At 68.7% G+C, this 57,671-nt stretch carries 51 protein-coding genes (2 of these 51 cut by a window edge); 23 read left to right on the top strand and 28 right to left on the bottom strand.

Annotated features, from left to right (window positions below; translation table 11 throughout):
* Positions 1-1,760 carry the 3' portion of a serine/threonine-protein kinase gene (locus J4E04_RS02150; protein WP_490149811.1) on the top strand. Its footprint begins 562 nt before the window's first position, so the window shows 1,760 of its 2,322 coding nt (coding positions 563-2,322); its start codon lies beyond the left edge, outside the window; its stop codon occupies positions 1,758-1,760.
* On the opposite strand, the gene J4E04_RS02145 is transcribed toward J4E04_RS02150, so the two are convergent.
* Both J4E04_RS02145 and pta read right to left on the bottom strand, forming a co-directional pair.
* Complete coding sequence (locus tag J4E04_RS02145) at positions 1,761-2,948, bottom strand: acetate kinase (protein ID WP_490149810.1); 1,188 nt, start codon at positions 2,946-2,948, stop codon at positions 1,761-1,763. It lies immediately after the preceding gene.
* Complete coding sequence (pta, locus tag J4E04_RS02140; RefSeq protein WP_307097266.1) at positions 2,945-5,062, bottom strand: phosphate acetyltransferase; 2,118 nt, start codon at positions 5,060-5,062, stop codon at positions 2,945-2,947. Before pta ends, J4E04_RS02145 begins: the two co-directional genes overlap by 4 nt.
* Before the next feature lie 114 nt (positions 5,063-5,176).
* Here pta and J4E04_RS02135 point away from each other — a divergent pair, with 114 nt between their 5' ends.
* Positions 5,177-6,628, top strand: coding sequence for a DHA2 family efflux MFS transporter permease subunit (locus J4E04_RS02135; RefSeq protein ID WP_490149809.1), 1,452 nt, complete (start codon positions 5,177-5,179; stop codon positions 6,626-6,628).
* Positions 6,621-7,091: a MarR family winged helix-turn-helix transcriptional regulator gene (locus J4E04_RS02130; protein ID WP_490149808.1), complete on the top strand. Its 471-nt coding sequence runs from the start codon at positions 6,621-6,623 to the stop codon at positions 7,089-7,091. Before J4E04_RS02135 ends, J4E04_RS02130 begins: the two co-directional genes overlap by 8 nt.
* On the opposite strand, the gene fgd is transcribed toward J4E04_RS02130, so the two are convergent.
* Positions 7,051-8,064, bottom strand: coding sequence for a glucose-6-phosphate dehydrogenase (coenzyme-F420) (fgd, locus tag J4E04_RS02125; protein WP_490149807.1), 1,014 nt, complete (start codon positions 8,062-8,064; stop codon positions 7,051-7,053). The two genes, J4E04_RS02130 and fgd, sit on opposite strands and share 41 nt — an antisense overlap.
* A 160-nt stretch (positions 8,065-8,224) precedes the next feature.
* Here fgd and J4E04_RS02120 point away from each other — a divergent pair, with 160 nt between their 5' ends.
* Positions 8,225-9,334 (top strand): LLM class flavin-dependent oxidoreductase, encoded by a 1,110-nt coding sequence (locus J4E04_RS02120; protein ID WP_490150602.1) that lies wholly within the window; start codon positions 8,225-8,227, stop codon positions 9,332-9,334.
* On the top strand, positions 9,331-11,151 hold the full coding sequence (locus tag J4E04_RS02115) for an FAD/NAD(P)-binding protein (RefSeq protein WP_490149806.1): 1,821 nt from the start codon (positions 9,331-9,333) through the stop codon (positions 11,149-11,151). Before J4E04_RS02120 ends, J4E04_RS02115 begins: the two co-directional genes overlap by 4 nt.
* Here J4E04_RS02115 and J4E04_RS02110 read toward each other — a convergent pair.
* Positions 11,133-12,479, bottom strand: a complete 1,347-nt coding sequence (locus tag J4E04_RS02110) for an HNH endonuclease signature motif containing protein (RefSeq protein WP_490149805.1) — start codon at positions 12,477-12,479, stop codon at positions 11,133-11,135. The genes J4E04_RS02115 and J4E04_RS02110 overlap by 19 nt on opposite strands.
* A gap of 80 nt (positions 12,480-12,559) precedes the next feature.
* Between J4E04_RS02110 and J4E04_RS02105 the strand changes: the two genes are divergently transcribed.
* Together J4E04_RS02105 and J4E04_RS02100 are read left to right on the top strand one after the other, a co-directional pair.
* A complete protein-coding gene (locus J4E04_RS02105; RefSeq protein ID WP_490149804.1) occupies positions 12,560-13,219 on the top strand; it encodes a DUF998 domain-containing protein in 660 nt (219 codons plus the stop codon).
* A complete protein-coding gene (locus J4E04_RS02100; protein ID WP_307097255.1) occupies positions 13,216-13,986 on the top strand; it encodes a 2-phosphosulfolactate phosphatase in 771 nt (256 codons plus the stop codon). The genes J4E04_RS02105 and J4E04_RS02100 overlap by 4 nt, the downstream gene beginning before the upstream one ends.
* On the opposite strand, the gene J4E04_RS02095 is transcribed toward J4E04_RS02100, so the two are convergent.
* The 7 genes from J4E04_RS02095 to J4E04_RS02065 form a co-directional block, all read right to left on the bottom strand.
* Positions 13,976-14,947 (bottom strand): isopenicillin N synthase family dioxygenase, encoded by a 972-nt coding sequence (locus tag J4E04_RS02095; protein ID WP_308123803.1) that lies wholly within the window; start codon positions 14,945-14,947, stop codon positions 13,976-13,978. The genes J4E04_RS02100 and J4E04_RS02095 overlap by 11 nt on opposite strands.
* Positions 14,944-15,738, bottom strand: a complete 795-nt coding sequence (locus J4E04_RS02090) for a DUF1684 domain-containing protein (RefSeq protein WP_027506217.1) — start codon at positions 15,736-15,738, stop codon at positions 14,944-14,946. Before J4E04_RS02090 ends, J4E04_RS02095 begins: the two co-directional genes overlap by 4 nt.
* Positions 15,735-16,862: an LLM class flavin-dependent oxidoreductase gene (locus tag J4E04_RS02085; RefSeq protein ID WP_490149803.1), complete on the bottom strand. Its 1,128-nt coding sequence runs from the start codon at positions 16,860-16,862 to the stop codon at positions 15,735-15,737. The genes J4E04_RS02090 and J4E04_RS02085 overlap by 4 nt, the downstream gene beginning before the upstream one ends.
* Entirely contained in the window at positions 16,859-18,169 is a 1,311-nt protein-coding gene (locus tag J4E04_RS02080) for an LLM class flavin-dependent oxidoreductase (RefSeq protein ID WP_490149802.1), read from the bottom strand. Before J4E04_RS02080 ends, J4E04_RS02085 begins: the two co-directional genes overlap by 4 nt.
* On the bottom strand, positions 18,166-19,077 hold the full coding sequence (locus J4E04_RS02075) for an LLM class flavin-dependent oxidoreductase (protein ID WP_490149801.1): 912 nt from the start codon (positions 19,075-19,077) through the stop codon (positions 18,166-18,168). Before J4E04_RS02075 ends, J4E04_RS02080 begins: the two co-directional genes overlap by 4 nt.
* A gap of 97 nt (positions 19,078-19,174) precedes the next feature.
* Positions 19,175-20,374 carry a GNAT family N-acetyltransferase gene (locus J4E04_RS02070; protein WP_490149800.1) on the bottom strand — a complete coding sequence of 400 codons (1,200 nt, stop codon included), beginning with the start codon at positions 20,372-20,374 and terminating at the stop codon, positions 19,175-19,177.
* Positions 20,374-21,090: a GNAT family N-acetyltransferase gene (locus tag J4E04_RS02065; RefSeq protein ID WP_490149799.1), complete on the bottom strand. Its 717-nt coding sequence runs from the start codon at positions 21,088-21,090 to the stop codon at positions 20,374-20,376. Before J4E04_RS02065 ends, J4E04_RS02070 begins: the two co-directional genes overlap by 1 nt.
* 163 nt (positions 21,091-21,253) lie before the next feature.
* Between J4E04_RS02065 and J4E04_RS02060 the strand changes: the two genes are divergently transcribed.
* Together J4E04_RS02060 and J4E04_RS02055 are read left to right on the top strand one after the other, a co-directional pair.
* Entirely contained in the window at positions 21,254-22,015 is a 762-nt protein-coding gene (locus J4E04_RS02060; RefSeq protein WP_037186095.1) for an HAD-IIA family hydrolase, read from the top strand.
* The gene (locus J4E04_RS02055) at positions 22,012-23,097 is read left to right on the top strand and encodes an isochorismate synthase (RefSeq protein WP_490149798.1); all 1,086 of its coding nucleotides are present in this window, start codon (positions 22,012-22,014) and stop codon (positions 23,095-23,097) included. Before J4E04_RS02060 ends, J4E04_RS02055 begins: the two co-directional genes overlap by 4 nt.
* Positions 23,098-23,169: 72 nt before the next feature.
* On the opposite strand, the gene J4E04_RS02050 is transcribed toward J4E04_RS02055, so the two are convergent.
* Together J4E04_RS02050 and J4E04_RS02045 are read right to left on the bottom strand one after the other, a co-directional pair.
* Positions 23,170-24,375 carry an O-succinylhomoserine sulfhydrylase gene (locus tag J4E04_RS02050; RefSeq protein WP_027506211.1) on the bottom strand — a complete coding sequence of 402 codons (1,206 nt, stop codon included), beginning with the start codon at positions 24,373-24,375 and terminating at the stop codon, positions 23,170-23,172.
* Complete coding sequence (locus J4E04_RS02045; protein WP_027506210.1) at positions 24,375-24,785, bottom strand: rhodanese-like domain-containing protein; 411 nt, start codon at positions 24,783-24,785, stop codon at positions 24,375-24,377. The genes J4E04_RS02050 and J4E04_RS02045 overlap by 1 nt, the downstream gene beginning before the upstream one ends.
* An 82-nt stretch (positions 24,786-24,867) precedes the next feature.
* Here J4E04_RS02045 and J4E04_RS02040 point away from each other — a divergent pair, with 82 nt between their 5' ends.
* Positions 24,868-26,583, top strand: coding sequence for an MDR family MFS transporter (locus tag J4E04_RS02040; protein ID WP_490149797.1), 1,716 nt, complete (start codon positions 24,868-24,870; stop codon positions 26,581-26,583).
* A gap of 6 nt (positions 26,584-26,589) precedes the next feature.
* Here the strand turns inward: J4E04_RS02040 and J4E04_RS02035 are convergent, their stop codons facing one another.
* Together J4E04_RS02035 and J4E04_RS02030 are read right to left on the bottom strand one after the other, a co-directional pair.
* Positions 26,590-26,991, bottom strand: coding sequence for an Rv0361 family membrane protein (locus J4E04_RS02035; RefSeq protein WP_051613444.1), 402 nt, complete (start codon positions 26,989-26,991; stop codon positions 26,590-26,592).
* Positions 26,992-27,018: 27 nt separating this feature from the next.
* The gene (locus J4E04_RS02030) at positions 27,019-28,098 is read right to left on the bottom strand and encodes an alkene reductase (RefSeq protein WP_490149796.1); all 1,080 of its coding nucleotides are present in this window, start codon (positions 28,096-28,098) and stop codon (positions 27,019-27,021) included.
* 267 nt (positions 28,099-28,365) lie between these two features.
* Here J4E04_RS02030 and J4E04_RS02025 point away from each other — a divergent pair, with 267 nt between their 5' ends.
* The gene (locus J4E04_RS02025; protein ID WP_027506208.1) at positions 28,366-29,745 is read left to right on the top strand and encodes an FAD-dependent oxidoreductase; all 1,380 of its coding nucleotides are present in this window, start codon (positions 28,366-28,368) and stop codon (positions 29,743-29,745) included.
* Between the two features lie 54 nt (positions 29,746-29,799).
* On the opposite strand, the gene J4E04_RS02020 is transcribed toward J4E04_RS02025, so the two are convergent.
* Positions 29,800-30,669 (bottom strand): SMP-30/gluconolactonase/LRE family protein, encoded by an 870-nt coding sequence (locus J4E04_RS02020; protein WP_027506207.1) that lies wholly within the window; start codon positions 30,667-30,669, stop codon positions 29,800-29,802.
* Positions 30,670-30,746: 77 nt separating this feature from the next.
* On the opposite strand from J4E04_RS02020, the gene J4E04_RS02015 reads away from it, so the two are divergent.
* Positions 30,747-31,481: an amidohydrolase family protein gene (locus tag J4E04_RS02015; protein ID WP_490149795.1), complete on the top strand. Its 735-nt coding sequence runs from the start codon at positions 30,747-30,749 to the stop codon at positions 31,479-31,481.
* Here the strand turns inward: J4E04_RS02015 and J4E04_RS02010 are convergent.
* Positions 31,478-31,960, bottom strand: a complete 483-nt coding sequence (locus tag J4E04_RS02010; RefSeq protein ID WP_027506205.1) for a DUF456 domain-containing protein — start codon at positions 31,958-31,960, stop codon at positions 31,478-31,480. The genes J4E04_RS02015 and J4E04_RS02010 overlap by 4 nt on opposite strands.
* A complete protein-coding gene (gene purT, locus J4E04_RS02005) occupies positions 31,957-33,186 on the bottom strand; it encodes a formate-dependent phosphoribosylglycinamide formyltransferase (protein ID WP_027506204.1) in 1,230 nt (409 codons plus the stop codon). Before purT ends, J4E04_RS02010 begins: the two co-directional genes overlap by 4 nt.
* Here purT and J4E04_RS02000 point away from each other — a divergent pair.
* The 5 genes from J4E04_RS02000 (at position 33,185) to J4E04_RS01980 (ending at position 38,124) form a co-directional block, all read left to right on the top strand.
* Positions 33,185-33,757, top strand: a complete 573-nt coding sequence (locus J4E04_RS02000; RefSeq protein WP_222646320.1) for a DinB family protein — start codon at positions 33,185-33,187, stop codon at positions 33,755-33,757. The two genes, purT and J4E04_RS02000, sit on opposite strands and share 2 nt — an antisense overlap.
* A 62-nt stretch (positions 33,758-33,819) precedes the next feature.
* A complete protein-coding gene (locus J4E04_RS01995) occupies positions 33,820-34,908 on the top strand; it encodes a CaiB/BaiF CoA transferase family protein (RefSeq protein WP_490149794.1) in 1,089 nt (362 codons plus the stop codon).
* The gene (locus J4E04_RS01990; protein WP_222649874.1) at positions 34,909-35,511 is read left to right on the top strand and encodes a class I SAM-dependent methyltransferase; all 603 of its coding nucleotides are present in this window, start codon (positions 34,909-34,911) and stop codon (positions 35,509-35,511) included.
* A 125-nt stretch (positions 35,512-35,636) separates the two neighbouring features.
* Complete coding sequence (locus tag J4E04_RS01985; RefSeq protein WP_490149793.1) at positions 35,637-37,472, top strand: acyl-CoA dehydrogenase; 1,836 nt, start codon at positions 35,637-35,639, stop codon at positions 37,470-37,472.
* Positions 37,473-37,653: 181 nt separating this feature from the next.
* Complete coding sequence (locus J4E04_RS01980; protein WP_490149792.1) at positions 37,654-38,124, top strand: DUF4383 domain-containing protein; 471 nt, start codon at positions 37,654-37,656, stop codon at positions 38,122-38,124.
* On the opposite strand, the gene J4E04_RS01975 is transcribed toward J4E04_RS01980, so the two are convergent.
* The 9 genes from J4E04_RS01975 to J4E04_RS01935 form a co-directional block, all read right to left on the bottom strand.
* Complete coding sequence (locus tag J4E04_RS01975; RefSeq protein ID WP_056442231.1) at positions 38,121-38,897, bottom strand: HpcH/HpaI aldolase/citrate lyase family protein; 777 nt, start codon at positions 38,895-38,897, stop codon at positions 38,121-38,123. The genes J4E04_RS01980 and J4E04_RS01975 overlap by 4 nt on opposite strands.
* Before the next feature lie 20 nt (positions 38,898-38,917).
* Complete coding sequence (locus J4E04_RS01970; RefSeq protein WP_027506198.1) at positions 38,918-39,397, bottom strand: MaoC family dehydratase; 480 nt, start codon at positions 39,395-39,397, stop codon at positions 38,918-38,920.
* Positions 39,394-40,563, bottom strand: coding sequence for an acyl-CoA dehydrogenase family protein (locus J4E04_RS01965; protein WP_027506197.1), 1,170 nt, complete (start codon positions 40,561-40,563; stop codon positions 39,394-39,396). The genes J4E04_RS01970 and J4E04_RS01965 overlap by 4 nt, the downstream gene beginning before the upstream one ends.
* A complete protein-coding gene (locus tag J4E04_RS01960) occupies positions 40,560-42,554 on the bottom strand; it encodes an acetyl/propionyl/methylcrotonyl-CoA carboxylase subunit alpha (protein ID WP_490149791.1) in 1,995 nt (664 codons plus the stop codon). The genes J4E04_RS01965 and J4E04_RS01960 overlap by 4 nt, the downstream gene beginning before the upstream one ends.
* A 5-nt stretch (positions 42,555-42,559) precedes the next feature.
* The gene (locus J4E04_RS01955; RefSeq protein WP_307097675.1) at positions 42,560-44,146 is read right to left on the bottom strand and encodes a carboxyl transferase domain-containing protein; all 1,587 of its coding nucleotides are present in this window, start codon (positions 44,144-44,146) and stop codon (positions 42,560-42,562) included.
* Positions 44,147-44,317: 171 nt separating this feature from the next.
* The gene (locus J4E04_RS01950; protein ID WP_027506194.1) at positions 44,318-44,821 is read right to left on the bottom strand and encodes a flavin reductase family protein; all 504 of its coding nucleotides are present in this window, start codon (positions 44,819-44,821) and stop codon (positions 44,318-44,320) included.
* Between the two features lie 108 nt (positions 44,822-44,929).
* Positions 44,930-46,663, bottom strand: coding sequence for a VanW family protein (locus tag J4E04_RS01945; RefSeq protein ID WP_490149790.1), 1,734 nt, complete (start codon positions 46,661-46,663; stop codon positions 44,930-44,932).
* Positions 46,664-46,863: 200 nt separating this feature from the next.
* A complete protein-coding gene (locus J4E04_RS01940; protein WP_490149789.1) occupies positions 46,864-48,126 on the bottom strand; it encodes a reverse transcriptase family protein in 1,263 nt (420 codons plus the stop codon).
* A gap of 281 nt (positions 48,127-48,407) precedes the next feature.
* Positions 48,408-49,706 carry an acetyl-CoA C-acetyltransferase gene (locus J4E04_RS01935; RefSeq protein WP_056441321.1) on the bottom strand — a complete coding sequence of 433 codons (1,299 nt, stop codon included), beginning with the start codon at positions 49,704-49,706 and terminating at the stop codon, positions 48,408-48,410.
* A gap of 127 nt (positions 49,707-49,833) precedes the next feature.
* Here J4E04_RS01935 and J4E04_RS01930 point away from each other — a divergent pair, with 127 nt between their 5' ends.
* The 4 genes from J4E04_RS01930 (at position 49,834) to J4E04_RS01915 (ending at position 54,680) form a co-directional block, all read left to right on the top strand.
* Positions 49,834-51,183, top strand: coding sequence for a 3-oxoacyl-ACP reductase (locus tag J4E04_RS01930; RefSeq protein WP_490149788.1), 1,350 nt, complete (start codon positions 49,834-49,836; stop codon positions 51,181-51,183).
* Positions 51,184-51,188: 5 nt separating this feature from the next.
* Positions 51,189-52,070 carry a MaoC/PaaZ C-terminal domain-containing protein gene (locus tag J4E04_RS01925; protein ID WP_490150601.1) on the top strand — a complete coding sequence of 294 codons (882 nt, stop codon included), beginning with the start codon at positions 51,189-51,191 and terminating at the stop codon, positions 52,068-52,070.
* Between the two features lie 220 nt (positions 52,071-52,290).
* Positions 52,291-52,899 (top strand): acyltransferase, encoded by a 609-nt coding sequence (locus tag J4E04_RS01920; RefSeq protein WP_490149787.1) that lies wholly within the window; start codon positions 52,291-52,293, stop codon positions 52,897-52,899.
* A complete protein-coding gene (locus tag J4E04_RS01915; RefSeq protein WP_490149786.1) occupies positions 52,896-54,680 on the top strand; it encodes a glycosyltransferase family 2 protein in 1,785 nt (594 codons plus the stop codon). Before J4E04_RS01920 ends, J4E04_RS01915 begins: the two co-directional genes overlap by 4 nt.
* Here J4E04_RS01915 and J4E04_RS01910 read toward each other — a convergent pair.
* Complete coding sequence (locus tag J4E04_RS01910) at positions 54,675-55,958, bottom strand: hypothetical protein (RefSeq protein ID WP_490149785.1); 1,284 nt, start codon at positions 55,956-55,958, stop codon at positions 54,675-54,677. The genes J4E04_RS01915 and J4E04_RS01910 overlap by 6 nt on opposite strands.
* A 211-nt stretch (positions 55,959-56,169) precedes the next feature.
* On the opposite strand from J4E04_RS01910, the gene J4E04_RS01905 reads away from it, so the two are divergent.
* On the top strand, positions 56,170-57,552 hold the full coding sequence (locus J4E04_RS01905; protein WP_490149784.1) for an O-antigen ligase family protein: 1,383 nt from the start codon (positions 56,170-56,172) through the stop codon (positions 57,550-57,552).
* 1 nt (position 57,553) lies between these two features.
* On the top strand, positions 57,554-57,671 hold the beginning of the coding sequence (locus J4E04_RS01900; protein WP_490149783.1) for a YveK family protein. The gene runs 791 nt beyond the window's last position; the window shows 118 of its 909 coding nt (coding positions 1-118); the start codon lies at positions 57,554-57,556; the stop codon falls past the right edge of the window.

The raw sequence follows: 57,671 nt of genomic DNA, 5'->3' as shown, positions 1-57,671 counted from the left end.
CCGAGGCACACGCGGTGGCGATGGCGGAACGCCAGTTCCTCGCCGAGGTGACCCACCCCGGCATCGTCAAGATCTACAACTTCGTGGAGCACCCCCGCCCCCTCGCGCCCGGCTCGCAGGAGGTGCCGTCGTCGACGGGGTACATCGTCATGGAGTACGTCGGCGGTCGCACGCTGCGCCAGATCATGACCGACAACCCGGCGCGCACGAAACTGCCTGTGCAGGAAGCCATCGCCTACCTCCTCGAGGTGATGCCCGCGCTGGCCTACCTGCACTCCATCGGTCTGGCGTACAACGATCTGAAACCCGAGAACGTCATGGTGACGCAGGACCAGATCAAGCTGATCGACCTGGGCGCGGTGAGCCAGCTGGAGGACTACGGGTACCTCTACGGTACGGCCGGGTACCAGGCACCGGAGATCGTGCGGACCGGACCCACGGTGGCGTCCGACATCTTCACCGTGGGGCGCACTCTCGCGGTCCTGACGCTCGAGATCGCCTCGGAGCACGGGCGGTACGTGGACGGCATCCCGGAGGACGCGCCCGTCCTGCAGGAGTACCAGTTCTTCGCCCGGCTGCTCCGACGCGCGACGGCCGCCGACCCGCTCACCCGGTTCCGCAGCGCCGACGAGGCGGCGAGTCAGCTCAGTGGTGTTCTGCGCGAGATCCTCTCGCAGCAGACGGGTGACAGCCACCCGTCGCTCTCGTCGGTGTTCAGCCCGCAGCGCACCACCTTCGGCACCGACGAGCAGGTCGCCGTCACCGACGTGTACATCGACGGACGGCACCGCGTGGCCAGGCTGGATCCGCGCGACGTGGTGGCCGCGCTTCCGGTCCCCCTGATCGACACGTCGGACCCGAGCGCGCAGCTCATCGCCGCGGCCGTGCACAGCGAACCGCACCAGACGCTCGACTCGCTGCGCCTCGCTCGCGAGAACGGCCTCGATCGCACAGTGGGCGACGACTCCGTCGGGTCCGTGGAAGCGGTGCTGACCGAAGCCCGCGCGTATCTCGATCTGGGCGAGGGAGATTCGGCCGCGGAGGTGATGCGCAGGCTGGACGACGTGACGGGCAACTGGCGTGTCGACTGGCACCGCGGCACCATCGCGCTGCTGTGCCGTAACTTCGTCGACGCCGCCGACAAGTTCGACTCGGTGCTCTCCGCGATGCCCGGCGAGGTCGCACCCAAGCTCGCGCTCGCGGCGACGGCGGAACTGTTGGCGCAGCAGACCTCCGACGACGGCCACGACACGTGGTGCGCCCTGGCCGAGACGATGTACACCACGGTGTGGCGGACCGATCGCACCATCGTCAGCGCCGCGTTCGGTCTCGCCCGCAGGCTCGCGGAACGGGGTGCGCTGCTCGACGCCATCATGACTCTCGATCTGGTGCCCGCCACGTCACGGCACTACTCGATGGCACGGATGACCGGCGTACTCACACTGCTCTCCGGCTCCGCGGCCGACATGGACGAGGGTGCGCTCTACGAGGCGGCGCGGCGCGTCGAGGCGCTGCCGGCGCGCGAACCCCGTGCGCTGCAACTGCGGACGGTCGTCCTGGGCACCGCGCTCGAATGGATGGAATCCGGGCACACGCCCGAGTCCACGGTGCCGCTGCTCGGCGTGCCCTTCACGCGGGACGGCCTCCGGACGGGCGCCGAGACCGCCCTGCGATCCCTCGCCCGGACCGCGCGGACCCGGTCGCACCGCTTCGCCCTGGTGGACCTGGCCAACGCGGTGCGGCCCAAGTCCCTCTTCTGATCAGCCGATCAGGGCCACCGCGGCGCGGGCGATGGCCAACTCCTCGTTGGTGGGCACCACGAGGACCGTCACCGGGGAATCGTCCGTCGAGATGACCCGGATTCCCTTGCCGCGCTCGGCATTGCGCTCCTCGTCCAGCTCGATCCCGTACATCTCGAGGTCCGCCAGGGCCGCTGCGCGCACCTCGGCCGAATTCTCGCCCACGCCGGCGGTGAACGTGACGACGTCCACGTGGCCCAGCTCGATCATGTACGCGCCGAGGTAGCGCCGCAGGCGATGGACGTACACGTCGAAGGCCAGAGCCGCGGCCTCGTCACCGTCGTCGATGAGGCGCCGGAGCTCACGGAAGTCGGTGACACCACTCAGTCCCTTGATACCGGAGCGGCGGTTGAGCAGTTCGTCGATGGCATCGACGTCCATGTCGGCACTGCGCCGCAGGTGCATCACGATGCCGGGATCGATGTCGCCGCTGCGGGTTCCCATCACGAGTCCCTCGAGCGGGGTGAGGCCCATGGACGTGTCCACCGCGACGCCGCCGCGCACGGCCGATGCCGAGGCGCCGTTGCCGAGGTGCAGCACGATCTGGTTCACGTCCGACGGCGACCGTCCCAGATGCTCTGCCACACGGCCACTCACGTACTCGTGGGACGTGCCGTGCATCCCGTACCGCTTGATGTCGTGTTCGGCGGCGGTGGCCGCATCGATGGCGTACGTCGAGGCGGCGGCGGGGAGGGTGTGGAAGAACGCCGTGTCGAACACGGCGACCTGCGGCACGTCGGGCAGCTCCCGTCGCGCCACCTCGATCCCGCGCAGGTTGGCCGGATTGTGCAGGGGCGCGAGCGCACTGAGCTCGTCGATGGTGGTCACGACCGAGTCGTCGATGAGGGTGGGCTCGCTGAAGACGGTGCCGCCGTGCACCACTCGATGCCCCACTGCCGTGATACCCGCCTCCGCCAGGGGCAGTCCCGCGTCGGCCATCATCTCGAACGCCAGCCGGAGGCCCGTGACGTGATCGGGGATGTCGGTCGTCTTCTCCGTCGTGTCGTCGCCGCGGGTGACGGCCACGCGCCCGTCGGCGTCCCCGATGCGCTCGACGATGCCCTGCAGGACACTGTTTCCCGAGTCGGGGTCCACCACCTGGAACTTCACCGACGACGATCCCGAGTTGACGACCAGCACCGTGCTCACTTCGCGACCTCGAGACCGTCGGTACCGGACTGGGCCTGGATGGCGGTGATCGCCACCGTGTTCACGATGTCCTGCACCAGGGCTCCTCGACTGAGATCGTTGACGGGCTTGCGCAGTCCCTGCAGCACCGGTCCCACGGCCACGGCGTTGGCGCTGCGCTGCACCGCCTTGTACGTGTTGTTGCCGGTGTTGAGGTCGGGGAAGACGAACACGGTCGCCCGGCCCGCCACCTCGGAGTCAGGCAGCTTGGACTTCGCCACCGACGGGTCGATGGCCGCGTCGTACTGGATCGGTCCCTCCACCAGCAGATCCGGCGCCCTGTCGCGGACGAGGTCGGTCGCCGTCCGGACCTTGTCCACGTCGGCACCCGATCCGGAATCGCCGGTGGAGTAGCTCAGCATCGCCACCCGCGGCTCGATGCCGAACATCGACGCGGTGGCCGCGGACGAGACGGCGATGTCGGCGAGCTGTTCCGACGTGGGGTCGGGAACCACGGCGCAGTCGCCGTAGGCGAGCACCTTGTCCGCGAGACACATCAGGAAGATGCTCGAGACCGTCGAGACCCCGTCCATGGTCTTGATGATCTCGAAGGACGGCTTGATCGTGTGCGCCGTGGTGTGCGCGGCGCCCGAGACCATGCCGTCGGCAATGCCCTTGTGCACCATCATGGTTCCGAAGTACGAGATGTCGGACATGATCTCGCGGGCCTTGTCCTCGGTCATGCCCTTGTGCTTGCGCAGCTCGACGTACTCCGCGACGAAGTCGTCCGTGTACTCCGAGTTCGTCGGATCCAGCACGGTGGCCTCGGACAGGTCCACCCCCAGTTCCCCGGCCCTGCGCGTGATCGCCGCCTCGTCACCGAGGATGGTCAGGTCCGCGACCTGCCGTTGCAGCAGTCGTCCGGCCGCGCGCAGGATCCGGTCGTCCGACCCCTCGGGCAACACGATGTGCTTGCGGTCGGCGCGGGCCCGGTCGATGAGCTGGTACTCGAACATCTGCGGCGTCACCACCGACGGCATCGCGACGTCGAGGCGGCCCAGGATCTCGGCGGCGTCGACGTGGCGTTCCATGAGCGCCAGCGCCGTGTCGACCTTGCGTTGCGATCCGACGGCCACCCGCCCGCGAGTGGACGCGGCCACACTCGCGGTGTCGAAGGTTCCGAGTTCGGTGGTGAGGATCGGTAGTCGGGGCTGCAGACCCTCGATGAGCTTGGCGATCATGGGATGCGGTGTCAGTCCGCCGTTCATGACGATGCCGGCGAGCGACGGAAACCCCTCGGCCTCGTGGGCGTTGACGAGCGCGAGCACGACGTCGGAGCGGTCGGCCGGAGCGATGACGACGACTCCCTCGGTGAGTCGCTCGAGAATGTGCTCGGCCGTCATGCCGCCGACCATCACGCGCAGGGCCTCCCGTTGCAGCAGTTCGGCATCGCCGCTGTAGAGCTCGCCCTTCATCGCGTGCAGCAGTTCGTCCATGGTCGGTGCGACCAGCAGCGGTACCTCGGGCAGAGCCCACGCCGGCACGTCCTCGGTCGAGAGCTGCGCGATGACGTCGTCCAACGCGTCGGGATCGCACCGGTTGGCGACGATGCCGGCCAGATGGGCGCGGTGCGTCGACAGTTCCGATCGACACACGTCGGCGAGGTGGGCGATCTCCTCGGGCGTGCGTTCGGAGCCACGCAGCGCGAGGAGCACCGGGGCGCCCAGGTTCACGGCGACGCGCGCGTTGAATCCCAGCTCGCTGGGACTGGCGATGTCGGTGTAGTCGCTGCCCACGATCACCACGGCATCGCACTGGGACGCGACGTCGTGATAGCGGCGCACGATCTCGGCGAGCGCGGCGTCGGGATCCGCGTGCACCTCGTCGTAGGTGACGCCGAGCGACTGCTCGTACGTGGTGTCCGCGGTGGTGTGGTCGATCATGAGCTCGAGGATGTAGTCGGTCTCGGACGACGACCGAGCGATCGGCCGGAACACACCGACCCGAGCCGTCGAGGCACCGAGCATGCGCAGCAGCCCCAACGCGATGGTCGACTTGCCGGTGTCCCCCTCGGGCGACGCGATGTAGATGCTGGAGACGGGCGAACTGGGCGTGTCTGCGGGCGCGGCGACCATGGTCTCAGCCTAATGGGCGCGCCGCCGCGGTCGTCCGAGACGATGTCCCGCGGTCGGGCTGTGATCCCGGGAACAACTCCGCACTTTCTTAGCCTACGCAAGCATAATACTTGTGTGCCCACAACTGTCGCGTCAGGCGGTCTCGACCAGCGTCACAAGATGATCGTGCTGGCCACGTGCTGCCTCAGCCTGCTCATCGTGTCGATGGACGCCACCATCGTGAACGTCGCGCTGCCCGCCGTCCGCACCGAACTCGGCGCATCCGTGTCCCAGCTCCAGTGGACCATCGACGTCTACACACTGGTGCTCGCCAGTCTGCTGCTGCTGTCCGGCACCACCGCGGACCGTGTGGGGCGGCGCCGTGTCTTCCAGATCGGACTCGTCAGCTTCGCCGTCGGCTCGCTGCTCTGCAGCCTCGCCCCCACCGCCCCGGTCCTCATCCTCGCGCGCATGATCCAGGCGATCGGTGGGTCGATGCTCAACCCCGTCGCCATGTCGATCATCACGCAGGTCTTCACCGGGAAGGCCGAGCGTGCCCGGGCGATCGGTATGTGGGGCGCCGTGGTCGGCATCTCCATGGCCCTCGGTCCCATGCTCGGCGGACTGTTGATCGAGATCTCCGGGTGGCGGTCCGTCTTCTGGATCAACATCCCGGTCTGCCTCGCAGCGTTCGTTCTCGCCGCCGTGTTCGTCCCCGAGTCGCGGTCGCCCGTCGTGCGCGCGTTCGATCCGGTCGGTCAGCTGCTCGGTGTCGTCATGCTGGCCTCCCTGGTGTTCGGCCTCATCGAGGGTCCCTCGCTCGGATGGTCGTCGCCCATCACCCTCGCGGTGTTCGCCCTGTCCGCCGGCTCGTTCGTCGCGTTCGTCCGCTACGAGAACAGGCGCGTCGATCCGTTCATCGATCTGCGCTTCTTCCGCAGCATCCCGTTCTCGTCGGCGACGATCGTGGCCGTGTGCGCCTTCGGCGGATACGGAGCGTTCCTGTTCCTCATGTCGCTGTACCTGCAGGAGGTGCGCGGCTTCAGCGCCATCGGCACGGGAGCGTCCTTCCTGCCGCTCGCACTCGCCACGCTGATCTGCTCGCCGCTGTCCGGGCGGATGGTGGCGCGGTGGGGTGCCCGCCCCTCGATGACCATCGCCGGTGTGGTCATCGCCGTCGCGGGCCTGACCCTCACCCGCCTCTCCGCCACCACCCCCGTCAGCGCACTGCTGGTCATGTTCGCGATCTTCGGGGTCGGCTTCGGGCTGGTCAACGCCCCCATCACCAACGCGGCCGTCGGCGGGATGCCCCGCGATCGCGCGGGTGCGGCGTCGGCGGTCGCGTCGACCAGCCGCCAGATCGGTGTCAGCATCGGCGTCGCGCTGTGCGGGAGCCTCACCACCGCGGGCGCCGCGGCCGGCATCGACGCGGGGTTCGCCGCCTCCACACACACGGTCTGGTGGGCTCTGGCCGCCATCGGTGTGATCGTCGCGGGCCTCGGGCTGGTCAGCGCGAGCAGGCGGGCCACGCGGACCGCGGACGACGTGGCCGCACTGTTCCGCACACCGGAGCCCGCCCGTGCCTGACCGCCGGAGCCGACTGATAGACGAGGCCTGGGCCGCGATGACCTCGCTGGTCTTCGAGAACCGCGACACCTGGCGCCGACGGGTGGCGGCCGAGGTCGACATGCCGTTCAGCCGGGTGCGGGTGCTACGGCGCCTGGTCGACGGACCGCTGACGATGAGCGCGGTGGCCACCGCGGCGGCGATGGACGCACCGGCGACCACGGTGTGCGTCAACGAACTCGAGTCTCGCGGCTACGTCCGCCGCACCGTCGACGACAGCGATCGTCGCAGCAAGCGCGTCACGATCACCGACGACGGCCGCGCCCTGATGGACCGCGTACACGCGATCACCGACCCGGTACCCGACTCGCTCGCCGACCTCGGCGACGAGGACGCCGCGGTGCTGCACCGGATCCTGTCGGGCGCGGTGTCCTCCGGCGTCGTCAGCCCAGACGGCGCAGACGGGGCTCCAGATCGGTCTTGAACAGCTCCAGGAACCGACGCTGATCGTGACCCGGCGCGTGAAAGACAAGGTGGTTCAGGCCTGCATCGACGTACGGCTTGACCTTCTCCACCGCCTCGTCCGGATCGGAGGCGACGATCCACCGCTTCGCCACCTGCTCGATCGGCAGCTCGTCCGCGGCCCTCTCCATCTCGATCGGATCGTCGATGGAGTGCTTCTGCTCCGGCGTCAGTGACAGCGGCGCCCAGAAGCGCGTGTTCTCAAGCGCCGCATCGGCATCGGTGTCGTACGAGATCTTGATCTCGATCATGTGATCGATGTCCTCGACGGGCCGCTCCATCTTCGCCGCACCCTCGGCGACGGCCGGAATGAGCTTGTCGGTGTAGAGCTCCATGCCCTTGCCCGAGGTGCAGATGAAGCCGTCACCACTGCGTCCCGCGTAGCGCGCGACCACCGGGCCACCTGCCGCGATGTAGACGGGAACGCCACCCTCGGGCACGTCGTAGATCGATGCGCCCTTCGTCTTGTAGTACTCACCCTCGAAGTCGACGCGATCTCCGAGCCACAGCTCGCGCATCAGCGACACCGCCTCGCGCAGGCGAGCGAACCGCTCCTTGAACTCGGGCCACTCGCCGTCGAATCCGGTCGCGATCTCGTTGAGGGCCTCACCGGTGCCTACACCGAGCATGATCCGGTTCGGGTACAGGCACGCCATCGTCGCGAACGCCTGGGCGATCACGGCCGGGTTGTAGCGGAACGTCGGGGTCATCACCGACGTGCCCAGCTGCAGAGTCTTCGTGCGCTCACCGACCGCGGTCATCCACGCCAGCGAGAACGGTGCGTGGCCACCCTCGTGGCGCCAGGGCTGGAAGTGGTCGCTCACGGTCGCCGAGTCCATGCCCGACGCCTCCGCCTGCACCGCGATCTCGACGAGCTCACGTGGACCGAACTGCTCGGCCGACGCCTTGTATCCCAGCTTCAGTTCCTGTGCCACGCCGAACTCCCTCGTCTACCGCCGAACCCCGGTCACCGTCATGTCTATCAGTCGGGGCCTCCGATCCGCCCGAGGCCTTCGAATCGCAGTGCGCGCAACCCTGTCACCGAGGTGAGCAGCCCGGCACCGTGGGAGGTTGCACGAGCGCGAGGAGGCTGTGGTGCGCTTTCAGGTCCTGGACATCGTCTTCAATCCGCCCCACCCCGTCACCGGGGAGGTGGTACCCGCTGCCGAGCGGCTCGACCGAGTGGTCGACCTCGCCGTGCACGCGGACCAGCTGGGAATCGACTCCTTCGCGGTCGGCGAGCGTCACGCCGGGGACGTCCTGTCGTCGAGCCCCACGGTGATCCTCGGCGCGCTGGCACAGGCCACGAACCGGATTCTGCTGTCGACCGGCGTCACGGTGCTCTCGGTACTCGACCCCGTGCGTCTCGCGGAGGACCTCGCGACCGTCGACCAGCTGAGCCACGGGCGGCTCGAGATCGTCGTCGGCAAGGGCAACGAGGCGTGGCAGTACCCATTGTTCGGGAAGGACATCGCGCGCCAGTACGAGTACCTGACCGAGAACTACGAGTTGTTCCGTCGACTGATCCGCGAGGAGAACGTCACGTGGTCCGGGCAGCACCGGACTCCGCTCGAGAACGCCACCACTCTGCCGCGGCCGTTCGCCGGTCCCTTCCGCGTCTGGCACGGGTCGGCGACGTCGACACACGCCGTCGACCTCGCGGCCCGGTGGGGTGACCCCCTCGTCACGGCCAACGCATTCCAGCCGCGGGAGAACTACGCCGTCCTCGTCGACCGCTACCGGGAGAAGTACGCCGAGGCCGGGCACGATCCCCGGTTCGCCTTCGTCGGGTCCGGCTCGGGAGGGCTGTTCCTCGCGGAGACGACCGATCAGGCCGTCGAGCAGTACCGCCCGCTCTACGAGGGTGCGGTGGCACAGGCCGACCAGCGTCGGCACGATCCCGGGGCGGTGGGCAAGGTGACGAGCTTCCGCTCGATCGAGGAGGCCGTGGATCGCGGTCCCGCGCTCGTCGGGTCGTCGGAGCGCGTCGCCGAGAAGATCGTGGACTACCACCACGCATACGGGCATGTCCTGCAGTCGGTGTCGATCAACCACCTGCTCGAACCGGAGCACCAGAAGGACATCCTCCGCCAGTTCGCCGAGGAGGTGGTGCCGCGAGTGCGCAAGGAACTTCCCGAACCACTGCTGTGGGGCGAGGACGATTCCCGGCGCGCTGCGGGCTTCACGGCGGGACCGTACTCGTGAGCATCGCGTTCGTGGGCGGAGGACCCCGCGCGACCGGCATCCTCGAGCGGATCGTCGGCCGGGCCGACGAGCTGACCGAACCGATCGACGTCCATGTCGTCGACCCCCACCCGCCGGGTGCAGGGCGGATCTGGCGACGGAACCAGGACCCCCTGCTGTGGATGAACTCCGTCGCGGCGGACGTGGCCATGCTGCCCGACGGGTCGGGCGGTCCCACCCTCGCGGAGTGGGTGACGGCGAACCGGGAAACCCTCGTCACGGATCCGGCTCTGCGGGAGGAGATTCTCCGTTTCACCCCGTCGTCGTTCGCGTCCCGGTCGCTGCAGTCCCACTATCTCGCTCACGTCTTCGAGAGCGCGGTGAAGGCGCGGCCGGATCGTGTTCGAGTGCACGTGCACCGGGCCTGCGTCGTCGACATCGAGGATCGGGGTGTCCACCAGCGCCTGATCCTCGACGACGGCACCGTGCTCGAGGTGACCGATGTCGTTCTGGCGCAGGGCCAACCCGACACTCTGCCGCCGGCGGACGTCCAGGCATTGGCCGCCCATGCCGAGACCCACGGTCTCCGGTACATCGGGCCGGGATACACAGCCGACCTCGACCCGGCGCTGGTTCCCGAGGCCGAACCCGTCCTGATCTCGGGCCTCGGTCTCGCCTTCGTGGACTGGATGGTGCTGCTCGCGGAGTCACGCGGCGGCACCTTCTCGCGCTCCGGTGACGGCACCCTGGTGTACACGGCCTCCGGCCGGGAACCCCTGGTGTACGCCGGATCTCGACGCGGGGTTCCGTACCACGCCAAGATCTCGTACTCCATCGCCGATGCGGCACCGCCTCTCCCGAGGTTCTTCGTACCCGAGGCTTTTCCCGGAACGGAGACGCTCGACTTCCGTACGGCGGTCTGGCCTCTCGCGGTCACGGAACTTGCGTGGGCGCACTATCACGAGCTGTTCCGCTCCCACCCCGACCGTGTCCGCGGGCAGTTCATCGAACTCGAGACCGCCCTGGGCCGTGACGGGGCCCGTGCAGTCGGTGAACTGGTCGAACGACTGGTCCCCGATCCCGAGGACCACTTCGACGTCGACACGCTCGACCGACCCCTGCGGCACGCCCGATTCGACTCGGCGGCCGATGCCGCAGAGCAGGTGCACCGCTACATCGAGGCAGACCTGGCACGACGGCGCGACCCCCGCTTCAGCGCGGACGCCGCCGTGTTCTCGGCCCTGCTGTCGGTGTATCGGACTGTGGGAGAGCTCGTTCGGACAGAGCGACTGCGCCCGGACGACGTCGCGACGCAGGTGGAGGGACAGCTGCATTCCTTCTTCAGCTTCCTCGCGAGCGGTCCCCCGCCCGAGCGCCTGGAGCAGCTGCTCGCACTCGGCCGCGCCGGAGTCATTCGCTACCTCGGCCCCGAGGTGCGGTTCGAGGCGGACGGTGACGGCTTCCGGGCGACCTCGCACGTGCACCACGACGTGGTGCGAGCGCGGACGCTCATCGAAGCCCGACTGCCCAGCGCGTCCATCTCGCGCAGCGCCGACGCCCTGCTGCGATCGCTGCACGAGCGCTGTGAGGTCCGCGAGGTGAGTGCGTCTCCGACGAGTCCGGCCAAACTGGCCGTCGACGGCTCGTCCCGCGTGATCGACGCATCGGGCACGGCGCACCCCCATCGGTACGCGGTGGGAATGTGGGTGGCGGGCCACGCCTGGTCCGGCGCCTTCGCCCGGCCCGGCATCGACGCCGGCTTCTTCCGGCACAACGACGCGATCGCCGCGGATCTCGTGGCCGGCCACCGTGCTGTGTCTCACCCGGCTCGACGCTGAACGAGCAGCTCGTACAGCTGCGTCTCCACCATCGTGGTGGGAAGCGGCAACGGTACTGCCGGCGGAGCCGAGTCGTAGGTGTGGCCCGTCGGCGTCCGGAATCTGACGATGTGGCCGCCGTCGACGTGCTCGACGACCCGCTGGGCCTCCCACCCCTCCGCGTCCTTCGCGTAATTGCAGGCGGCGCACAGTCCCACGCCGTTCTCCGCCGTCGTCGGGCCACCGAACCTGAAGGGGCGTATGTGGTCGTGGTGTCGGATCGGCGCATCGCACCACGGTGTGCGGCACGTCCGGTCGCGGACGTCGATGTAGTGACCGAGTCCCGCCGGGAACACACGCGCCGTCGAGTCCATCGCCGTGAGCTGTCCCGTCGACGGGACGGCGTAGAGCCGCCGCAGGGTCGCACCGACACTCCCGCCGTCGATGCGGTCGGCCACCGCACGGCGGGCCACTTCGGCGGGAACCATGCCGTAGCCGGGAACGTGCGCGGCCTCGTCACCGCCGGCGAGCAACGACTCGTCGGACATGACCAGCTGCACCGCCACCGGGGGACCCGCCGCTGCATCTCCCCCGGTCACGCGCTCGAACAACAGGTCCGCCATCACCTGATCACGCGTTCGACCCTCGGCACGGCCGGCTGCGACGAGCGCGTCCGCGTCTCGGCGCAACGTGGCGTACACGCACACCGCCTTGTCCATCGGCAACAGCGCCGTCGCGTATCCCATGAAATCCGGAGCCGGACGCACGCTCACGCGGCGCTGCGCAGCCGCACGCGCGTTCCTCCGCACCACGGCCGCGGCATCGAGCTCGACCGCCGCGGCCACCGCGAGCGCGACCACCTGCTTGTCGCCCTTCCCTTCCAACGTCGAGGCGTCGGCGCACAACCGGCGATCGACCTCCCGCCGGTCCGCCACGGTGAGGTGCGCCGTCTCCCGCACCAGCAGCATCGCGCGGTGCTCGCTCAGGCGGCCTTCGCGCATCGACTGCAGGGTGTACGGCATCTCGTGCACCAGTGCCCGTGCGAGTCCGAGGTATGTGCCACCACGCCGATGTGACTCGCGACGTGCCAGACCCACCTGTGACGCGATCCCGAGATCCCACTGCTTCCTCGGCAGCCCGCGATCACGCCGATCGGCTCGTACGCTCGCCGCCACCCCGGCGGTCACTACCGCCTGCGTCGCCGCGCCCACGCACTTCAGGGCTTCGATGGCCGTCACGGCATCGATTCCTTCCCGCGCCGACCCGCCGTCCTCCACCAGCCCCAAACGCGCTGTGAACAGCCGTATCTCGTCCACCGACGGTGGGTGCAGCTCTACCGTGTCGTTCATCGATCTCCCCCCGGATCCTCGATTCCTGCAGAAGGTAACTCGAGGGTCCGACACCCTCCGCGCGCCGTAGAGTCGAGCCCATGAGCCCGCTCCGCGCCTGGTCCGACCCGCTCGCCGAGCACATCGTCGGCACGTATTTCGCGTTGCGCGCGGCGATGGCGATCATGGCCGTCGGGTTGCCTCTCCTGCTCGTCGCCTGGTCGCTGCTCGATCCCGACCTTCCCGTGCTCGGATCGATGAGCGAGTACTACTACAGCCCGGCCCGCGACGTGTTCGTCGGAGTGCTCTCCGGGACCGGTATCGCGTTGATCTGCTACCGCGGTCACGGGCCGCTCGAGAACAGACTGCTGAACGCGGCCGGCGCCTTCCTCGTCGTCGTCGCGCTCGTGCCCACGGATCCACCGGGGCAGAGCGACTTCGGCCTGCGTATGACGGTCCACGCCGTCGCCGCCGTGGCCTTCTTCGTCAGCTTCGCGGTGTCGGTCTGGCGGTGCGCGGACGACACCCTGGATCCGTCCCGGGACTCCGAACGGCGAATCCGCCGTTACCGCAGGGCCTATCGAGTCGTGGCGGTCGTGGTCGTCGTCGCTCCGGCGTCGGCGCTCGCCCTGGTGCTCGTCCTCCGCCAGGGCGCGCTCGCGGTACTGGTGGTGAAAGCGGTCGCAGTGATCACCTTGGGCGCGTACTGGACACTGAAGTCCTACGAGCTGCGGGGCACCGAGCTGGCCGGGCAGCCGTGAACCTCGAGCACCGTCAGCGGCGACATCGCACCCGGGTGGACTGGGGCCTGCGCGGAGCCGAGGCGATCGCGTCGGACGCCGACATCGCCGTGATCGTGGACGTCCTGTCGTTCACCACCACGGTGAGTGTCGCTCTCGACCGAGGGATCGGCGTCGTCCCGCACGCGGGCGCCGACACCGAGGAGGTCGCCCGACGTCACGACGCGTCCGTGGCGTTCCGCCGCTCGCAAGCGGCTCCGGGCCGCATCACATTGTCCCCCGGATCGATCCGGTCCGCGCGCGACGTGCCCGCCCGGCTCGTTCTTCCGTCACCCAACGGATCGACCATCGCCGAGGCGCTGGCGACGACACCCGTCCTGGCAGCGGCGTCCCTGCGCACGGCGACGGCGATCGCGCACTGGATCGCGCGCACCGCGGGACCGGACGACTCCGTGGCGATCATCGCTGCGGGCGAGAGATGGCCGGACGGATCGCTACGCCCCGCGATCGAGGACTTCTGGGGAGCGGGTGCAGTCGTCGCGGCACTCGCGGCCGTCGGGCGTCTTCTCGACCCGTCTCCCGAGGCCGACGCGGCGCAGGCAGCCTGGACGGCGGTGGCCGATGATCCGTCGACGGCACTGCGTGACTGCAGTTCCGGTCGCGAGCTGATCGCCCTCGGATTCGACGGCGATGTCGCGGTGGCAGCGGAGGTCGGGGAGAGCGCCGGCGTTCCGATTCTCCGTCAGGGGATCTTCGTCGATGCTGCGAGCGGCGGCCTCAGCGCCTGATCCCGTGGTGCTTCTCGGCCACGTCCGGGTGTGCACGGGTACGCGATTTCCACGCGTTCTCGCCGTAGGTCCGGAAGAGGGGGTTGTCCGGATCAGTGTCGACGCCCCGGGACCGCGCCGCCAACTCGGGTGGAAGGTCGATGAGCGGCACGCGCGCATCCAGTGCGGGGCTGAGGAAGTAGGGAACGGACACCCGGTCCGTGCCAGGCGTCGGCGCGAGGACGCGATGCCGAGTGGCACGCAGGTACCCACCCGTCGCGACCTCGAGCAGTTCCCCGACGTTGACGATGAACGCGCCGGCCACGGGCGGTACGTCGATCCACTCGCCGCCGCGCAGCTCCACCTGCAAGCCGGTCGACTCCGGCTCCACGAGAAGCAACGTCAGCACCCCCGAGTCCTTGTGCGCGCCCACCCCCTGCGGGTTCTCGGTGCTGCCGGGATACCGCACCACCTTGATCAACGTCGCGGGGAGCTCGGCGAAGGCGGCATCGAACGTGTCCTCGGCCGCGCCGAGGGAGACTGCCCAGTGTCGGAGCAGCCGCAGCCCGACGTCCGACAGGGCGGCGTCCCAGGCCTCGAACGCGGGACGCAGTTCGGGTAGCGCGGACGGCCACTGGTTGGGGCCCTGCAGGTTCCAGTATCCCTGCGCCGCGGGAATCACCTCGCGCTCCGGACCGATGTCGATCTGCTCTCGCCAATCGACGGCGCCGTTGGTCAGCTCGCCGCCGAGCCGACTGTAGCCGCGGAACTGGGGCGAGTTCAGCTGACTGATCTCGTCCTTGGCGTCCGCCGGCAGCGCGAAGAAGGTGCGCGCCAGCGACAGGACCGTCGACACGAGCTCGGGGTCGACACCATGACCGGTCAGGTGGAAGAAGCCGTGGTCGTGGGTGGCCTCGCGCAATGCCGAGCGAAACCCGTCGACATCCGCGGTCGACATGTCGAGAACGGGCAGCGCTGTCACCTGATCGGAAGCTTCTCGCCGGCCTCCACCGCGACGGTCAGCCGGTTCTCGGGAGGCGCCACCGGGCACGTCGCGTAGTCGGTGAGGGCGCACGGCAGGTTGGACGCGCGGTTGAAGTCCAGTGTCACCAGGCCGTCGGCGTCCGCATCGCCGACCGCGAGGGACCGGCACGCGGGGTAGGTGCTCACGCCGCTGGTCTCGTCGGTGAAGAGGATGTGGAAGCCGCCCGCCTTCCCTCGGAATGCGACGAACTGTTGCGGTGCGTTCCCGAGCGTGAAGTCGATGACGCCCAGCCCGGCGTGGTGGTGCTCCAGACCCTCGACGACGGCCGCGGTGGTGACCGTGCGCTCGGAGTCGTACGGCGTGAACGTGCCACTCACGCGCCACTTCTCGTCGGGTGCGAAGGTGGGGATCCCGCCGAACGACGCCAAGGTGGGGGCCGCGGGGTCGTGCACGCGCAGGGCCACCGAGCCGGTGCGGCGAATCACCTCGACGCGCCGCTCACCGGCGGCCACGAGGAGGCCGGGAGCCCCCTCGACGGGGTGCAGAGCGACAGTCCCGTCCACGACCACCCCGTCGACCGACAACCCGTCGCCCGTGCTCGCGGTGACGTGCAGAGCGTCGTCGTCGGCGCGCCACACACCGGGCAGATCCCCCACGGCCGCGTCGGTCTCGGTCAACCAGTACAGACCTGTGAGCGCGACCCAGCCCAACGGATCGCGGAAGTACTCCTCGCGATCGGAATGCCATGCAGCCCAGTCCTGCTCGAACGTGGTGACGGATGTTGTCATGATGCGTACTCCTTCTCGGACGGTGACGATGCGATTCTGCCGAGGACACCGGCGCCGACGTGACGTGCCTCCTCGAGATGGGGGTACCCCGACAGAATGATCTCGTCGACACCTGCCTCGCGATACTCCTCGATGCGGGCCACCACCTCGTCGTGGCTGCCGACCAGCGCGGTGCCGGCGCCGCCGCGGACGAGACCGATGCCCGCCCACAGGTTGGGGCCCACCACCAGGTTCCGACGATCACCGCCGTGCAACGCCAGCATGCGTCGCTGGCCTTCCGATCCCACGGCGCCCAGTTGTGCCTGTCGGGTCCGGACGGTCGCGTCGTCGACATCGGCGATCAGGTCCTCGGCTCGAGCCCACGCATCTTTCGCGCGCTCGCGGGTGATCACGTGCATCCGCAGTCCGAAACGCAGGGTGCGGCCGCGGGCAGCCGCCCGCTCCCGCACGTGGGAGATCTTCTCGGCCACCGCCTCGGGAGACTCGCCCCACGTGAGAAAGACGTCGGCATGCTCGGCGGCGACATCCAGTGCAGCGTCCGATGATCCGCCGAGATAGACGTCGGGAAGCGGCACCGGAGGATGCCCGCCGAAACCGCCGCCGTTCGGTCGGTCCACAGCGTAGTGGTCGCCGGACGGCCGCACCGGCCGGCCGTCGGAGACGGCGCGCGCAATGCCGAGGAACTCACCCGCCCGCGCGTAGCGGCCCTCCTTCGCCAGACGGTCGCCGTAGGACCGCTGCTCGACGTCGTCGCCCCCGACCACCACGTTGAGGAGCATTCGGCCACCGGACAGTCGATGGAACGTACTGACCATCTGCGCCGACGTCACGGGCGAGACCTGGCCCGGCCGGAACGCCACCAGGAACTTCAGACGAGTGGTCGCCGGGATCAGCGCCGCGGTGACCAACCACGCGTCCTCGCAGTGTCCGCCCGTCGGAGTGAGCACGGCCTCGAAACCGAGTTCCTCGACGGTCACGGCCAATTCGGTCAGGTACTCGAGCGTCGCCTCCCGGTGTCCGTCGCCGGATCCCGCCGTGGACGCGCCGCCGATCGAGACTCCGTGCAAGTGCGCACCGAGCCTCTCGTCGTCACCCCCGGTGGGGAGGAACCAGTGGAATCTCACTCGCCGATGCGGGGTCGACGTAGTCCGAGGTGCTCCCGCAAGGTCGACCCCTCGTAGGCGGCCGGGTACGAACCACGTTCCTGCAGTTCGGGAACCAGCTTGTCGACGATGTCGTCGAGCCCGCTCGGCACGAGGTACGGCGTGATGTTGAAGCCGTCGCTCGCCCCTCCGCGGACCCACCGGGTGAGCTCGTCCGCGACCTGGCTCGGCGTACCCGCGAACCCGGTTCGCGCCGACGTCTCGATGACGACCTGCCGCAGCGACAGGTTCTTCGCCTCGGCGAGCGACCGCCATTCCCGCACTCGTGCATCCACGTCGATGCCGTTGAACGCCGACCCACGAGCACCGACGACGCCACTGACGATCGGGTCCTCGGTGGGGAGCGGTCCGTCGGGATCGCGATCGGACAGATCGCGCCCCCACACCTGGCCGGCGATCGACAGCGTCGTCGGGCCGGTGAACTGACCCTCCTTGACCCAGCGCACCTTCTCGTCCACGTCCCGCTCGTGGTCCGCGAGGACGATCTGGGTGCCGGGCAGGATCTTGATGTCGTCGTCCGGTCTCCCTCGGGCCACGAGTCGCGCGCGGATGTCGTTCGCGAAGTCGAGTGCGTCGTCGAAGTGGGTGCCGTGCGCGGAGAAGATCACGTCGGCGTGCTGGGCGGCGAAGTCGCGACCGGTGCTGGAATCTCCCGCCTGGAAGATCACCGGGTGGTCCTGCGGACTGCGGGGAATCGGTGCAGCAGTGACGATGTCGAACTGCGAAGACTGGATGCGCACGGAGTCGGGCGTGCCTCCTGCGTTCCACAGGGCTCTGGCGGCCTCGAGGAACTCTCCGGCGCGCACGTAGCGGTCCGCGTGGTCGAGGTAGCCGCCGCGTCGGAAGTTCTCGCCGGTCCACGCGTTGTCCGTCGTCACGACGTTCCAGCCGGCGCGACCACCGGACAGCACGTCCAGTCCCGACAGTCGACGCGCGAGGTCCACCGGTTCGTTGTAGGTGGTGTTCTGGGTGGCCACCAGTCCGATGTTCGTGGTGATGCCGGCGAGCGCCGCCAACTGTGTGATGGCGTCGGGACGACCGGCGATGTCCAGGTCGAGGATCTTGCCGCCCTGCTCGCGCAGTCGGAGCCCCTCACCGAGGAAGAAGGCGTCGAACAGTCCGCGCTCGGCGGTCGTGATCAGCCGACGGAACGTCTCGAAGTCGATCTGCGAGCCACTGGCCGGGTCCGACCAGATCGTCGTGTGGTTGACGCCCTGGAAGAAGACACCCAGGTGGACGGTGGCGTCGGGACGGAAGAGAGCGGTCATCGCGCAGCCTCGAATCGGTTGACCGGGCGGGCCAGGCCCAGAGTGGAACGCAGCGTCGTGGCCGGGACCGGCCGATGGGCCAGGTCCCGCTGGAACAGTTGAGGAAGGACGTAGCGTGCGGCGACGCGGAGATCGTCGTCGATCAGGTCAGGACGCAACCTGATCCCGCCGATCGCGTCGTCGAGGGCAGCAATGCGCTCGACGAGAGCCGCTGCGGCCGTCGGGCTTCCGGGGGCCTCGACGTCGAGAACGACGTGCGCCCCGGTCACCGCGCGCGCGTCCGCTTCGTTCTCCACGAGGACGACGTCGAGCAGATCGGCGTCGATCTCGCCGAATCGGCCGAACACCACCACCTGACCCTGCGGCGGGCGAGGCACGATCGCGGGGCCCTTCACCGAGTACTCCTCCCCGACGAAGTCGACGTAGTGCAGCTTCTGCTGGTTCAGGAACCGGCCCGTCGGGAAGTCGCGGATCACCGCGTCGTCCTCCCACGAGTCCCACAGTCCACGCGCCACGGTCACCGAATCACGCTGTTCACGAACCAGATCGGTATCGGCCGAGACGACTTCGCGACCCCATGCTGCCGCGACGTCGGGTGCCAGCGACCGGGATGCCACCCAACCCGCCCGGCCGCGGGACGCGTAGTCCAACGACGCGAGCTGTGACGACAGATGGAACGGTTCCGCGTAGGTGGTGCTGGCGGTGGCGACGAGGCCCACCGTGCTGGTGGTCGCGGCGACGAAGGCCGCGCGCGTGACGGCGTCGACACCACCCGTCGCCAGATCGCCGTCGTCGAACGTGACGTAGCCGAATCCTGCGTTCTCGGCCGCGGTCACCGTGGTGGCCACGGCTCGTCCGTCGGCCGAACCGACCCCGACGTCGAAGCCGAGTGTCACCGTCCTGGTCATCGTGCGCTCCCTCGTATCGCCCCCGGACACCCGAGGTTAGGAGGGATCCGCACCCGGCACACGGGTTGGAATCGCAGAGATCGGAGGGGAATGTGCGTCAGAAACCGACGCCGGCGAAGGGCGCCGCCGCGGTCCGGAACAGAGCATCGGCCGCCGCGGGGTCGCCCTGCGCCAGGCCCGCGGTCACCAGAGCGGACCACGACGTCCCGCCGAGCAGCACCGACGCCAGATCTCGGACGTGCACCGTCAGATCCGGCGCCGCGTCGACCACCCGCACGCCGTCCGGTGCGACGGCGTAGGTCCCGGCGTTCTCCGGCAGGTCCGGGTCCTGCACGGCGATGGTCACAGCGTCCCCGGGCCCGTACGTGCGCGCGGACAGTGCCGCGGACACGTCGAGGATGCGCAGCCAGGTCTCGTCCTCGGTGCGATCGAGCCGTACGGATCGGCGATCGTGCATCAGCAGTGGCAGCACGGTGTCGACGGGCAGTGCGGGAAACGTGATGCGGTCGACGAGGTCGAGTCGCAGGAGGAAGCGGACCAGGTCGGCGAACACCGCGTCGTCGGGCGCATGGAGGTCCTCGACGACCACCCGGCGGTCGTTCCCGGACCACCACGTCCGCGGGTCGCGCGGGCGGTACCGGACGTATCCGTCGTCGACCCCGCCGGTGGAGTGCACCGCGTTCCACACCGGATCGGTGTCGGTCCGCCCGCGCAGCCTCGACGCGTTCCACCAGACGGGCAGTCGGGTGATGGTGCCCGGTCGACTCGACGGGTGCGACGCGACGATGCCGGCCTGCACGTCGAACACGTCCCCGTCGTCGACGAGGCGGACGGTGCCGCTGGACACGGCCTCGTCCCGCACCGACGCACGCGCGGTGACGACCTCGGCGGACACGGACGAGGTGGCGACGCCGTAGCCGTAGCGGCCGTAGATGACAGCTTCCGACGCACGGAGCGAGGCGACGACGTCCCCGGCATCGCGCGCGTCCCGCAGCTGGCGCCGCAGCAGAGCGGACACGACACCGCGGCGGGTGTGGGTCGGCAACACCCCGACATGGGTGACGGCCAGGTGGGGAACCCGAGCACCGCCCGGCAGCGTCAGAGTTCCGCGGGCCGAATCGGTGGTCCCGACGAGTCGATCGCCGTCGAAGGCGCCGTAGGTCCGACCGGGCTCGCGCAGACTCGCGATCTCGTCCTCGGTGACCTGCAGCGTGGGCAGTCCCACCATCGCGGCACGGAAGACGCGCTGCGATTCCAGCAGGTCGGACCGCGACTCGAGAATGCGGATGTCGACCATCAGGCGACCTCGGCGATCGTCAGGGTGGTCTGTCGGCGGAGCACGAATCCGAGGGTGTCGTAGAGCGCGACGGCGCGGGTGTTGGTCACACTCGTGTGCAGGAACGGCATCTCGCCCCGCTCCCGGATGCCGTACCCGACAGCGCGGATGAGGCGGGTCGCCAGGCCCTGCCCTCGGTACTCGGGGTCGGTGCACACGGCGCTGATCTCGGTCCAGCCGTCGGGATGCATGCGCTCCCCGGCCATGGCGACGAGCCGCGACCCGTCCCGGACGCCCAGGTACGTGCCCATCTCGATGGTCCGCGAGCGGAACGGTCCCGGCCGGGTGCGGTGCACGAGATCGAGCATCTCCGGCACGTCGTCGGCGGTGAGCACCTGCGCGGCCGGTTCCGGCTCCACCACCAGCGCGGATCCGTCGAACTGCAGCAGCCCGATGCGGTCGAGAACACGCCACCCGGCGGGCGGGGTGATGCCGTCGCCCCGCAGTGCAGCCTGCTCACCCACCGGGAGCAGGGCGCCGAGATCCGCCCAGTCCTCCGCCGTCATGTCCTCGGGGTGACCGAAGAACCCGGCCACCTCGGGGTGGTAACGCGCGATCCGGCCCCGCCATTCAGCGAACCGGGAGTGGGCGCCGACGAGGGACGATCGGATGGGATCGTCCAGCGGATGCGCGTCGGGGAGGGTCGGGATCACCGGAACTCGGTCGTCGCACTGCACCAGGCCACTGTAAGGGTCGGCTCCGACGCCGCGGCGCGTTGTACTCGCGACGATTCCGGAGGGGCAGAATGGTGTCGTGAGCCCCGACAGAGTGAGTCCTGACGACGCCGTGCGACCTGACGATGCTCCGTCCACGACGGGGACACCGCCGTGGACGTACCTGATGGACATGGACGGCGTCCTGGTGCACGAGGAGCACCTCGTGCCCGGCGCGGACCGGTTCCTGAAGGAGCTCCAGGACACGAACACGCCGTTCATCGTCCTCACGAACAACTCGATCCGCACGCGTCGCGACCTGCAGGCACGGCTGCGGCGCACGGGCCTCGAGATCCCCGAGGAGTCGATCTGGACGTCGGCGCTGGCCACGGCCACGTTCCTGGGGAATCAACGTCCGAACGGCACCGCCTACGTGGTCGGGGAGTCCGGTCTGACGACGGCTCTGCACGACATCGGCTACATCATCACCGACATCGATCCCGACTACGTGGTGCTGGGTGAGACGCGCACCTACTCGTTCGAAGCCATCACGACGGCCATCCGACTGGTCGAGCGCGGCGCCCGCTTCATCGCGACCAATCCCGACGCGACCGGTCCGTCGCGCGAAGGGTCGCTGCCCGCGACCGGCTCCGTCGCCGCGCTCATCACGCGCGCGACCGGACGTGAGCCGTACTACGTGGGCAAGCCGAACGCGCTGATGATGCGGTCCGCTCTGCGGGCCATCGGCGCGCACTCGGAGAACACGCTGATGATCGGTGACCGCATGGACACCGACATCGTGTCCGGGCTCGAAGCCGGTCTCCAGACCATCCTCGTGCTCACCGGTATCTCGACCCCCGCCAGCGTCGAGATGTTCCCGTTCCGCCCCACCCGTGTCATCGAGTCGGTCGCCGACCTCATCGGGCACACCGCGAACCCGTTCGGATGAGATTCGTCTACTCCCGGCCCGACCGCAGCGTCGAGGCGACGGGCACCCGGCAGGCGTTCGATCACATCGACGACGCGCGCGAGGCTCTCGAGGACGGGTCGGCGCGGGTTCTCGTGGGGGCCATCGGGTTCGATGCGTCCACGCGGTGTGCACTCGTCGAACCGTCGACGTTCGACCGGCGCGACGAGCCGCGGACACCGGAGCAGAGCACCCTGCCCGGAGCTGTGATCGCCTCCCAGAACCCGCCACCCGACAAGCACGTCGCGCGGGTGCAGCGTGCCCTGACGGTGCTGAACCATCCCGGATCCGCACTACGCAAAGTGGTTCTCGCGCGGTCGATCACGCTGGTGTTCGATGCCCCGCTGTCCCCGACGGCGTTCGCGGACACGCTCATCGAGGCGAATCCGATGCACAACGGTTTCGCCGTCGATCTCACCGCGGCGGGTGGTCCGTACTTCGGCCGCCACCTGGTGGGATCGTCGCCGGAGTTGCTGGTGCGGCGCACCGGAACCGAGGTGATCTGCCGACCATTCGCCGGAACTGCTGCACGACAACAGGATCCGGTGGCGGACGAGCAGGCGGGCGCCGACCTGCTCGCCAGCGCCAAGAACCTGGCCGAGCACCGCTTCGTCGTCGACGCCATCGCCGAGGCCCTGGCGCCACTGTGCTCGGAGGTGTCCGTCCCCGACGGGCCGACGCTGACCAGCACGCCGGCCGTGTGGCATCTGGCGACCCCGATCACCGCGACACTGGCCGACCCCGCCACCACGGCACTGGATCTCGCGCTCGCACTGCACCCGACACCCGCGGTCGCGGGCAGCCCCACCGACCTGGCGCTCCAGACCATCGATCTGCTGGAGTCCGGACGCAACCGCGACTTCTACGCCGGCATGGTGGGGTGGTGCGACGCGTCGGGCGACGGTGAGTGGATGGTGGCCATCCGCTGCCTGGACATCGCCGCCGACGGCCTCAGCGGGGTCGCGACCGCGGGTGGCGGCATCGTCGCCGCCTCGGACGCGAGCGCCGAGCTGGAGGAGACGACAGCGAAGTTCGCGACGGTGCTCAGGCCCTTCGGCCTCTGACGTCGATCCGGTGCGCCGAGCCGCGGATACCGCGGCTCAGCGCACCGAAGCCGGCCGTTGATGCACTCGGCTCTACCGGGCGAGCGCTCCCGCCAGATCGCCGAGCAGGTCCTCGAGGTCCTCCAGGCCCACGGAGATGCGCACGACTCCGTCCGTGATGCCCACGGCTGCACGGCCTTCCGGACCCATGGCCCGGTGGGTGGTGGTGGCGGGGTGCGTCGTCATCGACTTCGCGTCGCCGAGGTTGTTGGAGATGTCGATGATGCGCAGCTTGTTCAGGAACTCGAAGGCGCGCGCCTTGCCGCCCTCGAGCTCGAACGTGACGACGGTACCGCCGCCGCTCATCTGCGAGACCGCGAGATCGTGCTGGGGGTGCGACGGCAGGTACGGGTACTTCACCCATCCGATACCCGGCTGCGCCTCGAGGAACTCCGCGACGGCCAGCGCCGAGGCGTTCATGTGCCGCACGCGGAGCGGCATCGTCTCGAGACCCTTCAGCAGAGTCCAGGCGTTGAACGGGCTCAGCGCGGGACCGGTGTGGCGCATGAGCGTCTGCACAGGACCGTCGATGTACTCCTTCGATCCCAGGATGGCGCCCCCGAGCACGCGCCCCTGTCCGTCGATGTGCTTGGTCCCCGAGTACACCACCACGTCGGCACCGAGGTCGAAGCTGCGCTGCAGCACGGGCGTCGCGAAGACGTTGTCCAGCACCACCTTCGCACCGGCCGCATGCGCCATCTCGGTCACGCGCCGGACGTCGACGAGCGACTGCATCGGGTTGGACGGCGTCTCGAAGAACACCGCGGTGGTGGGCACGGCGAGCGCCTGTTCCCACTGGTCCAGGTCGTCGCCGTCGACGAAGACGGTCTCGACTCCCCAACGCGGCAGGATCTCGTTGCACACGACGAAGCACGAGCCGAACAGGCTCCGCGCCGCGACGAGTCGGTCGCCGGCCTTCAGCAGCGCTCCGAGCCCGGTGAAGACCGCGGACATCCCGCTCGAGGTGCCGAAGGCCGCCTCGGCGCCGTCGAGCAACCGCAGCCGCTCCTCGAACATGGTGACGGTCGGGTTGCCGTAGCGCGAGTAGACGAAGTGGTCGATGTCGCCGGTGAACGCCTGCTCGGCGGCCTCGGCACTCTCGTACACGAAACCCGAACTGAGATAGAGGGCCTCGGCGTTCTCCTCGAACCCCGAGCGGTTCAGACCGCCGCGGACACCGAGAGTTCCCTGCCCGACCCCGTCGGGCAGGGGCTTGGAGAACCCGCCGCCGGTGGGGATCACTTCTGCCGCCAGGGCAGTCCGACGGCGCGCCACCCGGCACTGCCGCGGTGTCCCTCGGCGTCGGTCGCGCCCTCGAAGCCGTCGAGCACGTTGTAGGCGGGTCCGAGCCCCGCAGCGGTCGCGGCCTCGGCGGCACCGATGGACCGCTGACCGGAGCGACACAGGAAGACCACAGGGCCCTTGTCGACCCCGGCGGCACGGACCTCGTCGACGAAGTTCTCGTTCTTCGCGCCGTCCGGGTAGGCGACCCACTCGACGAAGGCCGTCGGCTTGTCCAGCGACGAGATGTCCGGGACACCCACGTAGCTCCACTCGGCGTGGGTGCGGACGTCGACGAGCGAGGCCTCCGGATCGGTGCTGAGAAGTTCCCAGGCCTGCTCGGGCGTGATGTCTCCTGCGTAGCTCACGACCCCAGTTTCTCACATGGTCGGCTCGGCCCGATATGTCCGATAGTCGCAGCGTACGGCCTCGAGGGGGCAAGATGAGCCGATGACGGACGACACACTGCGCCCTGCGACGGGCGCCGGCTCACCACAGCCGGACACGAGCGGCGACACGGGGCAGTTCACCCATCGCCAGATCATGACGATCATCTCCGGTCTGATGCTCGGCATGTTCCTGGCCGCGCTCGACCAGACGATCGTCTCGACGTCCATCCGCACCATCGCGGACGACCTGCAGGGCTTCTCCGTTCAGGCGTGGGTCACCACGGCGTACCTGATCACGGCCACCATCTCCACGCCGCTGTACGGGAAGCTCTCGGACATCTACGGGCGCAAACAGTTCTTCCTGACCGCGATCACGATCTTCGTCATCGGATCGGCGCTGTGCGGCTTCGCCACGTCGATGTACCAACTCGCGGCCTTCCGCGCGTTCCAGGGCCTCGGTGCCGGCGGCCTGTTCTCGCTCGCACTGACCATCGTCGGCGACATCGTCCCGCCGCGGGAGCGGGCCAAGTACCAGGGCTACTTCCTCGCCGTGTTCGGCACGTCCAGCGTGCTCGGTCCGGTCATCGGCGGCGTGTTGTCGGGCCAGTCCGAGATCCTGAACATCACCGGCTGGCGCTGGGTGTTCTTCGTCAACGTGCCCATCGGCATCGTCGCTCTGTTCGTCGTCGCCAAGGTGCTGAATCTGCCGCGTCGACACGGCAGCGCGGTCGTCGACTGGGGCGGCGCCGCGGCGCTGGCCGTCGGACTGGTGCCGCTGCTGATCATCGCCGAGCAGGGACGCACGTGGGGATGGGGCTCCGGGCGGGCCATGATCTGCTACGCCATCGGCGTCCTCGGCATCGCGGCCTTCATCGCCATCGAGATCAGGATGAAGACGAACGCACTCATCCCGATGCGCTTCTTCCGCAACTCGACGTTCAGCGTCGGACTCGTGCTCTCGGTCATCACCGGTGCGGCGATGTTCGGCGGCATCACGCTGCTCCCCCAGTACCTGCAGGTGGTCAAGGGCTCGTCGCCGACGCTCGCCGGGTTCCAGATGCTCCCGCTGGTGCTGGGCATCATGGTCGCGTCGATCTTCTCCGGCCAGATGATCTCCCGCACGGGCCACTACCGTCCGTATCCCATCATCGGCACGACTCTCATGACGGTCTGCATGTTCGCCTTCTCGTTCATCGAGTACGACACACCGCTGTGGATGATCATGATCGCGATGTTCGGTTTCGGGTTCGGCCTGGGCAATCTGATGCAGCCGCTGACCCTTGCGATCCAGAACGCACTGCCGCCGCAGGACATGGGCGTCTCCACCTCGTCGGCCACGTTCTTCCGGCAGATCGGCGGCACCATCGGCGTCGCGGTGTTCCTGTCCCTGCTCTTCTCGCGCGTGACCGACGCCATCGCGTCGGCTCTGCGTTCCGCCGCGGAGACTCCCGAGTTCCGCGAGGCGGTGGGTCAGGCCGCGTCCAGCACTGATCCCGCGGTGTCCGGCCTCGCGCAGGGGCTCGTGCAGGGCAACGGGTCGGCCGCCGGGGGCATCCTGGACGACACGTCCTTCATCCAGAAGCTGCCCGACGCGGTGGCGGCGCCGTTCCAGATCGGATTCTCCGACGCGATGGACTCGGTCTTCGTCGTGGCCGGGTTCGTGCTGGCGCTGGCCTTCGTGATCAACCTGTTCTACAAGGAGGTCCCGTTGCGCACCCAGGGCGGCCTCGCAGCTCAGGCGTCGGAACGCACGGCGAGCAAGGACACGGCCGAGTAGAGCTCGTCAGGGACTGCAGAGCAGCCAGTCGTCACCGGACCGCACCGCGTTCCACGTGAGGCTCTGCTCGCTGCCGTCGAGGCTGACTCGCACGTCGGCCTCGGCGGCGTCACCCTTGACCCGCACCTCCTCGATGTTCTCGAGATCCACCGACGTACCCGCATCCGCCAGCGGTGCGTCGGTGATGCCGGGGCACTGCAGTGCGGTGACAGCGGCGGTGTCGCCGGACTTCACAGCCTCGACGTAGGCGGCGACGGCGGTCCCGACACGCTGGTTGTCGCTGACGTTCTCGTCGGGCGACCCGGTCAGCGACAGGATCGCGATGATCACCGCCACGACGACCACCACCGCAGCGGCCGCGATGAAGGGCGCTGCGGTGGTGGGTCTCGGATCCTCTTCGGAGCTCATGCTCCGATCATGTCAGCTCGGTGCAGCTCAGCCCTCGAGCGACGGGTAATCGGTGTAGCCCTCGGCGCCGCCGCCGTAGAAGGTGCTCTCGTCGGGGGTGTTGAGCTCGGTGTCGTGGGTCCACCGGGTCACCAGGTCGGGGTTGGCGATGAACGGCCGACCCACCGTGACGGCGTCGGCGATCTCGTCGGACACCAGCTTCTCGGCCTCGTCGCGAGTGGTCATCGCGGCGAAGCCGGTGTTGAGCACGAACGGGCCGCTCCAGGCCCAACGCAGCTTGCCCAGGAACGGATCCTCGGCGTCGACGAGCACGTGCAGGTACGCCAGGCCGAGGCCGTCGATCTGCGACAGCAGGGCCTCGTAGGCACCCGTCGTGTCGTCCTCGGTGATGCCGCTCGCGGTGCCTCCGGGCGAGATGCGGATGCCGACCCGGCCCGCGCCGATGGCGGCGGAGACGGCGCGCACGACCTCCACGACGAGGCGCGCACGGTTCTCGGGGCTGCCGCCGTAGGAGTCGGTGCGGTGGTTCGCGCCGTCCGCCAGGAACTGGTGGAGCAGGTAGCCGTTGGCGGCGTGCAGCTCGACACCGTCGAGACCGGCCTCGATCGCACGGGTCGAGGCGTCGACGAACACGTCGACCACGCGAGCGATCTCGTCCGCGGCGATCTCGCGCGGCGCGGGGATCTCCTTCGACCCACCCTTGGTGAACATCTCGATACCGGGCGCGATGGCGGACGGTGCGATGGCCTCGAGGCCCGAGTTGTCGGGGTGGGACACCCGACCCGCGTGCATCAGCTGGACGACGATCTTGCCGCCCTCACCGTGCACCGCGTCCGCGATCTTCGCCCAGCCGGCCTGCTGCTCGTCGGTGTGCAGGCCCGGGGTGTTGGTGTAGCCCTTGCCGACGGCGGAGGGCTGCGTTCCCTCGGACACGATGAGGCCGGCACCCGCACGTTGGCGGTAGTACTCGACGACGAGGTCACCGGGCACACCGTCGTCACCACTGCGGCTGCGCGTGAGCGGCGCCATGAAGACACGGTTGCGGGCGTGGATGTCGCCGAGTTCGAGCGGCTGGAGCAGGGGTGATTCGGGACTGAGTTCGGTCACGTCGATCGGCCTTTCGAAGGTGCTGACTGTCGAGCTGTCCTCTGACGCAAGCCTGAGGGGTCCGCGATCCATGCCCGACTGTGGGCCGCATCACTCGGTGGAATCCCGATGTTCACCCAGTTCTCTGTGCACACGTCACGGCCACCTGGCGCACCGGAGGCGCCGCCTCGTCACTTATGCTGGGGTGTCCGCCTCCCTGCGGCCACGACGCCCGCTCCGAGCTCGATGGGCGGCCGGCCGACGACGATGTTAGGTAGATCCACGCTGATGACTGACCAGACCCGCCCGCTCCGAGTGGCCATCGTGGGTGCAGGCCCGGCCGGCATCTACGCCGCCGACGCGTTGATGAAGTCGGACCACAACGTCTCCGGCCCCGGCGTGAGCATCGACCTCTTCGAGCGCATGCCCGCTCCGTTCGGTCTGATCCGCTACGGCGTCGCACCGGATCACCCGCGCATCAAGGGCATCATCACCGCGCTGCACAAGGTGCTCGACAAGCCGCAGGTCCGCCTGCTCGGCAACATCGACTACGGCACCGACATCGACCTCGAGACGATGCGCCGCTTCTACGACGCCGTCATCTTCTCCACCGGCGCCAACGCGGACCGCGCGCTGAACATCCCCGGCATCGACCTCGACGGCAGCTACGGCGCCGCCGACTTCGTCTCCTGGTACGACGGTCACCCCGACGTGCCACGCACCTGGCCCCTCGACGCCGAGAAGGTCGCCGTCCTCGGCGTCGGCAACGTCGCGCTCGACGTGGCCCGCGTACTGGCCAAGACGGGCGACGAGCTGCTGCCCACCGAGATCCCCGCGAACGTCTACGAGGGCCTGAAGGCCAACAAGGCCGTCGAGGTGCACGTGTTCGGCCGCCGCGGCCCCGCCCAGGCCAAGTTCACGCCGCTCGAGCTCCGCGAGCTGGACCACTCCCCCAACATCGAGGTCATCGTCGCTCCCGAGGACATCGACTACGACGAGGGCTCGGAGAAGGCCCGCCGCGAGTCCAAGCAGGTCGACATGGTCGCGAACACGCTGCAGGACTGGGCGATCCGCGATGCCGGCGACCGCCCGCACAAGCTGTTCCTGCACTTCTTCGAGTCGCCGCACGAGGTGCTCGGCCAGGACGGCAAGGTCGTCGGACTGCGCACCGAGCGCACCGAACTCGACGGCACCGGCAACGTCAAGGGCACCGGCAACTACACCGATTGGGACGTCCAGGCCGTCTACCGCGCGGTGGGCTACCTGTCGCAGAACATCGCCGACCTCCCCTTCGACGACCTCGCGGGCACCATCCCCAACGAGGCCGGCCGCGTGAAGAACAACGACGGCACCCCCGTCGACGCCACGTACGTCACCGGCTGGATCAAGCGCGGACCCGTCGGCCTCATCGGCCACACCAAGGGTGACGCCAACGAGACCGTCGCGAACCTCCTCGCCGACGCCCCGTCGTTCGCGGGTGCCACCGACCCGTCCGAGGACGCCGTCGTCGCGTTCCTCGAGGACAAGAAGGTCCCGTTCACCACGTGGGACGGCTGGTACCGCCTCGACGCGCACGAGCGCAGCCTCGGCGAGCCGCAGGGCCGCGAGCGCGTCAAGGTCGTCGAGCGCGAGGACATGCTGCGCGCCAGCGAGCCCGACAAGGCCTGACCCCAGCAGCTGAAGCACCGAAGCCCCGAGGATGTCCTCGGGGCTTCGTGCGTGTCAGATCCGGACGGACAGCAGCCGTCCCTCGCGCTCGTCCTTGCGGGCGTGCTCGTTGAAATCGGGTGCGGCGCAGACAAACAGGGTGCGGCCGTCGTCGCCGCCGAATCCGCACGCGAACACCCCGGTGTCGAAGGTCAACTCGTCGACCACTCCCTCGCCCTCGCGAATCTGCACGATGCGCTGCCCCAGTGCGTCGGCCGCCCACAGCGTGCCGTCCTGCGCGAGAGCGCAACCGTCGGGCGCCACCACCACCTGGCCGATGCCCTCGGCCATGTCCGTCGACTCGGGCATCGGACCGAGCACAGCCCAGTCGCGGCGCGGTCCGAGGACACCGTCGTCGCCGATCGCGAAGGCGCTGATCCGGTTGCCGAGCGTCTCGTCGACGAGGAGATCGCCGCCTGCGGTGACGGCCATGCCGTTCGGGAAGTGCAGATCGGTGGCGTCCTCGTGCACACTGCCGTCGGGCTCGACACGCAGCAGGGAGGCCGTCTCGATGGGCGCCATGTTCATGAGATCGAATCCGAAGTTGCCGACGTAGGCGCGCCCGTCCGCATCCACGTGCATGTCGTTGGCGTTGCCGGTCGCGTGCGCGGACAGGTCCGCGTGCACCACGAGGTCGCCGTTCTCCTCGCGCCGCAGAACGGTCTGATCTCGCATCGAGACGACCAGGAGCCGACCGTCGGGAAGCCACCCGAGCCCGGACGGCTGGTGCGGCACCTCGGCCTCCACCCGGACGTCGCTGCCGTCCTCGTTCGCCGACAGCACCTGGTGGGTGTAGAAGTCGGAGACCCAGACACGACCCTCCCGCCACCGTGGGCACTCGAAGTAGGTGTAGCCCTCCAGGACCACGGTCGGCTCTGCCTTCATGTGTAGCTCCTCGCACGACGAGACGGATGATCGAATGTGACGTACGCCTCATCACATCATGAGGCATCCTGGCAGACGTGTTCGACAGCCACGTCCACATCATCGATCCGCGGTTCCCTCTCGTGTCGAACGGCGGATACGAACCCCCCGTGTTCACTGCCGACGACTATCGCGAGGAGACCGACGGACTGGGGGTCGTGGGCGGCGCCGTCATCGCCGGGTCGTTCCAGGGCAGCGACCAGAGCTTTCTGCTCGCGGCGCTGACCGAACTCGGTGACGGATGGGTGGGCGTGACCCACCTGCCGTGGGACGCCGAGGACGAGGACATCATCGCGCTCGACGACGCGGGCGTCCGAGCGCTCAGATTCAATCTGCGGCGCGGCGACACCGACATGTCGACCCTCACCGAGCAGGCCGTCCGCGCGCACGAGATCGCCGGATGGCACGCCGAGTTCTACGCGGACGCCGGATTGTTGCTGTCCCTGGAGCCGGTCCTGTCCAAACTGCCGGCCATCAGCATCGACTACCTCGGCATGGCCGAGGACGCCATGCCGTACCTCCTCGATCTCGTCGACAGGGGAGCACGGGTCAAGGCGGCGGGCTTCGGCCGCATCGGCCACGACCCGGTGGAGGCGATGAGCAGGATCCATGCCGTCAACCCCGAGGCACTGATGTTCGGGACCGATCTGCCCGGCACGCGCTCCCCGCGACGCTTCGTCCCCTCCGACATCGACCTGGTGACCGAGGCAGTGGGCGGCGATCTCCAGAAGGTGCTGTTCAGGAACGCGAGGGCCTGGTACCGGGAGCGTTAGAGCACGATGACGGCAACGACCCACACGCCGGCCGCGAGCAGACCACCGAACAGCTCGACGAGGATCGACAGGCCCACCGCCTTGGTGGCGTGGACCGTCGACTGCCAGGCGGATCCCGACGTGCGGGCACGAGGAAGTTCCGCCAGGTACACACCGAGGGGGAACCCGAGGAAGAGTCCGACGACCGGGACGACGAAGAATCCGACGATGCCGACGACGCCGCCCGCGACGATGGAACGGGTGGGCACTCCGGCCGTCTTCAGTCGTCTGCCCGGCCACAGGTACTTGACGACGCCCGATGCCACCAGCAGCGCCGTCGCGATGCCGAACACCGTCCACGCCGATGCGGTGCCGACGACGAAGGCCCAGACGCCGATCGCGGCGAAGATCAGGACGACACCGGGGAGCACCGGGACGACGATCCCGATCAGGCCGATCAGGACGACCAGTCCGACGAGGACCTCGGCACCGGCGGTCACCGTGCCGAGACCGGACGCACGCGGCTCGCGGCGTCGCGTGCACGCTCCCGCGCGGTCTCGACGTCCGGACCGGTCGACACGGCGACGCCCATCCGGCGCTTCGCGAAGCTCTCCGGCTTGCCGAACAGGCGGATGTCGGTCTCCGGGACGCGGAGCGCCTGCTCGACGCCCTCGAAGGCGATGCCCACCTCGTCGAGACCGCCGTAGATCACCGCGGACGCGCCGGGTGTCAGCAGCGTGGTGTCCACCGGAAGCCCGAGGATGGCGCGCGCGTGCAGCTCGAACTCCGACAGCCGCTGGGTGCCGAGCGTGACCAGGCCCGTGTCGTGCGGTCGTGGGCTGACCTCGGAGAAGTACACGTCGTCGCCCTTGACGAAGAGCTCGACGCCGAAGATGCCGCGGCCGCCGAGTGCCGCGGTGACCGTGCGGGCGACCTCGCGTGCGGCGTGCAGAGCGGCCGCCGACATGGGCTGGGGCTGCCACGACTCGATGTAGTCGCCGGACTTCTGGAGGTGGCCGATGGGCTCGCAGAAGGAGGTCTCGTCGGCGCCGTTCTCGTCGACCGCGCGGACGGTGAGCTGGGTGATCTCGTAGTCGAAGTCGACGAAGCCCTCGACGATGACCCGACCCAGCGCGACTCGTCCCCCGGCCTGAGCATGGTCCCAGGCCCGCTGGACGTCGTCGTCGCTCGTCACGACCGACTGCCCCTTGCCCGACGACGACATCACCGGCTTGATCACCGCCGGGAAGCCCGTGTGCTCGAGAGCTGCGCGAACCTCGTCCACACTGTCGGCGAACGCGTACGGCGACGTGGGCAACCCCAGCTCCTCGGCCGCGAGTCTGCGGATGCCCTCGCGGTTCATCGTCAGCTGGGTAGCCCTGGCCGTCGGCACGACGGTGGTGACCCCGCGGTCCTCGACCACGGAGAGCGCCTCGGTGGCGATGGCCTCGATCTCCGGCACGACGAAGTGCGGCGCCTCGGACTCGATGACGGCGAGCAGGGCGTCCGGATCACTCATGTCCACGGTGTGGGCGCGGTGCGCGACCTGGTGGCCGGGGGCGTCCGCGTACCGGTCGACGGCGATCACCTCGACGCCCAGGCGCTGGAACGCGATGATCACTTCCTTGCCGAGCTCACCGGAGCCCAGCAGCATCACCTTGGTGGCCGACGGAGAAAGTGGAGTACCGATGCGGGAGGACGTCACTCTTGGAATGCTATCGGGCATGGCGGACACCGAGGACCTGCTCACCTACCTCCAGCGAGGACGGGACGCGGTGGTGTGGAAACTCGACGGCGCGTCGGAGTACGACATCCGTCGGCCCCTCACGTCGACCGGTACCAACCTGCTGGGAATCGTGAAACACCTGGCCATGACCGAGGCGGGGTACCTCGGGTCCACGTTCGGGCGACCGTTCCCCGAACCGATCCCGTGGTCCGACCCGACACTCGAACTCAATGCCGACATGTGGGCCACACCCGACCAGTCCCGCGATTCTCTCGTCGACCTCTACCGCCGGGTGAACGCCCATGCCGACGAGACGGTGCGCACCCTCGGACCGAGAGCGGAGGGGACGGTGCCGTGGTGGACGGCGAAGAACCCCGTGACCGTCGAGTACATCCTGGTGCACCTGATCGCGGAGACACACCGCCATGCCGGCCACGCCGACATCGTGCGCGAACTCGCCGACGGCAGCGCCGGACTGGCTCCCGGCAACTCCAACCTGGCGGACGGTGACGCCGACTGGTGGGGTGACTACCGGTCGCGAGTGGACGACGCCGCGTCGGAGTTCCTCTGAGTCTCCCGACCCGCACAGTCCGGTCCTGTCGTCGGGCAGGTTCCGGTGGATAGGGTCGCGCCATGACTACTGCAGGTGGACCTCTCGCCGGAATCAAGGTCGTGGAACTCGCGGGCATCGGCCCCGGACCGCACACCGCGACGCTGCTGGCCGACCTCGGCGCCGACGTCGTGCGCGTCCAGCGTGCGGGCGCGCTGCCGGCCGAGGGATCACCGGGCGACCCCCTGCTCCGCAACCGCCGCATCGTCGAGGCGAATCTGAAGGATCCGGCCGAGCTGGAACGGGTGCTCGACCTGATCTCCCGCGCCGACGTCCTCATCGAGGGCTTCCGTCCGGGGGTCACCGAGCGCATGGGTCTGGGACCCGACGTCGTCGCCGAGCGCAACCCCGGTCTGGTCTACGGACGCATGACGGGGTGGGGCCAGGAGGGTCCGTGGTCGCAGGTCGCGGGACACGACATCAACTACATCTCGGTCACCGGAGTGCTGCACGCGATCGGACGCGAGGGTGAGCGCCCGGTACCCCCGATGAACATGGTCGGCGACTTCGGCGGTGGATCGATGTTCCTCGTCATGGGCATTCTCGCAGCGCTGGTCGAGCGCGGTCGGTCCGGGAAGGGCCAGGTGATCGACGCGGCCATGGTCGACGGCACCGTCGCGTTGTCGCACATGATCTGGGGGTGGCGCGGGATCGGCATGTGGTCCGACGAGCGCGGCACGAACCTGCTGGACACCGGTGCCCCGTTCTACGACACGTACGAGACGTCCGACGGCAAGCACGTCGCCGTCGGCGCGCTGGAACCCCAGTTCTACGCCGCGATGCTGCAGGGACTCGGGCTCGATCCGTCGGCCTTGCCGCACCAGCTCGACCGTGAGCAGTGGCCGACGCTGCGGTCGACCTTCACGGCGGTGTTCGCCTCCCGCACGCGCGACGAGTGGGCCGCCGTCTTCGACGGCACGGACGCCTGCGTCACCCCCGTGCTGACCTTCGACGAGGCCACGCGCCACCGCCACATGGCCGAACGCGGCAGCCTCATCGACATCGACGCAGTCATCCAGCACGCCCCGGCGCCGCGTTTCGGGCGTACCGCCACGTCCACGCCGGCGGGTCCGGCCCGCTCGTCCGTCGACCCCGACTCGGTCTGGACCTGAGTGGACGCCGCGGCCTGGGACGCCAAGTACGAACGCGCCGAACTTATCTGGGGCGCACCGCCGAACGACATGGTCGTCGAGTTCTGCACCTCCCTGCCGCGCGGCCGGGCGCTCGATCTCGCGTGCGGCGAGGGGCGCAACGCCCTCTGGCTCGCCACGCGCGGATGGAGTGTCGACGCCGTCGACTTCAGCAGCGTGGCGCTGACCAAGGCGGTCCGCATCGCCGCCACGGCCACCGCGTCGATCCGCGAGCGAGTGCGGTGGGTCCACGCGGACGTGACCACACTCACACCCGAGCGGAATTATGATCTCGTTGTCATCGCCTACCTGCATTTATCGCGGACCGAGCGTGAAAACGTCCTCGCGACTGCCGTCCGGGCGTTAAAACATGAGGGAATCCTCGTGATCGTGGGTCACCATTCTGCCAATCTGAAGAATGGCGTCGGCGGTCCGCAGGATCCCGAAATCTTGTACAGCCCAGACGATCTGGTCGCGGACATCGGCGACAGGATGCGCATTCTCGTCGCCGAGGACAGGGTGCGGCACGTAGGTGATTCCGCAGCGATCGACGCCCTTGTGGTGGGACGAGTTACCGACGAGTAGACCCCTATTGGCAGTGTTCCCGATCCGGCGTAACATAGCCGTATGTTACTGGCGAGTAGGTAGCGCCGGGCCACACAGGCGGTACCGAGGCCGGACCGCACCACTGAGACGGAGAACGCATCACCATGGGTCATTACAAGAGTAATCTTCGCGATCTCGAGTTCAACCTGTTCGAGCTGTTCGCCCTGGACAAGACGCTCGAGTCCGGACAGTTCGGCGATCTCGACGTCGACACCGTGCGTGACATGCTCTCCGAGGTCCGCCGCCTCGCCGAGGGCCCGCTCGCGGAGTCCTTCGCCGACGCCGACCGCAACCCGCCGACCTTCGACCCCGAGACGCACACCGTCACCCTCCCGGAGTCGTTCAAGAAGTCGTACCGCGCGCTGCAGGAAGCCGGCTGGGATCACCTGGGCCTCGACGAGGAACTCGGCGGCATGCCGGTACCGCGCCAGGTGTTCTGGGCCGTCGCCGAGATGATCCTCGGATCGAACCCCGCCGCCTTCATGTACTCCGCCGGCCCGGGCTTCGCGCAGATCCTCTCCGACAACGGCAACGAGCAGCAGAAGAAGTGGGCCGTACTCGCCTCCGAGCGCAACTGGGGCGCCACCATGGTCCTCACCGAGCCCGACGCGGGTTCGGACGTGGGCGCAGGCCGCACCAAGGCCGTCGAGCAGGCCGACGGCAGCTGGCACATCGAGGGCGTCAAGCGCTTCATCACCTCGGCCGACTCGGACGATCTCTTCGAGAACATCTTCCACCTCGTGCTCGCTCGCCCCGAGGGCGCCAAGCCGGGCACCAAGGGACTGTCGCTGTTCTTCGTCCCGAAGTTCCACTTCGACAGCGAGACCGGCGAACTCGGCGAGCGCAACGGCGTGTTCGTCACCAACGTCGAGCACAAGATGGGCCTCAAGGTCTCGGCCACCTGTGAGCTGACCCTCGGCGGACACGGCGTCCCGGCCAAGGGCTGGCTCGTCGGCGACGTCCACAACGGCATCGCGCAGATGTTCGACGTCATCGAGCACGCTCGAATGATGGTGGGCACCAAGGCCATCTCGACGCTGTCCACCGGGTACCTCACCGCGCTCGACTACGCCAAGCAGCGCATTCAGGGTGCTGACCTGACGCAGATGACCGACAAGGCCGCGCCCCGCGTCGCCATCACGCATCACCCCGACGTCCGTCGCTCGCTGATGACGCAGAAGGCGTACGCCGAGGGCCTGCGCGCGGTGTTCCTCTACACGGCCGCTCACCAGGACGAGGTTGCCGCACTGCACGTCTCGGGCGCCGACAAGGACACCGCGTTCCGCGTCAACGACCTGCTGCTCCCCATCGTCAAGGGTGTGGGTTCCGAGGTCGCGTACGAGCAGCTGGCGCAGAGCCTCCAGACGCTCGGTGGCTCCGGCTTCCTGCAGGACTACCCCATCGAGCAGTACATCCGCGACGCCAAGATCGACTCGCTCTACGAGGGCACCACGGCCATCCAGGCGCAGGACTTCTTCTTCCGCAAGATCGCCCGGGACCGCGGCGTCGCACTGGCCCACGTCGCCGGCCAGATCAAGACGTGGATCGACAGCGAGGCGGGCAACGGTCGCCTCAAGAGCGAGCGTGCCTTGCTGAACACCGCCCTCGAGGACGTGCAGGGCATGGTCGCCACGCTCACGCAGCACCTCATGGGTGCCCAGGAGCAGCCGACCGAGCTGTACAAGGTCGGCCTCGGATCCGTCCGCCTGCTCATGAGCGTCGGCGACCTGATGATCGGCTGGCTGCTGCTGCGTCAGTCCGAGATCGCCATCGCCGCACTCGACAACGGCGCCGGCGAGAAGGACAAGGCGTTCTACGAGGGCAAGATCGGCGCAGCGTCGTTCTTCGCCAAGAACATCCTGCCCCGCCTGACCTCCACCCGTCAGATCCTGTCCGACCTGGACAACGACGTCATGGAGCTCGACGAAGCGGCGTTCTGATCCGCTGAATCCCCACTGCGGCCCGGCTGGTATTCCAGCCGGGCCGCAGTGCTGTGTGGTGCGGGCGCTTCCCGGCCGCTCTCGCGGAGTCGGCCCGACACCGCGTTTATCGCGACGCCCACCGGCTACACCTCGCGTTGCGCAGTGGGACAGGCCCACTCGCGACAGGAGAGGATCCACCATGGCGAACACGAACAGAGCGGGCCGTACCGTGGTCCGCCGGTCACCGGTTCAATGGGGAGCACTGATCGTCGGCGTCGTGTTCCTTCTCGTCGGTGTGCTCGGGTTCGTCCCGGGCATCACGACGGACTACGACATGCTCACCTTCGCGGGCCACCACAGCGGGGCGATGCTCCTGGGCATCTTCGAGGTGTCGATCCTGCACAACATCGTGCACCTGTTGTTCGGCGTCGCCGGGATCCTGCTGGCCCGTACACCGTCCTCGGCGAGGCTGTACCTCATCGGCGGCGGCATCATCTACCTGGTGCTCTTCGTGTACGGGCTCGTCATCGACCACGAGAGCAGCGCCAACTTCGTGCCGCTGAACGACGCCGACAACTGGCTGCACCTCGTGCTCGGCGTCGGCATGATCGGGCTGGGTCTCGCGTTGCCGCGCGTCGTCACGGGTACCACCGCGACACCGACTCGCTAGCCGAGTCCCCGCAGGATGCGGTCGGCGTGCCGGATCACCGGCGCGTCGACCATCCTGCCGTCGACGGTGAACACTCCGCGCTCGGTGGCGGCGGCAGCCACGACCCGACGGGCCCAGTCCACCTGATCGGCTGTGGGGGTGTAACACTCGCGGATCACGGCGGCCTGCGTCGGGTGCAGCGCCACCTTGGCGTCGAACCCCACCGCGACGGCGTCCTCCGACTCGGCGCGCAGTCCGTCGAGATCGGCGATGTCCAGATACACCGAGTCCAGAGCCTGGCGCCCGAAGGCCTTGGCCGCCAGCAGAGCGGTCGAGCGTGCGTGCACGGCCACGTCGCGATACGACCCGTCGCCGCGACGCGAGGACGCTCCGCCGAGCGCGGCCACCAGGTCCTCCGCGCCCCACATCATGCCCTCGCACCCGTCGGCTGCGCAGATCTCCGCAGCGTGCAGGATCCCGAGTGGGGTCTCGACGAGGGCGACCACCGATCGTGGAGCCAGTGCCGAGACGTCCTGCGCCGATTCACACTTGGGCACCATCACGCGGTGGTAGACGGTCTCGGACAGGGCTGCCAGATCAGCCTCGAAGTACGGCGTCGATCGCGCGTTGACGCGGATCACGGTGCGGTCCGGATCGAGTGGGGTGTCGACGACGGCCTGCCGCGCCGCTTCCTTGTCACCGGGGGCCACCGCGTCCTCGAGGTCCAGGATCACCACGTCTGCTGCCGCGGCGGCCTTCCGGTAGCGCTCGGGCCTGTCGGCCGGGCAGAACATCCAGACCGGACCGAGCCCCGTCACGACGCGGGAGCCATCCGGACGAGGGTCTTCCGCACGGCGCGCGCGACGACGTCGCCGTGCTGATTGCGGCCCGTGTGCTCGAACGTCACGACGCCTTCTCCGGGTCTCGACGCCGACTCTCGCTTGTCCGCGATCACCGTCTCGCCGTAGAGGGTGTCACCGTGCAGCATCGGCTTCGGGAAGCTGATCTCCGAGAACCCGAGGTTCGCGACGATGGTGCCCTGCGTCAGCTGGGCGACGGAGAGCCCGACCAGCGTGGAGAGCGTCCACATCGAGTTCACGAGCCGCTCCCCGAACGCGGTGTCCACGCTGTACGCGGCGTCGAGATGCAGCGCCTGCGTGTTCATCGTGAGGGTGGTGAACAGGACGTTGTCCGCCTCGGTGACGGTGCGCCCGGGCCGGTGCTCGTAGACGGTGCCCACCGTCATCTCGTCGAACCACAGGCCGCGCTGGACGATGCGCTCCGGTTCGGTCACAGCCCCACCTGGCGCGCGATGAGCATCAGCTGCACCTCCGTGGTGCCCTCGCCGATCTCGAGGATCTTGCTGTCGCGGTAGTGCCGCGCGACCGTGTACTCGTTCATGAACCCGTAGCCGCCGTGCACCTGCGTGGCGTCGCGCGCGTTGTCCATCGCGGCCTCCGACGAGATCAGCTTGGCGATGGCCGCTTCCTTCTTGAAGGGCTTGCCCGCCGACATGAGCGCTGCAGCGTCGTAGTAGGCGGTCCGGGCGGCGTAGGCGCGCGCCTCCATGCGGGCGATCTTGAATGCGATGGCCTGGTTCCGGCCGATGGCGGTACCGAACGCCTCGCGCTCCTTCGCGTACTTCACACTCTCGTCGACGCACCCCTGCGCCACACCGACGGCGAGCGCGGCGATGGCGATACGGCCCTCGTCGAGGATCTGCAGGAACCCGGCGTAACCACGGCCCTCGTCGCCGAGCAGATTCTCCAGCGGCACACGAACATCGGTGAACGACAGGGGGTGAGTGTCCGAGGCGTTCCACCCGACCTTGTCGTACGCGGGACCGGCCTCGAAGCCGGGGGTGTCCGTCGGCACGATGATCGAGGAGATCTGCTTGCGCCCGGAGGCATCGGTTCCGGTCACGGCGGTCACCGTCACCAGCTCGGTGATGTCGGTGCCGGAGTTCGTGATGAACTGCTTCGACCCGTTGATCACCCAGTGATCACCGTCGCGCACCGCGGTGGTGCGCGTACCGCCGGCGTCGCTGCCGGCACCGGGCTCGGTGAGGCCGAACGCGCCGAGCGCCCGGCCCGACGTCAGCTTGGGGAGCCACTCCTTCTTCTGCGCGTCCGTACCGAAGCGGTACACGGGCATCGCGCCCAGGGAGACACCGGCTTCGAGCGTGATCGCGACGCTCTGATCCACCTTGCCCAGCTCCTCGAGGGCGAGGCACAGCGCGAAGTAGTCGCCGCCCATGCCGCCGTACTCCTCGGGGAACGGCAGTCCGAACAGTCCCATGTCCGCCATGCCGCGGACCACCTCGTAAGGAAACGTGTGATCGCGATCGTGCTGCGCGGCGACGGGCGCCACCACGGTGCGAGCGAAGTCGCGCACCGAGGCGATCAGCTGCTGGTGCTCGTCGGACAACAGGCTGTGTCCCGCGACGGTCGATGTGCTCATGCTGCATCCTCTTTCGGGTCCGTGGTCATGCGTGCGAGTACCTGGTTCACGGCGACCTGGTCGCCTGTCGCCACCGTCACCTCGACGATGCCGTCCGCGGGAGCAGTGAGGGCGTGCTCCATCTTCATGGCTTCCACGACCACGAGAACGGTTCCGGCCGTGACGGTGTCACCGTTCGCCACCTCGACGGCGATCACGGTGCCCGGCATGGGGCTGCGCACCGTGTCCTCGAGCTCCATCTCGCCCCCGGCGGCGAGGTCGATCTCCGCGGCGGGGCGCAGATGCCACACACCACCGGAAGCCGCGAGCCAGAGCCCGTCCGCGTCCCGCGCAGCCCTGTACGTCGTCCGGCGACCGTCGATCGCGACCACGAGAGTCGCACCGTCGAGAGTCACCGTCAGCGACCGAGCATCTCCGCCGTCGACGGTCACCGCCGCGTCGCCCGGCGACCCGGTCACCGCGACGGTGCGCCGCCGCCCGGCGTCCTCGACGAGGACTGTCGTCGGTACGCTCCGACCACCGAGACGCCACCCGTTCGGAACAGTCCACGCGCCGGCGTCCTGCGCGGGCCAGGCTGCGCACCAATCGAACACGGCTGCGGCGGCGATGACCTCGTCCGTCGCGACGGGCGCCGCGTAGTCGGGTGCGACCCGGTCCAGCAGGCCCGTGTCCAGACGGCCGGCGGCGACGTCGGGATCGGCCAGCAGGTACGAGAGAAAGTCGATGTTGGTGCCCACGCCGAGCACCGCCGTCTCGCCGAGCGCCCGCCGCAGGATGCGCAGTGCCTCGGCGCGGTCCCGACCGTGCGCGATGACCTTGGCCAGCATCGGGTCGTAATCGCTGCCCACCACCGTGTCCGGTGCGAGCGACGAGTCCACGCGGACACCGGTGCCCGCCGGTTCGTGCAGTCCGATCACGCGGCCGCCGGTGGGCAGGAAGCCATGGCCCGGATCCTCCGCGTAGACACGCGCCTCGATCGCGTGACCGGTCAGCGTCACATCCTCCTGCTGCAGCGGCAGCGTGTCGCCCGCTGCCATCCGTATCTGCAGCTCCACGAGATCGATGCCGGTGACCTCCTCGGTCACCGGATGCTCCACCTGCAGACGGGTGTTCATCTCCATGAAGAAGAAGTCGTCGGGCGCGTCGGCGGAGACGATGAACTCGACGGTGCCGGCGCCGACGTAGTCGACACTCCGCGCGGTCGCACACGCGGCCTCGCCGATCCGCGCCCGCGTCACCTCGTCGAGCAACGGCGACGGCGCCTCCTCGATCACCTTCTGGTGACGGCGCTGCAGCGAGCACTCGCGCTCACCGAGATGGATCACGTGGCCGCGGGCGTCCGCCATCACCTGCACCTCGATGTGCCGGGGACGCAACACGAATCGTTCGAGGAAGAGAGTGTCGTCGCCGAACGACGACGCCGCCTCTCGCCTGGCCCGCACCAGTGCCGCCGCCAGGTCCTCGGCTCGTTCGACCAGATGCATGCCCTTGCCGCCGCCACCGGCCGACGGCTTGATCAGCACGGGGTAGCCGATGTCGCCCGCGGCCGCGATCAGTTCGTCGTCCGTGAGTCCGGGTTCCGCGATACCGGGCACCACCGGCACGTCGAACGCGGAGACCGCCTTCTTCGCCGTGATCTTGTCGCCCATGGTCTCGATCGCACGTGTCGGCGGGCCGATGAACGTGATGCCGTTCTTCTCGCACGCCGCCGCGAATGCCGCATTCTCCGAGAGGAACCCGTATCCGGGGTGGATCGCGTCGGCGCCGCTGGCGAGAGCCGCGTCGATCACCTTGTCGATGTTCAGATAGCTCTCGCGTGCGGGCGCCGGACCCAGTCGTACCGCGGTGTCCGCGGAGCGCACGTGCAGCGCGTCGGCGTCCGCGTCGCTGTACACCGCGACGGAGCGAATTCCCATGGTGCGCAGTGTCCGGAACACCCGGACGGCGATCTCACCGCGATTCGCGACGAGCACCGTGTCGATCGTGGTCATCACCTTCACATCCTGAAGACGCCGTAGGACACCGGCTCGAGCGGCGCGTTGGCGCACACCGACAGAGCAAGTGAGAGAACAGTTCTGGTGTCGGCCGGATCGATGATGCCGTCGTCCCACAGCCGCGCCGTCGAGTGGTACGGGTTGCCCTGCTCCTCGTACTGACGGCGGATGGGTTCCTTGAACCGCTCCTGCTCGTCCTCGGTCCACGGCTCGCCGGACGCCGACCGCTGATCGCTGCGCACGGTCGCGAGCACCGACGCCGCCTGCTCCCCGCCCATGACGGAGATGCGCGCGTTCGGCCACATCCACAGGAAGCGGGGCGAGTACGCGCGTCCGCACATCGAGTAGTTGCCCGCGCCGTAGGAGCCGCCGATCACGACCGTCAGCTTCGGCACCCGGGCACAGGCCACCGCGGTGACCATTTTCGCGCCGTGCTTGGCGATGCCCCCGGCCTCGTACTCGCGGCCGACCATGAAGCCGGTGATGTTCTGCAGGAACAGCAACGGGACGCTGCGCTTGTCGCACAGCTCGATGAAGTGGGCGCCCTTCACGGCGGACTCACCGAACAGCACACCGTTGTTCGCGACGATGCCCACCGGGTGACCGTCGATGTGCGCGAAACCGGTGACCAGCGTCGTGCCGTACTCGGCCTTGAACTCCTGGAACTGCCCACCGTCCACCAGGCGGGTGATCACCTCGTGCACGTCGTACGGGGTGCGCGGATCTGTCGGCACCACGTCGTACAGCTCCGACTGATCGCTCGCAGGCAGCGGTGTGCGCACCTCCCACGGCGACGGCGTGCGGGGGCCGAGGGTGGCCACGATCGCGCGGACCCGGCGGAGCGCGTCACGATCGTCGGTCGCGAGGTGATCCGTCACGCCCGAGATCTTGGAGTGGACGTCGCCGCCACCGAGGTCCTCGGCCGTGACCACCTCGCCGGTGGCCGCCTTCACCAGCGGCGGTCCGCCCAGGAAGATGGTGCCCTGGTTGCGGACGATGATCGCCTCGTCGCTCATCGCGGGCACGTACGCGCCACCGGCGGTGCAGGACCCCATCACCGCCGCGATCTGGGCGATGCCCTTCGCACTCATCGTCGCCTGGTTGAAGAAGATCCGGCCGAAGTGTTCCCGGTCGGGGAACACGTCGTCCTGCATCGGCAGGAACGCGCCACCCGAGTCGACGAGGTACACGCAGGGCAGCCGGTTCTGCAGGGCGATCTCCTGCGCGCGCAGATGCTTCTTGACGGTCATCGGGTAGTACGTGCCGCCCTTGACCGTGGCGTCGTTGGCCACGACCATCACCTCGCGGCCCGACACCCGGCCGATTCCGGCGATCACACCGGCGCCCGGGCACGCATCGTCGTACATGCCGTTCGCGGCCAGCGGGGCGATCTCGAGGAACGGGCTGCCGTCGTCGAGCAGCGTGTCGACACGGTCGCGCGGAAGCAGCTTGCCGCGGGAGACGTGCCGCTCACGGGAGGCGTCACTGCCGCCGCGGGCAGCGGCCGCCATGGCTCGGTGCAGCTCGTCGACCAGCGCGAGGTGGTCGTCCCGCCTGCTCGTGCGCTCGGTTCGAGCACCGTCCAGCATCGTCATCGCTCAGCCTGTCCGTCAGTTAACACTCACTAACCAGGACAGTAAACGATGATTAACTGAAAGTCCACGGCGGATGCGTGGATCGCCAGGCGCGCGTGCGGAGCCACCCGATCGCTCGGGAATCTGCGGATCCGCGGATTCTCGCTCGACATCGGAGGACGAGACTCAGCGCTGCTCGACGACCAGCTTTCGGAAGCGGCTGCCCTGGAACACGATGGGCGCGACGTCGGAGTGCACCTCGAGACCGTGCACGCGCAGCAGGACGATGGCGTGATCACCCGCCGGCAGCTCCTGCTCGATCGTGGTGTCGAGCCACGAGGACGCGCCGTCGATGAAGATGGCCCCGTCGGGCGTCGTCTCCAGCGTCAGACCAGCGAACCGGTCACCCGTCTTCGCCGCGAGGCTGCGCGCGGCCACGTCGTGGGCCTCGCCGAGAACGCTGATGCCGATGTGCGTCGCGTCGCGGAACTTGGGCCACGTGGACGACGTGTTCTGGATGCACACCGCGACCAGCGGCGGGTCGAGGGAGACCGATACGAAACTGCTCGCGGCCAGACCGACCGGCACGTCGCCGATGCGAGCCGCGATGGCGACGACCCCACTCGGGAAAGTGCCGTACGCCTGACGGAGGGTCGCCTGGTCGAGCTCGGAGGCTGCGGTCTGACTCATGGAACCCCACGGTAGGGCCGCGCGCCATCCGCCGCCACCATCGCGGGCCCGGCACTGGGCAAGGTCACAGCCCCTGGATTCGGATCACGCCGAGCCCAACGGCGGGCCTCACTCGCAGCGGACGATCGGCACCGGGTCGTAGCGCACCGTGCGCGTGTTCCGCGAGATCTCCGCACCCGTCGCCGCGTCGCGGATGATCCGGGTGTCGCTGGTGGTGAAGCCGGGCGCTCCGCTCGACGCGACACATTGCTCTCCGCGCGGCAGCCGGACGGTGTCCGGCGTGGTGGGTCGGCTGCGGGAGCCGGTGATCGACTCCACCTCGACGGTCTTGGTGCCCCACAACCGCACGGTGACGGAGGATCCGTCGGCGAACGACTCGACGACCACACCCGTCGACGCCGGGTTCCGGAACTGCAGATCGATCGCGCCCTCGAAGACCGTCGCCTCGCGGGCCTCGGGGTAGCGGCTGATGTAGTAGCTGTGTTCGGTGTGATCGACGTCGTCCATGCCGCCGAAGTAGCCGGCGTTGTACAGGGTGGTGGCGAACTGGCTGATGCCTCCGCCGACGGCGCGATCGGGTCGGCCGTTGTCGATGATGCCCGACTCGACGAACCCCTGCGCCGTCCCGCGGGGGCCGGTGTAGCCGTTGAGTGAGAACGTCTCGCCCGGCTTCACCACAGCGCCGTTCACGATGTCCGCCGTGAGACCGATGTTGACGCCCGACGCGTACTCGAACCCGCCGGTCGTGTACTCGCTGATCACTTCCCGGATTCCGAGAGCGTTCGCCGCGTCCGTGGTCAGCGCCGCCGGACGCGGTCCGTACTGCGCGACGGTGGTGCGCGCGTCATCGGACGCCGCCAGCAGGTCCGGCAGGGTGGCCAGTGTCTCCGGCCAGCGCACCTCGGTGCCGTCGACGGACGGAACCACCACGGGTCGGCCCCCGGAGAAGTCGAAGCGCGCGTCGACGGGCCGGGTCTCGGTGGCCGCCAGCCCGGGCGCGAGGATGCCGATCGCGGCATTCGTGTCGTACACCGGTCGCAGACCGCCGTCGTCGTCCGGTTCGAAGCTCAGGACCTCGCCGACGCGATCGGGTGCGAGCGTCGTCGTCGCACCGTCCTCGCCGGTCACGACCACCGGCGCCGACACCGCGGGCGTCGCCACGTCCTGGATCGCCGCGTCGATCGCGGCAGCGTCGACCTCGACGTCCTCGACGACGACGGGGAGCTCCACCGGACCGCCCTCGGCCCAGTCGGTGCGGAACGCGGACGCCGCACCCGGTACGTCGAGCGTGCGTCCGGGAACGGGTCCGACGGCGCGGGGCACGCCGGCCTCGATGACCACGTCGCCCTCCACCGCGGGGCGGTCGACCTGCGGGGACAACGATCCGACGGCGGCGGTGAGTGCCGCGTCGTCGACAGTGGACACGACACCGATCTCGCGGGTGCCGAAGAACGACGCGAGCCTGGTGAACGGGGAGAGAGGCTGGTCGCCGGCACGATCGAGGGTTGCTGCCCAGTCGATTCCGAGACCGGCGGCGGCCGGGGTGAGGGTGGCGGCGACATCGTCCGCGCGCACGTCCACCGGGGCGTCGGTGCGCGGACCCAGGGCGTCGCGGAGCCGGTTGTCCGCCTCCGCCACACTGCGGCCGCCGACCTCGACGCCCGCGACGGTCACGCCGCGGGGGATGTCACCGGTGGAGGTGAACCAGTCGGCGGCGTACAGGAGCGCGGCCACGGCGACGACGCCTCCGGCCGCGGACAGTGCGATCGTGCGCCGGCGGGTGGAGCGCGTGCCCTCGGGGGCGGTCCGGTGCTCGTGCTGCGCCGGTACGTCCTCGGTCACCCGGCTCCCTTCCGTCGTGCTGAACTGGGGCGTTCGCCCTCTGCTCGAGCCTACCCACTGGGGTCGGAGCCCGACTCCTCACGAAGACGGCTCCGCACCGCTGCCGGGTCGGGGGTCAGGCAGCGATGCGGAGCCATGAGGAGTATCGCCGGACGACCGCACTCGTTACAACTCGAATCAGACCGAACGTCCCGGATCTGTCAGGAGTCCCAATCGACCCGTTCAGCCATGGCCAGAAGTCGTGACCGGCGCGAAGGACTGCTTTCGCCGATCCAGGCGATCTGCCCGTACACAGAGGCACGGAAGTCCGGTACACCTGCACGATTCTGGGCAGCGGCACCGGTACGAACACTGTTGTGGAGCAGCGCGCGGAGTGCGTCGTAGCGGTCACGGGGCGCCGCGGCACTCTCGTTCACCACCAGCCCGGCCAGCGTCTGCCGACGGTGTGCACGCGCGACGTGAGTCTTGTCACCGTTCACCACGAAGCCCTCGTCGCGCACGATGCGGTCGAGCGCCCAGAGGATCGTGCCCACATCGGTGTCCGACGGGCCCGACAGCGCCAGGTCGTCGGCGTAGCGGGTGTAGACGAGCCCACGGGCGCGGGCGAGGCCCGCGACGCGACGGTCGAGTCCGCGGGCCACCAGATTGGCGAGCGCGGGCGAGGTCGGTGCTCCCTGCGGGAGGTGCGGGACGCGCAGCAATGCCGCCTGAGTCCGGGCCAGACCGGCGACCTCGTCGACCGGCATCGCGGTGGTGCAGACGCCGGCGAGGACCGACGCCACCCGGTACGGGTACCCGCAGGCCTCGAACACGGCGCGCACGCGCGGCCTCGTCACCGTCGGGAAGAAGTCCGCGAGATCGACCCGGACGACGACGTCCCGGCCCTCGTGCGGGCGCGCGAAGGTCACGGCACTCCGACCGGCCCGGAAACCGTGAGCGGCAGGATGCGGCACCACGTGATCGAGGACGCGGTGGAGCACGCGCCGCTGCATCTCGCGCAGTCTCGGCTTGGGAATCTCCAGGATGCGCGTCCCGCCGCGACTCTTGGCCACCTCACGAGCCCGGTATTGGCGCAGCGGCGGAGCCGCCCGACGCAACCAGCCGCCGACGTCGGCGAACCAGTCGAGTTCGGAGACGGTGACGTCCAGTGACGCGGCGAGCTCGGCGGTCGTCGCGAACGCGGGAACCCCGAAGCGCACCGCCGGAGTGGGACGGACGGGCGGCGCGGGGAGGACGAACGGATCACCGGGATACCCGATGACCTCGAGGAGTTCGGCGGCGACTTCCGTCGAATCGGGCGCATGGTTACGCCGCTCGAGGAGCCTGGTGATGAGGGTCTCGACGTCCGCGACGTGTTCGAACCGGGCCAGCACCTCACCGAGCTCGGTGCTGTTCCACGCGATGTCGACCAGGCGCGGTGCGATCATCCGCGCCGTGCGGTGATGCCAGAACGACTCGGACATCAGCGAGCAGTGGACCGAGGACGTGCGGCGGGGCGAGGCGACCTGAGACTCTCGTCGTCGTCGCAGGCCAGCACGCGAAGCGTGCATCGCTGCGTCGGACGCAGTGCCCGATTCCGTGAATGTTCCCGAGGGTTGCCCTCGAGGAGGGTCGCGCAGGACCCACTCTCGCCTCGCCACCGCTGCACCCCGCCACTGTGCCAGACGCAGACCGCTCGGTCCGGGAAACGGCAGAGGACCCGGCCACCCCTCGCAGCCGGGTCCTCGTGTTCGGTACGGGAGGCTCAGGCCTCCACGATGGCCGTGATGCCCTGGCCACCGGCGGCACAGATGGAGATGAGTCCGCGGCCGGAACCCTTCTGCGCCAACATCTTCGCGAGCGTGGCCACGACGCGTCCGCCGGTCGCCGCGAACGGGTGACCCGCGGCCAGCGAGGAGCCGTTCACGTTCAGCTTGCTGCGATCGATCGATCCCAGCGCACCGTCGAGACCCAGACGCTCCTTGCAGTACTCGTCGCTCTCGAAGGCCTGCAGCGTCGCGAGCACCACGGAGGCGAAGGCCTCGTGGATCTCGTAGTAGTCGAAGTCCTGCAGTGTCAGGCCGTTGCGCTCGAGCAGACGCGGGATGGCGTACGTCGGCGCCATGAGCAGGCCGTCCTTGTACGAGCCGTTGCCGTGGATGTAGTCCACGGCCGCGAACTCCGAGTCGACGAGGTGCGCGAGCACCGGCAGGTTGTGCTGCGCGGCCCACTCGTCGGTGGACAGCAGCACGGAGGACGCGCCGTCGGTGAGCGGCGTCGAGTTGCCGGCCGTCATCGTGGCGTCGCCCAGCGAGGTGCCGAACACGGGCTTCAGCTTGGCCAGCTTCTCGGCCGTGGAGTCCGGACGCAGGTTGTCGTCGCGGGTCAGACCGAGGTACGGGGTGACCAGGTCGTCGAAGAAGCCACTGTCGTAGGCCTTCGCCATGTTCTGGTGGCTGGCCGCGGCGAGGGCGTCCTGGTCCTCGCGGCGCACGCCGAACTCCTTGGCCGTGACGGCGGCGTGCTCGCCCATCGACATGCCGGTGCGGGGCTCGCCGTTCTTCGGGATCTCGATCCCCAGCATCGACGGGCGGACGCCCGCGAGCAGCTTGAGGCGGTCGGCGGTGCTCTTCGCCCGGTTGAGCGTGAGCAGGAACTCGCGCAGCTCGTTGTTGACGCTGATGGGCGCGTCGGACGTGGTGTCGACACCGCTGCCGATTCCCACGTCGATCCGGCCCGACGCGATGGCATCGCCGACGGCGATGACCGTCTGCATGCTCGTGCCGCAGGCCTGCTGCAGGTCGAACGCCGGGGTGTACGGGCTCAGCGCGCTGCCCAGGACGACCTCGCGGGTGAGGTTGAAGTCGCGGCTGTGCTTGAGCACCGCACCACCGGCCACGAGACCGAGCCGCTCACCCTGCAGGTTGAAGCGGGAGACGAGACCGTCGACGGCCGCCGTCAACATGTCCTGGTTCGAGGCGTTGGCGTACACCTTGTTCGAGCGCGCGAACGGTATTCTGTTTCCACCGAGGATCGCGACGGGGCGCTTCTCTTTGCTGGTCATCGAACGATTCTCCCTGTGCGCAGATGGCGCGGCCACAGTCGGGGCCGCTTCGTCGTGGACTCTATTCTTACTCACGAGTAAGTTACTTGTCGATACCGTTCGACATACCCGACACGAAGGTAGGAACATGGCAGCCACCAAGGGAGCCCCTGACCTCTACTCGCAGTTCCTCTCCTCTGCTCCCGGCGCGTTTCTCGCCAAGCAGGCGGGACTGCCGAAGCCGGAGACTCTGCGTCGCTACCAGCCGGGTGAGCCTCCGCTCGCCGGCCCGGTCCTGATCGGCGGCAGCGGTCGCCTCGTCGAGCCGCTGCGCCTGCTGCTCTCGGACTACCCCGCCGCGAGCCCGCACGACGACAAGCTGGGCGGCCTCGTGTTCGACGCCACCGGCATCGAGAACATCGAGCAGCTCGAGCAGCTGTACCAGTTCTTCCAGCCCGCGGTCCGCAACCTCGGACCGTCGAGCCGCGTCGTCGTCCTCGGCACCACGCCCGAGGAGACCGGCGACATCGAGGAGCACATCGCTCAGCGCGCGCTCGAGGGCTTCACCCGCAGCGTCGGCAAGGAACTGCGCCGCGGCGGCACCGCGCAGCTGGTCTACGTCTCCCCCGACGCCGCGCCGGACCTGTCCGGTGTCGAGTCCACCCTGCGCTTCCTGCTCTCGGCCAAGTCCGCGTTCGTGTCCGGCCAGGTCATCGCCGTCGGCAAGGACGGGTCCACGGCCCCCGCCTCGTGGGACCGGCCGCTCGAGGGCAAGGTCGCTCTGGTCACCGGCGCCGCCCGTGGCATCGGCGCCACCATCGCCGAGGTTCTCTCACGCGACGGCGCGCACGTCATCTGCGCCGACATCCCCGCGGCCGGCGAGGCCCTCTCGCAGACAGCCAACAAGGTCGGCGGCACGTCGCTGGCACTCGACGTCACGGCTCCCGACGCCGCCGAGGTGCTCGCGAAGCACGTGAAGGAGCGCCACAGCGGCGGCCTCGACATCGTCGTCCACAACGCCGGCATCACGCGCGACAAGCTCCTCGCCAACATGGACGACGGCCGGTGGAACTCCGTCATCGGCGTCAACCTCGCAGCGCCGCACCGCCTCACCACCGCTCTGGTGAAGTCCGGCACGCTGAACGACGGCGGCCGCGTGATCGACGTGTCCTCCATCGCGGGCATCGCCGGCAACCGCGGCCAGACCAACTACGGCACGTCCAAGGCCGGCGTCATCGGCCTGGTGCACGCCGAGGCGCCCGAACTGGCGAAGAAGGACATCACCATCAACGCGGTGGCGCCCGGCTTCATCGAGACGGCCATGACCGCGGCGATTCCGTTCGCCACTCGCGAGGCCGGCCGACGGATGAGCTCGCTGCTGCAGGGCGGCCAAACCGTCGACGTCGCGGAGACCATCGCGTACTTCGCGAGCCCGGCCTCCAACGCCGTCACCGGTCAGATCGTCCGCGTGTGCGGCCAGTCCCTGATCGGAGCGTGAGCGACGTGGCCACGGTGATCCCGCTCGACGGCCCGCCGAGGATCCGCGACATCTACACCCGCGCGGCTCTCGACTCGCTGCCGATCATCGGCGGCGGGAAGCGCACGCCGACGGCACCGGACGCGACGTACACCCTCGGCGGAATCCGGATCGATCGGGACAACCTCGCGACGTACGCCAAGGTGACCGGCCTCCGTCTCAGCGACACCCTGCCGCTGACGTACCCCTTCACCCTGGTGTTCCCCACCGTGATGTCCCTCATGGTGTCCAAGGACTTCCCGTTCGCGGCCATGGGATCGGTGCACGCGGAGAACGTGATCGAGAGCTTCCGCCCCATCGGCACCTCGGAGCCGCTCGACATCGCGGTGCACGCGGAGAACGTCCGCGAGCACCGGAAGGGACTGCTCGTCGACGTCGTCAGCGACGTGTCGGTGGGCCGTGAGCTGGTGTGGCGTCAGACGTCCACCTTCCTCAGCCTCCAGAAGACGTCGCTGTCCGGTGGACCTCGCGAGGCACCGCCGGCCGACGAGGTCCCGCCGCCGCCCACCTCGACTCTGCGGGTGGACCAGAAGACCATCTCGCGCTACGCGGCGGTGAGTGGTGACCGCAACCCGATCCACGTCTCGTCGCTGGGCGCCAAGGCCTTCGGCTTCCCGCGCACCATCGCTCACGGGATGTGGAGTGCGGCGGCCGTACTCAGCGCCGTCGACGGCAAGATTAAGGACCGTGTCACGTACTCGGTGCGCTTCGGCAAGCCGATCGTGTTGCCCGCCAAGATCAACGTGTACGCCGAGCGGGTGGGCACGGGCGTCGGTCCGGGGCAGTGGGACGTGGCGCTGAAGCACCCGAAGAAGGGCTACCCGTTCCTGACGGGCACCCTGCGCTGACTCCTCGTCGTAACTCCTCCTCCGCACCCCTCCTCGACTCGCCGGTTCCGCGGGTTCGGGGAGGGGTGCGGTCGTCGGTCGGTCGAATGAGTGACACGGGCTCGACGCGGCCGTAGCGTTCTCGGGCATATGCCCCGTTTCCCATCGTGACGCGGTCTCTCGCGACTGTTTCTCGGTTTGCCGAACACCTCGGGGCGAGCGCGACGACGAGGAGCACGACATGGCGGAACCGACGACGAGTACGGGCGCGGTTCGAGCCACCTCGTTCTTCGTGCACCCCGCAGCCCTCTGCGAGAGCGACTCGGTCGGCGACGGGACCCGGGTCTGGGCGTTCGCACACGTTCTCGCCGGCGCCGTCGTGGGCAAGGACTGCAACGTGTGCGACCACGCCTTCATCGAGGGGAGAGCCGTGGTCGGCGATCGGGTCACCGTCAAGAACCGGGTCCTGATCTTCGACGGAGTCACCGTGCAGGACGACGTGTTCCTCGGCCCGGGCGTCACCTTCACCAACGACCTCCGCCCACGCGCCCACGTCAAGAAAGGGCCGGACGCGCTGATGCGCACTCTGGTGGAGCAGGGGGCCACCCTCGGCGCGGGTGTCGTGGTGGTGTGCGGCACGACGATCGGTCGTCACGCGTTCGTCGCCGCCGGTGCCGTCGTGACTCGGGATGTCCCGGATCATGCCGTCGTGGTGGGTAATCCGGCACGTCGCATCGGGTGGGCCTGCCGGTGCGGCGAAAGCCTTCCGGAGGATCTCGTGTGCGGCTGCGGTCTCTCGTACGGACTCGTCGACGGCGTTCCGGCACCCAGCGTGGCTCGACTTCCATGACCGAGCCGATCTCCCGCATCGAGCGTTCGACGGCCCACTTCGTCACCGGCGGCGATGCCACCGTCACCGCCCTCGTCGTCACCTACAACAGTGCCGACTCCATCGGCGGCCTCCTCGACAGTCTGAGAACGGAAGCAGCTGGAACCACCCTCCGGGTCGTCGTGATCGACAACGACTCGGCGGACGACACCGCAGCGCGAGTACACGAACATCCCGATGTCGTGTTCGTCGAGGCCGGTGGGAATCTCGGATACGCCGCCGCGATCAACCTGGGCATGGAGCGCGTGGATCGGTCAGATGCGATCCTCGTCCTCAATCCGGACGCGCGGGTGTCCGCGGGGTGTGTCGAGGCTCTGGTGGCCGCCGTGACCGAACCCGATGTGGCCGCGGTAGTGCCGTTGCTCCAGGACGAGTACGGTTCCGTCTCTCCGTCGCTTCGTCGTGAGCCGGCCCTGCTCGCCACCGCTGTCGACGCCGTTCTCGGTGCGTACGTCCCGCGCAGACCTCGGGCACTCAGTGAGACGGTCCGCGATCCGAAGGCCTACGCCACTCCGCACGACATCGACTGGGCCACGGGTGCAGCCCTGATGATCGACGCCGATGCAGCACGTCGAGTGGGCGCGTGGGACGAACGCTTCTTCCTGTACTCGGAGGAGACCGATTTCTTCCGACGTCTCCGCACGGTGGGCCGCGTCCGGTTCGTACCCGATGCCGTGGTCGTGCACACGGGCGCCGGATCGGGATCATCTCAGGAACTCCAGAACCTGCTGTCCGTCAACAAGATCCGATACGCGGAGCTGTATCACGGCAGAGTGTGGAGCACGGCCTTCCGACTGTGTGCGGTGGTGTCCGAGATCGCGCGGACAGGATCCGCGTCCCATCGTGCGACCCTCCGAGTACTGGTCGATCGGCGGCGCTGGACGGACCTGCCGTCAGCTCGACATCGACCGGTCGAGGGACGCACGGGGATGGGAACGGTCATCGTTCCCGCACACGACGAGGCAGCCGTCCTCGCACGCACACTGCGACCGCTGTCCGACCTTGCCGACCGCGGGGTCGTCGAGGTCATCGTCGCCTGCAACGGCTGCACGGACGACACCGCTGACGTCGCGCGGCACTTTCCCGGCATCACGGTGATCGAGACGTCCGCCGCGTCGAAGACCGAAGCAATGAACGCGGCGGATGACATCGCCATGTTCTGGCCGCGGATCTACCTCGATGCGGACGTGGTGATGACTCCGAAAGCCGTGACGGACGTTCTCACGCGGCTCACCGCGGGCGCGCCCATGTCTGCACGTCCTCGCTCCCGGTACGACACCGGGCACAGTTCTTTGCTGGTGCGCCGCTACTACGCGGCCCGACAACGACTGTCGACCTTCGACGGACACCTCTGGGGTGCGGGGTGTTACGGCCTCACCGAGGAAGGACACCGCCGCCTGGGCCGATTCCCGTCCGTCGTCGCGGACGACGTCGTCGTCGACGGACTGTTCCGGGGGGACGAGAAGTGCGTCGTACCCACCGATCCCGTGGTGATCTCGGTTCCCAGGACTGTCGCGACCTTGCGGACCGTTCTGTCCCGGACCTACCGAGGTAACACCGCCGTCGCCCGAACCACGCAGACATCGAGCACGTTCCGGGAACTTCTCCGCTCGGTGCGAGGTCCCGTCACCGCTTTCGATGCGGCGGTGTACGCCGGATTCGCACTCGTCGGACGCCGCGCCGCGCGACGCGTGGTCGACACCGGCTGGGCTCGCGACGAATCGAGCCGAATCGGATCATGACCCGGCAGGCGGGAGACCACAGCCGTCGAGTCCGGTGATGCGGTAGACGTGTGCACTGTTCGAGTCCGCGAAATCGTCCACGATCACACCCTTGTCGACCTCGACCCGACGGTCCTCTCCGACCACGTCCGCGGTCGAGTCGACAGCGCAGGACAATGTCATACGTCCAGTGGCACCGCCCTGTTCGGACATCGCCAGAACATGAACCACCCCGTCGGTGTACTTGACCATCGTGTCCAGTCCCGGCGCCGACGCGAGAAACCCGTCGAGGTAGGGAGAGTTCAGGACCGGTGCCAGCTCGGTGATTCTCGCGTTGACGTCACCGACGCGCTCGAGCATGCCGCGGCCGCAGTCCAGAAGAACGTGCTGCGATCGGCACTCGCCGCCGAAGCTGTGGTTGAAGTACACGACACCCTGCGCACCGTGAATGATGCTGCTCCACACCGCACCTTCCACCTCCGCCGGTTCGATCGCTCGTCGAGATTCGGCGAACGGCTGACCGACCTCGACGAACGCCCACACCGGTTTGCTCCCCGCCGGCTCCACGAGTGATCTCACACGATCCACTGTCGCACCGTAGTTGGACGCGCGAAGGCATTCGTCGGGGTCGAGATCCACGCCGTCCTTCAGCAGCGCCCCGCCCTCGGTGGCGTCACAGATGTTGGGATCGGTGAACCAGTAGGCATCGGCGGACACCACGTCCTGGTAATCGTTCACGAACTTGCTCGACTGCTCGTCGGTTCCCCAGAACAGCACGCTCTTACCGTAATTGGTGTAGGTCAGACGCGTGCGATCACTCTGGGCCTCGAGCGCGTCCATGACCGTGTAGCCGCACTTCTCCGTTGCAGGAACGCAGATCTCGCCCTCTCCCGGGTAGAGACCTGTCCACGTCGCGTCACCCGGCCCCGCCCACATGTCGGCTTCGTCGGTGGTCACTCGACCGTCGGTGGGACCGTCCGAGCGCGACGACAGAACGTACATGCCGTTGAGGCCGATACGGGCGAGATCCGTGTCCGGTGTCGGTTCGACATACGTGGTGAACGAGGCCGCGGAGTACGAGGGCAGACGCGTGTCGTCGACCACTGATTCGGCCCAGACTCCGATGGGGAAGAACCCCGGGTCCGATGGCAGCGACGGCGAGAACTGCGAGAGGTACGTCGCCCCGCCGTCGATCTCGCGCAGCACCGGACGACCGTCGCTCCGATGTGCGCTCGACGGGACACCGCACGCGGCGGACAGCATCACTGCGCCGACCACGGCTGCTGCTCGAACCTTCACACTCGACCCTCCTGCACCACCGGATCGTGCCGTACCGACTGCACGTGTCCGCAGATCATGCCGTACCGAATGCCGGTTACACCACACGGAAGAATCATGCGATCGAACGACTTCCGGATTACCGAACCGTGAGTATGTTTGTCGGAGAAAGGCCGATGTCGGGGGATTTTCGTCTTTCGCTCTCAGCACCCGACTCGAGGATGTCGCATTGATGGCAGCACGGGGCGTTCGCGCGATCGACGTGGAGGCACCAGGGCGGGACGCCACCACAACGGTTCCGCTTCTGTTGCGCGTCACGATCTTCGCTGCCCTCGTCCTCCCCGCCAACATGGTCTTCGAGGCGATCGGTGCGTCCGGCTACCTGGCGATGCTCATCGGGCTAGCGCTGTTCGCGGTGTGGGTGGCCGCCGTGACGTGGGGCGTGCACGATCCCACGAGAGTCCGTCATCCCGCCCGCATCGGTCTCTGCCTCTTCTGGGTCGCCACCGTGGTCTCGTACCTGCGAATGGGAGGTGTCGAGCCGATCCAACGCGCCGCCGCAGATCGGTGGCTGTTGGCTCTGTTCGCGATGTCCGTCCTCGTCCTCGCCACCGCCGAATGCGTCCGCACCGTCGAGCAGGCCCTCGTCATCGCCCGCACCGTCGCTCTCGGTGCCAGTGTGACAGCCGCGGTCGCAGTGTGGCAGTTCGTCGTCAAGACCGATCCCCTCGACCTGGTCCGCTCGATGATGGTCGGTATGACCGACAACGGCGGCGGCACCACGTTTCAGGGGCGTGGCCTGCTGACCCGGGTCGCGGGTAACACCTTCACCCCCATCGAACTCGGTCTCGTCACCGCGATGATTCTGCCGTTCTGTGTGTGGCGCGCACTCTTCGACACCTCGGGACGCCACTGGGTGCACTGGTTGCAGTGCCTGCTCATCGCGTTCGCCTCGTTTCTCACGGTGTCTCGTTCAGCTGTGCTGGGTCTCGTCGTCGCCGCCGTCGTCACGGTGCCGTTTCTTCCCCGGCACGCCCGACGGTGGGCAGCGATCGCCATTCCCGTTCTCATCGTCGGCGTGTTCGTCACGGTTCCCGGCCTCATCGCCACGCTCAGTGCCACCGTGCGCGCCGACAGCGGAAGCGATCCGTCCCTGGCGACTCGGGTGAACAACTACCCCCGAGTGCAAGCCATGATCGTCGAACGCCCGTGGTTCGGTACAGGGCCGGCGACGTACATGCCCACCAACGCACTGGAGATACTCGACAATCAGTACCTGCACACGGCCGTGGAGATGGGGCTGTTCGGGCTCGCTGCGCTCATCGCACTCTTCCTCTGCCCCATCGTCGCCTCGCTGTCGGTGGCTCTGTGGTCGCGGGACCCGGCACTGAAGTTGCTCGCGGCGAGCGCCGCCGCGGCGTGTCTGGTCGCGGCCGTAGGGTCGGCCACGTTCGATTCGCTCTCGTTTCCGGTGTTTCGGCTCATCTGCCCGGTCTTCTTCGGCATGTCCGGCGTCGTCTGGATCATGGCCCGGAACGCGCCCTCCCGCTCGGCAGCACCATCGCACACGGCCGACTCACCCGGCCCGTCAGTTCGTTTCAGTGAGAGGACCTGATATGGATCCGATGTCGGTACTGCGCATCCTGTGGCGACACAAACTCGTCGCCCTGCCGTTCGTCGTCCTGACGATCGCCTTGTTCACGGGCGCCCTGTTCTTCGGGCCTCGCGCGTACC

Source organism: Rhodococcus sp. NFXS4 (genome assembly GCF_058139645.1).
Note: the sequence above shows the minus strand (reverse complement) of the source record. Positions and strands in the feature narration are given on the sequence as shown.

Coding starts and splice junctions, on each gene's coding strand:
- J4E04_RS02105 (WP_490149804.1), top strand. CDS start 12,560: ATGAGCCCGCTCCGCGCCTGGTCCGACCCGCTCGCCGAGCACATCGTC.
- J4E04_RS01915 (WP_490149786.1), top strand. CDS start 52,896: ATGACCGAGCCGATCTCCCGCATCGAGCGTTCGACGGCCCACTTCGTC.
- J4E04_RS01935 (WP_056441321.1), bottom strand. CDS start 49,706: ATGACCAGCAAAGAGAAGCGCCCCGTCGCGATCCTCGGTGGAAACAGA.
- J4E04_RS01995 (WP_490149794.1), top strand. CDS start 33,820: ATGACTACTGCAGGTGGACCTCTCGCCGGAATCAAGGTCGTGGAACTC.
- J4E04_RS02110 (WP_490149805.1), bottom strand. CDS start 12,479: ATGAACGACACGGTAGAGCTGCACCCACCGTCGGTGGACGAGATACGG.
- J4E04_RS02035 (WP_051613444.1), bottom strand. CDS start 26,991: ATGAGCTCCGAAGAGGATCCGAGACCCACCACCGCAGCGCCCTTCATC.
- J4E04_RS01905 (WP_490149784.1), top strand. CDS start 56,170: ATGGCAGCACGGGGCGTTCGCGCGATCGACGTGGAGGCACCAGGGCGG.
- pta (WP_307097266.1), bottom strand. CDS start 5,062: ATGGTCGCCGCGCCCGCAGACACGCCCAGTTCGCCCGTCTCCAGCATC.
- J4E04_RS01940 (WP_490149789.1), bottom strand. CDS start 48,126: ATGTCCGAGTCGTTCTGGCATCACCGCACGGCGCGGATGATCGCACCG.
- J4E04_RS02040 (WP_490149797.1), top strand. CDS start 24,868: ATGACGGACGACACACTGCGCCCTGCGACGGGCGCCGGCTCACCACAG.
- J4E04_RS02060 (WP_037186095.1), top strand. CDS start 21,254: ATGGACATGGACGGCGTCCTGGTGCACGAGGAGCACCTCGTGCCCGGC.
- J4E04_RS02080 (WP_490149802.1), bottom strand. CDS start 18,169: ATGACCGCTCTCTTCCGTCCCGACGCCACCGTCCACCTGGGTGTCTTC.
- J4E04_RS02020 (WP_027506207.1), bottom strand. CDS start 30,669: ATGAAGGCAGAGCCGACCGTGGTCCTGGAGGGCTACACCTACTTCGAG.
- J4E04_RS02070 (WP_490149800.1), bottom strand. CDS start 20,374: ATGGTCGACATCCGCATTCTCGAGTCGCGGTCCGACCTGCTGGAATCG.
- J4E04_RS01975 (WP_056442231.1), bottom strand. CDS start 38,897: ATGTTCTGCCCGGCCGACAGGCCCGAGCGCTACCGGAAGGCCGCCGCG.
- J4E04_RS02055 (WP_490149798.1), top strand. CDS start 22,012: ATGAGATTCGTCTACTCCCGGCCCGACCGCAGCGTCGAGGCGACGGGC.
- J4E04_RS01965 (WP_027506197.1), bottom strand. CDS start 40,563: ATGAGCACATCGACCGTCGCGGGACACAGCCTGTTGTCCGACGAGCAC.
- J4E04_RS02000 (WP_222646320.1), top strand. CDS start 33,185: ATGGCGGACACCGAGGACCTGCTCACCTACCTCCAGCGAGGACGGGAC.
- J4E04_RS01960 (WP_490149791.1), bottom strand. CDS start 42,554: ATGACCACGATCGACACGGTGCTCGTCGCGAATCGCGGTGAGATCGCC.
- J4E04_RS01930 (WP_490149788.1), top strand. CDS start 49,834: ATGGCAGCCACCAAGGGAGCCCCTGACCTCTACTCGCAGTTCCTCTCC.
- J4E04_RS01920 (WP_490149787.1), top strand. CDS start 52,291: ATGGCGGAACCGACGACGAGTACGGGCGCGGTTCGAGCCACCTCGTTC.
- J4E04_RS02075 (WP_490149801.1), bottom strand. CDS start 19,077: ATGACCAGGACGGTGACACTCGGCTTCGACGTCGGGGTCGGTTCGGCC.
- J4E04_RS01950 (WP_027506194.1), bottom strand. CDS start 44,821: ATGAGTCAGACCGCAGCCTCCGAGCTCGACCAGGCGACCCTCCGTCAG.
- J4E04_RS01980 (WP_490149792.1), top strand. CDS start 37,654: ATGGCGAACACGAACAGAGCGGGCCGTACCGTGGTCCGCCGGTCACCG.
- J4E04_RS02090 (WP_027506217.1), bottom strand. CDS start 15,738: ATGACAACATCCGTCACCACGTTCGAGCAGGACTGGGCTGCATGGCAT.
- purT (WP_027506204.1), bottom strand. CDS start 33,186: ATGCCCGATAGCATTCCAAGAGTGACGTCCTCCCGCATCGGTACTCCA.
- J4E04_RS01985 (WP_490149793.1), top strand. CDS start 35,637: ATGGGTCATTACAAGAGTAATCTTCGCGATCTCGAGTTCAACCTGTTC.
- J4E04_RS02025 (WP_027506208.1), top strand. CDS start 28,366: ATGACTGACCAGACCCGCCCGCTCCGAGTGGCCATCGTGGGTGCAGGC.
- J4E04_RS01955 (WP_307097675.1), bottom strand. CDS start 44,146: ATGCTGGACGGTGCTCGAACCGAGCGCACGAGCAGGCGGGACGACCAC.